Annotated in this window: 47 protein-coding genes and 3 pseudogenes (1 of these 50 running past the window's edge); 27 read left to right on the forward strand and 23 right to left on the reverse strand. The window is 64.9% G+C overall.

The window, feature by feature from the left end:
- Both A5707_RS22565 and A5707_RS22570 read right to left on the reverse strand, forming a co-directional pair.
- On the reverse strand, nt 1–1,356 hold a 1,356-nt coding region (locus tag A5707_RS22565), incomplete at its 3' end, for an Hsp70 family protein (protein WP_419866464.1).
- A gap of 124 nt (nt 1,357–1,480) precedes the next feature.
- Nucleotides 1,481–2,566, reverse strand: a complete 1,086-nt coding sequence (locus A5707_RS22570) for a dihydrodipicolinate reductase (protein WP_065016666.1) — start codon at nt 2,564–2,566, stop codon at nt 1,481–1,483.
- A gap of 163 nt (nt 2,567–2,729) precedes the next feature.
- On the opposite strand from A5707_RS22570, the gene A5707_RS22575 reads away from it, so the two are divergent.
- The 4 genes from A5707_RS22575 (at nt 2,730) to A5707_RS22590 (ending at nt 7,264) form a co-directional block, all read left to right on the forward strand.
- Nucleotides 2,730–3,086 (forward strand): MmpS family transport accessory protein, encoded by a 357-nt coding sequence (locus A5707_RS22575; RefSeq protein ID WP_082969635.1) that lies wholly within the window; start codon nt 2,730–2,732, stop codon nt 3,084–3,086.
- A 118-nt stretch (nt 3,087–3,204) separates the two neighbouring features.
- Nucleotides 3,205–3,627, forward strand: coding sequence for a hypothetical protein (locus A5707_RS22580; RefSeq protein WP_197495409.1), 423 nt, complete (start codon nt 3,205–3,207; stop codon nt 3,625–3,627).
- A 94-nt stretch (nt 3,628–3,721) separates the two neighbouring features.
- Complete coding sequence (locus A5707_RS22585) at nt 3,722–5,620, forward strand: serine/threonine-protein kinase PknD (protein ID WP_065016708.1); 1,899 nt, start codon at nt 3,722–3,724, stop codon at nt 5,618–5,620.
- A 51-nt stretch (nt 5,621–5,671) separates the two neighbouring features.
- A complete protein-coding gene (locus tag A5707_RS22590) occupies nt 5,672–7,264 on the forward strand; it encodes a Na+/H+ antiporter (protein WP_065016707.1) in 1,593 nt (530 codons plus the stop codon).
- Between the two features lie 8 nt (nt 7,265–7,272).
- On the opposite strand, the gene A5707_RS22595 is transcribed toward A5707_RS22590, so the two are convergent.
- The 5 genes from A5707_RS22595 to A5707_RS22615 all read right to left on the reverse strand — a co-directional run bounded on the left by A5707_RS22595 (nt 7,273) and on the right by A5707_RS22615 (nt 12,359).
- The gene (locus tag A5707_RS22595; protein ID WP_065016667.1) at nt 7,273–7,959 is read right to left on the reverse strand and encodes a sensor domain-containing protein; all 687 of its coding nucleotides are present in this window, start codon (nt 7,957–7,959) and stop codon (nt 7,273–7,275) included.
- 120 nt (nt 7,960–8,079) lie between these two features.
- Nucleotides 8,080–9,864, reverse strand: a complete 1,785-nt coding sequence (ngg, locus tag A5707_RS22600; RefSeq protein ID WP_065016668.1) for an N-acetylglutaminylglutamine synthetase — start codon at nt 9,862–9,864, stop codon at nt 8,080–8,082.
- 44 nt (nt 9,865–9,908) lie between these two features.
- Nucleotides 9,909–11,087: an acyl-CoA dehydrogenase family protein gene (locus A5707_RS22605; RefSeq protein ID WP_065016669.1), complete on the reverse strand. Its 1,179-nt coding sequence runs from the start codon at nt 11,085–11,087 to the stop codon at nt 9,909–9,911.
- A 21-nt stretch (nt 11,088–11,108) separates the two neighbouring features.
- Complete coding sequence (locus A5707_RS22610) at nt 11,109–11,543, reverse strand: SRPBCC family protein (RefSeq protein ID WP_065016670.1); 435 nt, start codon at nt 11,541–11,543, stop codon at nt 11,109–11,111.
- 54 nt (nt 11,544–11,597) lie between these two features.
- Complete coding sequence (locus A5707_RS22615; protein ID WP_082969636.1) at nt 11,598–12,359, reverse strand: SDR family oxidoreductase; 762 nt, start codon at nt 12,357–12,359, stop codon at nt 11,598–11,600.
- 216 nt (nt 12,360–12,575) lie between these two features.
- Here A5707_RS22615 and A5707_RS22620 point away from each other — a divergent pair, with 216 nt between their 5' ends.
- Nucleotides 12,576–12,962, forward strand: a complete 387-nt coding sequence (locus tag A5707_RS22620; protein WP_065016672.1) for a DUF2237 family protein — start codon at nt 12,576–12,578, stop codon at nt 12,960–12,962.
- Nucleotides 12,963–12,983: 21 nt separating this feature from the next.
- Here the strand turns inward: A5707_RS22620 and A5707_RS22625 are convergent, their stop codons facing one another.
- Nucleotides 12,984–13,187 (reverse strand): excalibur calcium-binding domain-containing protein, encoded by a 204-nt coding sequence (locus A5707_RS22625; RefSeq protein ID WP_065016673.1) that lies wholly within the window; start codon nt 13,185–13,187, stop codon nt 12,984–12,986.
- Between the two features lie 165 nt (nt 13,188–13,352).
- Between A5707_RS22625 and A5707_RS22630 the strand changes: the two genes are divergently transcribed.
- Nucleotides 13,353–14,477 carry a 1,4-beta-xylanase gene (locus tag A5707_RS22630; protein ID WP_065016674.1) on the forward strand — a complete coding sequence of 375 codons (1,125 nt, stop codon included), beginning with the start codon at nt 13,353–13,355 and terminating at the stop codon, nt 14,475–14,477.
- A 537-nt stretch (nt 14,478–15,014) separates the two neighbouring features.
- Here the strand turns inward: A5707_RS22630 and A5707_RS22635 are convergent.
- Together A5707_RS22635 and A5707_RS22640 are read right to left on the reverse strand one after the other, a co-directional pair.
- On the reverse strand, nt 15,015–15,425 hold the full coding sequence (locus A5707_RS22635) for a type II toxin-antitoxin system VapC family toxin (protein WP_065016675.1): 411 nt from the start codon (nt 15,423–15,425) through the stop codon (nt 15,015–15,017).
- Nucleotides 15,422–15,700 (reverse strand): type II toxin-antitoxin system Phd/YefM family antitoxin, encoded by a 279-nt coding sequence (locus A5707_RS22640; RefSeq protein WP_065016676.1) that lies wholly within the window; start codon nt 15,698–15,700, stop codon nt 15,422–15,424. Before A5707_RS22640 ends, A5707_RS22635 begins: the two co-directional genes overlap by 4 nt.
- A gap of 96 nt (nt 15,701–15,796) precedes the next feature.
- Here A5707_RS22640 and A5707_RS22645 point away from each other — a divergent pair.
- The 5 genes and pseudogenes from A5707_RS22645 to A5707_RS22660 all read left to right on the forward strand — a co-directional run.
- Nucleotides 15,797–15,901 (forward strand): annotated as a pseudogene (locus tag A5707_RS22645) (antitoxin MazE-like protein); the annotation flags it as partial.
- 2 nt (nt 15,902–15,903) lie between these two features.
- Nucleotides 15,904–16,107: pseudogene (locus A5707_RS24240) on the forward strand (hypothetical protein).
- Nucleotides 16,108–16,119: 12 nt separating this feature from the next.
- Nucleotides 16,120–16,815: a Type 1 glutamine amidotransferase-like domain-containing protein gene (locus tag A5707_RS22650; RefSeq protein WP_065016678.1), complete on the forward strand. Its 696-nt coding sequence runs from the start codon at nt 16,120–16,122 to the stop codon at nt 16,813–16,815.
- Between the two features lie 120 nt (nt 16,816–16,935).
- Entirely contained in the window at nt 16,936–25,233 is an 8,298-nt protein-coding gene (locus A5707_RS22655; RefSeq protein ID WP_065016679.1) for a BTAD domain-containing putative transcriptional regulator, read from the forward strand.
- An 87-nt stretch (nt 25,234–25,320) separates the two neighbouring features.
- The gene (locus A5707_RS22660; RefSeq protein ID WP_065016680.1) at nt 25,321–26,520 is read left to right on the forward strand and encodes an ATP-grasp domain-containing protein; all 1,200 of its coding nucleotides are present in this window, start codon (nt 25,321–25,323) and stop codon (nt 26,518–26,520) included.
- Here the strand turns inward: A5707_RS22660 and A5707_RS22665 are convergent, their stop codons facing one another.
- Nucleotides 26,521–27,399, reverse strand: a complete 879-nt coding sequence (locus A5707_RS22665) for an alpha/beta fold hydrolase (protein WP_065016681.1) — start codon at nt 27,397–27,399, stop codon at nt 26,521–26,523.
- A gap of 132 nt (nt 27,400–27,531) precedes the next feature.
- Between A5707_RS22665 and A5707_RS22670 the strand changes: the two genes are divergently transcribed.
- On the forward strand, nt 27,532–29,013 hold the full coding sequence (locus A5707_RS22670; RefSeq protein ID WP_419866465.1) for a biotin carboxylase: 1,482 nt from the start codon (nt 27,532–27,534) through the stop codon (nt 29,011–29,013).
- 163 nt (nt 29,014–29,176) lie between these two features.
- The gene (locus A5707_RS22675; RefSeq protein WP_156658283.1) at nt 29,177–30,259 is read left to right on the forward strand and encodes a hypothetical protein; all 1,083 of its coding nucleotides are present in this window, start codon (nt 29,177–29,179) and stop codon (nt 30,257–30,259) included.
- On the opposite strand, the gene A5707_RS22680 is transcribed toward A5707_RS22675, so the two are convergent.
- The 4 genes from A5707_RS22680 to A5707_RS22695 form a co-directional block, all read right to left on the reverse strand.
- On the reverse strand, nt 30,256–32,805 hold the full coding sequence (locus A5707_RS22680) for an excinuclease ABC subunit UvrA (RefSeq protein WP_065016683.1): 2,550 nt from the start codon (nt 32,803–32,805) through the stop codon (nt 30,256–30,258). The two genes, A5707_RS22675 and A5707_RS22680, sit on opposite strands and share 4 nt — an antisense overlap.
- A gap of 73 nt (nt 32,806–32,878) precedes the next feature.
- Complete coding sequence (locus A5707_RS22685) at nt 32,879–33,658, reverse strand: RsiV family protein (RefSeq protein ID WP_156658285.1); 780 nt, start codon at nt 33,656–33,658, stop codon at nt 32,879–32,881.
- 171 nt (nt 33,659–33,829) lie between these two features.
- Complete coding sequence (locus A5707_RS22690) at nt 33,830–34,441, reverse strand: nitroreductase family protein (RefSeq protein ID WP_065016684.1); 612 nt, start codon at nt 34,439–34,441, stop codon at nt 33,830–33,832.
- Between the two features lie 44 nt (nt 34,442–34,485).
- Nucleotides 34,486–35,571 carry a dihydrodipicolinate reductase gene (locus A5707_RS22695; protein WP_065016711.1) on the reverse strand — a complete coding sequence of 362 codons (1,086 nt, stop codon included), beginning with the start codon at nt 35,569–35,571 and terminating at the stop codon, nt 34,486–34,488.
- Nucleotides 35,572–35,696: 125 nt separating this feature from the next.
- On the opposite strand from A5707_RS22695, the gene A5707_RS22700 reads away from it, so the two are divergent.
- Entirely contained in the window at nt 35,697–36,605 is a 909-nt protein-coding gene (locus A5707_RS22700; RefSeq protein ID WP_065016685.1) for an enoyl-CoA hydratase, read from the forward strand.
- 7 nt (nt 36,606–36,612) lie between these two features.
- Here the strand turns inward: A5707_RS22700 and A5707_RS22705 are convergent, their stop codons facing one another.
- The gene (locus tag A5707_RS22705; RefSeq protein ID WP_065016686.1) at nt 36,613–37,632 is read right to left on the reverse strand and encodes an acyl-CoA dehydrogenase family protein; all 1,020 of its coding nucleotides are present in this window, start codon (nt 37,630–37,632) and stop codon (nt 36,613–36,615) included.
- A gap of 103 nt (nt 37,633–37,735) precedes the next feature.
- On the opposite strand from A5707_RS22705, the gene A5707_RS22710 reads away from it, so the two are divergent.
- The gene (locus A5707_RS22710; protein WP_065016687.1) at nt 37,736–38,896 is read left to right on the forward strand and encodes an acyl-CoA dehydrogenase family protein; all 1,161 of its coding nucleotides are present in this window, start codon (nt 37,736–37,738) and stop codon (nt 38,894–38,896) included.
- On the opposite strand, the gene A5707_RS22715 is transcribed toward A5707_RS22710, so the two are convergent.
- Nucleotides 38,885–39,679, reverse strand: coding sequence for a TetR/AcrR family transcriptional regulator (locus A5707_RS22715; protein ID WP_065016688.1), 795 nt, complete (start codon nt 39,677–39,679; stop codon nt 38,885–38,887). The two genes, A5707_RS22710 and A5707_RS22715, sit on opposite strands and share 12 nt — an antisense overlap.
- A 190-nt stretch (nt 39,680–39,869) precedes the next feature.
- Here A5707_RS22715 and A5707_RS22720 point away from each other — a divergent pair, with 190 nt between their 5' ends.
- Nucleotides 39,870–41,057 carry an amidohydrolase family protein gene (locus tag A5707_RS22720; protein WP_065016689.1) on the forward strand — a complete coding sequence of 396 codons (1,188 nt, stop codon included), beginning with the start codon at nt 39,870–39,872 and terminating at the stop codon, nt 41,055–41,057.
- Nucleotides 41,058–41,075: 18 nt separating this feature from the next.
- Here A5707_RS22720 and A5707_RS22725 read toward each other — a convergent pair whose 3' ends face one another.
- The 4 genes from A5707_RS22725 to A5707_RS22740 are packed head-to-tail and all read right to left on the reverse strand — an operon-like array spanning nt 41,076 to nt 44,882.
- Nucleotides 41,076–41,900, reverse strand: coding sequence for an enoyl-CoA hydratase/isomerase family protein (locus A5707_RS22725; protein WP_065016690.1), 825 nt, complete (start codon nt 41,898–41,900; stop codon nt 41,076–41,078).
- Entirely contained in the window at nt 41,897–42,988 is a 1,092-nt protein-coding gene (locus tag A5707_RS22730) for a hydroxyacid dehydrogenase (RefSeq protein WP_065016691.1), read from the reverse strand. Before A5707_RS22730 ends, A5707_RS22725 begins: the two co-directional genes overlap by 4 nt.
- Nucleotides 42,985–44,100 (reverse strand): TauD/TfdA family dioxygenase, encoded by a 1,116-nt coding sequence (locus A5707_RS22735; protein ID WP_065016692.1) that lies wholly within the window; start codon nt 44,098–44,100, stop codon nt 42,985–42,987. The genes A5707_RS22730 and A5707_RS22735 overlap by 4 nt, the downstream gene beginning before the upstream one ends.
- A gap of 41 nt (nt 44,101–44,141) precedes the next feature.
- Nucleotides 44,142–44,882 (reverse strand): aldolase/citrate lyase family protein, encoded by a 741-nt coding sequence (locus tag A5707_RS22740; protein ID WP_232000832.1) that lies wholly within the window; start codon nt 44,880–44,882, stop codon nt 44,142–44,144.
- Nucleotides 44,883–45,018: 136 nt separating this feature from the next.
- Here A5707_RS22740 and A5707_RS22745 point away from each other — a divergent pair, with 136 nt between their 5' ends.
- From A5707_RS22745 to A5707_RS23595, 3 genes and pseudogenes are all read left to right on the forward strand, one after another.
- A complete protein-coding gene (locus A5707_RS22745; protein ID WP_065016693.1) occupies nt 45,019–46,164 on the forward strand; it encodes an acetyl-CoA acetyltransferase in 1,146 nt (381 codons plus the stop codon).
- Complete coding sequence (locus A5707_RS22750; protein WP_065016694.1) at nt 46,164–46,592, forward strand: Zn-ribbon domain-containing OB-fold protein; 429 nt, start codon at nt 46,164–46,166, stop codon at nt 46,590–46,592. Before A5707_RS22745 ends, A5707_RS22750 begins: the two co-directional genes overlap by 1 nt.
- Before the next feature lie 2 nt (nt 46,593–46,594).
- A pseudogene (locus tag A5707_RS23595) lies at nt 46,595–46,792 on the forward strand (amidohydrolase); the annotation flags it as partial.
- A gap of 185 nt (nt 46,793–46,977) precedes the next feature.
- On the opposite strand, the gene A5707_RS22760 reads toward A5707_RS23595, so the two are convergent.
- Nucleotides 46,978–48,495 carry an AMP-binding protein gene (locus A5707_RS22760; protein WP_197495410.1) on the reverse strand — a complete coding sequence of 506 codons (1,518 nt, stop codon included), beginning with the start codon at nt 48,493–48,495 and terminating at the stop codon, nt 46,978–46,980.
- Between the two features lie 107 nt (nt 48,496–48,602).
- On the opposite strand from A5707_RS22760, the gene A5707_RS22765 reads away from it, so the two are divergent.
- Nucleotides 48,603–49,469, forward strand: coding sequence for an SDR family NAD(P)-dependent oxidoreductase (locus A5707_RS22765; protein WP_065016697.1), 867 nt, complete (start codon nt 48,603–48,605; stop codon nt 49,467–49,469).
- Between the two features lie 3 nt (nt 49,470–49,472).
- On the opposite strand, the gene A5707_RS22770 is transcribed toward A5707_RS22765, so the two are convergent.
- A complete protein-coding gene (locus A5707_RS22770) occupies nt 49,473–50,297 on the reverse strand; it encodes an enoyl-CoA hydratase/isomerase family protein (protein ID WP_065016698.1) in 825 nt (274 codons plus the stop codon).
- A gap of 91 nt (nt 50,298–50,388) precedes the next feature.
- Between A5707_RS22770 and A5707_RS22775 the strand changes: the two genes are divergently transcribed.
- The 7 genes in view from A5707_RS22775 to A5707_RS22805 are tightly spaced (at most 52 nt apart) and all read left to right on the forward strand, a layout consistent with a single transcriptional unit that may run on beyond the window.
- Nucleotides 50,389–51,648, forward strand: coding sequence for a hypothetical protein (locus tag A5707_RS22775; RefSeq protein WP_065016699.1), 1,260 nt, complete (start codon nt 50,389–50,391; stop codon nt 51,646–51,648).
- A gap of 8 nt (nt 51,649–51,656) precedes the next feature.
- The gene (locus tag A5707_RS22780; protein WP_065016700.1) at nt 51,657–52,463 is read left to right on the forward strand and encodes an enoyl-CoA hydratase/isomerase family protein; all 807 of its coding nucleotides are present in this window, start codon (nt 51,657–51,659) and stop codon (nt 52,461–52,463) included.
- 7 nt (nt 52,464–52,470) lie between these two features.
- A complete protein-coding gene (locus A5707_RS22785; RefSeq protein ID WP_065016701.1) occupies nt 52,471–53,718 on the forward strand; it encodes an acyl-CoA dehydrogenase family protein in 1,248 nt (415 codons plus the stop codon).
- Complete coding sequence (locus A5707_RS22790) at nt 53,715–54,518, forward strand: enoyl-CoA hydratase/isomerase family protein (protein ID WP_065016702.1); 804 nt, start codon at nt 53,715–53,717, stop codon at nt 54,516–54,518. The genes A5707_RS22785 and A5707_RS22790 overlap by 4 nt, the downstream gene beginning before the upstream one ends.
- Nucleotides 54,515–55,315 carry an enoyl-CoA hydratase/isomerase family protein gene (locus A5707_RS22795; protein ID WP_065016703.1) on the forward strand — a complete coding sequence of 267 codons (801 nt, stop codon included), beginning with the start codon at nt 54,515–54,517 and terminating at the stop codon, nt 55,313–55,315. The genes A5707_RS22790 and A5707_RS22795 overlap by 4 nt, the downstream gene beginning before the upstream one ends.
- Entirely contained in the window at nt 55,312–56,760 is a 1,449-nt protein-coding gene (locus A5707_RS22800) for a class I adenylate-forming enzyme family protein (RefSeq protein ID WP_065016704.1), read from the forward strand. Before A5707_RS22795 ends, A5707_RS22800 begins: the two co-directional genes overlap by 4 nt.
- Before the next feature lie 52 nt (nt 56,761–56,812).
- A protein-coding gene (locus A5707_RS22805; protein WP_082969637.1) for an amidohydrolase family protein crosses the window boundary here: on the forward strand, nt 56,813–57,671 show its 5' portion. The gene runs 335 nt beyond the window's last position; only the first 859 of its 1,194 coding nucleotides appear in the window; its start codon is at nt 56,813–56,815; its stop codon lies off the right edge, out of view.

Below are 57,671 nucleotides of genomic sequence, written 5' to 3' on the forward strand. Positions count from 1 at the left end.
CATCCGAGGCACTGGCGACACCGGCGCGACGGCGTTGGCGCCGGCTGTCACCGAGGCCGGACCGATCGCCAATACCACCAACGCGGTGCCGATGATCACCACCGCCGGCCGCCGATACCAGGGCACCGTGGCGGCGCCGCTGGGCCGGACCCCATGGTCGACGGCCGGCTGCGGCCGGGCAGAAGTCGCGGGGGCGCTGCTGCCCGCTACGGGGTACTCGCCGGTGAGAAGCGGCATGATCGCGGAGGCGTCGTCGGCCTCAGACCAGGCCAGCGCCGGCTCGGGGTCTGGGCCCGGCGCGGCTTCGGCCATCGTGGTGGCGTCGGCGATCGGTCCGGCCTCGGTGACAGCCGGCGCCAACGCCGTCGCGCCGGTGTCGCCAGTGCCTCGGATGGCCTGAAGCGCGGCCCCGACGGCAGCGGCCAACTGTGGCCGCGCCGCCGTGATGACCCGGGCCCGCAAGTGTTCGGACAGCGCCGTCGTGATGGCTGGAATGCTCGCACCACCACCTACGGTGGCGATCGCCGCCACATCACGAATTCCGTTGCGGTGTAAGGCTTGCTGGGCCGCAGCGACGAACATGTCCAACGGCCGGCGGATCGCGTCGTCGAGTTCGGTTCGGGTGACCTGGATATCGCCGCGATATCCGGGCAGATCCGCGGTCAGCGTGGTGGCCGTGGCCGACGACAGGTCTTCTTTGGCGAGTCGACACGCAACTCGCAGCCGGGTCATCGACCCGATCTCGGAGGTTTCCGAGGTGTCGAGCGGGCCTGCTGCCGACAGCTCGGCCAACACGTGGCTGAGCAGCGCCTCGTCGATCACATCGCCGGAAAACTCGGTGTGCCGCATCGTGGGCGCGACCGGCTGGTAGCCGTTTGCGGCATCGACCAACGTGAGACTGGTGCCGCTGCCACCGAAATCGCACACCGCGATGATTCCGCGGCCGGGCAAGCCCGGGTCCGACTGCAGGGCAGTCAGCGCGGCCAGGTAATCCGGAAGCAGCGTCAGTCCGCCCGCCCACTCTGGCACCCGGCTCAGCGCGGCCCGCAACGCGTCCACGGCCATCGGCGGCCAATGCGCCGGATGGGTGACGGCAATCGCTTCGGGCAAGGCGCGACCCTCGGTCGCGGTGTACCCCAGTGCCCGCAGACTGTCGGCGAGTACGGTCTCGCTGCGATGTGTGGAGCCGTCAGCTGCCACGATCGCTGCCGAATCGCCCACCCGGTCGACGAAGTCGGTGATGACCAGGCCGCGCTCGGTCAGGTTCGGGTTCTCCGATGGCACACCCACTTCGGGCGGGCGCTGCCGATACCGAGTCAGCACCGGCTTACGGGTCACCGCGCGGTTGGCGGTCACGGCCGCAAGGTTGGTGGCGCCCACTGACAGACCTACCGCCGGTCGTTGTCCGTTTGCCATGCCCACCCTCAATACCCGCTGGCGTGCCTGCGCACACCGCCCCCCAATCTATCGACAGCCCGGATCAGCGAATCGTGCCGGCTCCGGCGATCAGCGGAAGGTCGAGCGCGGTGACCCAGCCCGGGGAGAGTTCGTTGACGGCCGGCACCGCGTTTAGCGCCCGCATCCCCGTCGCCAGACACCCTGCCGTTGCCGCGTCACGTCCGGAACCGTCGGTGAATCGGAACGCGGTCTCCTGGAAGACACTCGGTGTTCCTTCGATGTCGACCCGGTAGACGTCGTCCTTGGTGCCCGACGGCCAGTCCGGGGCGGCGTCGTGCCCGATGCGGTTGACGTGTTCGAGTTGAATCCGCGTCCTGCCCTGGTAGATGCCGTTGATCGTGAACCGGACCGCCGCGACGTGGCCCGGCGCGATGATGCCTTTGGCGGTCTTGCGCTCCGTGGGAGTCACCCACTTGTCCCAGGTGGTGGTGATCTCGTCGAGCATGATGCCCGCAGCGTGCGCGATCATCGGGACGGTGGCACCCCAGGCGAAGATCAGCACATCGCGGTTCTCCAGCACCGGGCGAAACTCAGGCCCACGGCCGATGCCCATCTCGTTTTCGTAGTCGCCGGTGTAGTTGGTGTAGTCGAGCAACTCCGAGGCCCGCACGGTGTGCACCTCCGAGCACAGACCCATCAGCGTCATCGGGAACAGATCGTTGGCGAAGCCCGGGTCGATGCCCGTGGTGAAACACGACGACTCCCCCAACTCGCAGGCTTCGGTGATGGGCTGAATCCACGTCGGCGGATTGAGGTGCATGGTCGGCCAGACCCACGGCGTCATCGCAGTGGAGCAGACGTCGATGCCGGCGCGCAGAAACCGAGTCATCAAGGCGATGTTGGCCTCGGCGTGCGCGGCGGTCGGCCCGTAGTGCACCAGCGCGTCCGGCTGCAGCGCAATCAGCGCGTCGACGTCGTCGGTGGCGGTGATGCCGATGGGCTCGGCCAACCCGCAGATGTCGCCGACGTCGCGGCCCACCTTGTCGGAACTGCTGACACCCACGCCCACCAGTTCGAACTGTGGATGTTTGACGATCTCGGCGATCACCATCTTGCCGATGAATCCGGTACCCCACACCACAACCCTTTTCGGACTGCGTTCTGGCATCTGTCACCTCTTCGCTCGTGTCCGGCTCACCCTAAGCGGCGGCCACGCGAAATCCCTTGCTGGGCCGCTGCACCGCGACGGCAAAAGATGCGAAAACGCTGGATAACCGGCGCCCGAGTGCCACCATAAGGCCGGTAACCGTCCCTGAACCGGAGGCATCCAGATGACGCGTTTCACGGGCCGCAACGTGTTCGCTGCCTTTGCCGCGTTCACCGTAGCCACGGCCACGTGTGCTGTCGGCGTGGCTAACGCAACACCGCAGCCGCAGAAAATCCGCTACGTCGTAAGTGGCAGTTCTCCTGTGGCCGAATACATCTCGTATCAAACGGACACAGGGCAGCAGCAGCAGGCAAATGTGACATTGCCGTGGACGACGCAGTTCACCGCGTTCAGTACCCAGGTGTTCGTGCTCAGCGCCGAAGGGCCCGGCTCGATCACCTGCGCGATCCTGGTGGATGGCGACGTGGTGACCAACATGACCGCCACCGGCCAGCCCGCCCGCACCGCCTGCTCGCACTGATCGCGCGCATCTCGCCCCGCACTCGCGGACATGGACTTTTCGCTGGTTCCGCACAGTCCGCTGCCGACAACGCCTAATATTCAGGCGACCTGCGTGCGAGACGAACGGAGTGTGGTCCGTGAAGACGTTGGCGCTCAGCGCGGTGCTCACCGCAATCGCGGTGACACTCGCGCCGGTTTCTCGAGCCGAGATGCACATCGGCAACTATGCACTCGAGACGGCGCGAGATCCGGGCCATGCCTGGATTTGGGCCGTCCGGCCATGCCCTACCGCCGACTGCGTACATGTGCAGGCGATCCCACAGCCCAACGGTCAGGCCGCGCCCTACGACGGGGACGCCCAACTCGTCGACGGCCGCTACACAATGAGCGTCGACGTGCCCGACGGTGTGCGCTGTGTGGTCGCCTTCTATCCGTCGCATGACACCTACTCCTGGGACGCGGTAACGCTCAGCGGTTCGGTGCAGTCGAGCTACGAAACGGGCTGCGGCGGCGGGCCGGGCGGAACCGACAGCTATCCCTTCACGCTGACCCGGTGGTAGCGGCTGGGGCTTAGCTACCAAAAAACCTGCGCCTGTTCTTGCTGGCACGTTATGGTGCTGCCAAGTTGCTGACAAGTTGCTGTGGGAGGGCCCGTTGCAGGGGACTTCGTTCGGGAAGTACCGGCTGATCGAGTTGCTGGGCCGAGGCGGCCAGGGCGAGGTTTGGCGGGCCCACGACACGGTGATCGACCGGGTCGTCGCGATCAAGATTCTGCCTCCCGAATTTTCCCGGGACGAGGTGTTCCAACAGCGGTTCCGTCGGGAAGCCCATGCGGCCGCACGACTGAGCAGCCCGCACGTCATACCGATCCACACCCATGGGGAAATCGACGGGCGGCTGTTCGTGGACATGCGGCTGATCGAGGGTCGCGATCTGCAGTCGATTTTGGGCCGGGGTCCGATGGCACCGGAGCGAGCGGTGTACATCGTCGACCAGATCGCCAAGGCACTGCATGCCGCGCACAAGGTCGGGCTACTGCATCGAGATGTCAAGCCGTCCAACATATTGCTCGACGACGATGATTTTGCCTATCTGATCGATTTCGGAATTGCCCGCGCGGCAGGCGAACTGGGCTTGACAACCGCCGGCGACGTGATCGGGACATTCCACTACATGGCCCCGGAGCGGTTCAGCGCCGGGCAACTCGACGCCCGCCCCGTCGACGCGCGCTCGGACATCTACGCGTTGACCTGTGTGCTGTACGAGTGCTTGACCGCAGCACATCCGTTCCCCGGTGACAGCCTGGAGCAACAACTCACCAACCACCTGACAGCGCCGCCGCCACGGCCTTCGATCACCGACCCCGGGCTGCCGGGCGGATTCGATGCGGTCATCGCGACGGGCATGGCCAAAAATCCCGACGACCGATACGGCACCGCGGTGCAGTTGGCGCGGGCCGCCTACGACGCCGTCACCACGCCGCCGGCGCCTGCCCGCGCCCGGTCGGCGACTCCCCCTCGGGGGAACCGGCAGCCCCGCCCGAACGGCCGCGGCCGCCCGCCCGCCCCGCAACCGCAGCAAGCTCCCAGCCCGGCGACGATCCAGCACCGGTTGCCGAACGCCGTCGCGACGCCGCGGCCGCAACCCGTCCCGGCGCAATTGCCCGAAACCACACCATCACCGTCGCAGCCGTGGTGGCGCCGAAAATCCGTGCTCATCTCGACCGCCGCGGTACTTGGCGTCATCGTGGTTATCGCGGGCATGGTCGTGCTGGGCGGTGGCGGCTCCAACGCCGGCGACACACAGCAGGTAGCACTGCCCTTCACCGGTCTGCGGGAGCCGCAAGGGGTGTCGGTCGACAGCGGCGGGACGGTGTACGTCGCCGATACTCTGCACAACCGGGTGCTGGCGTTGGCGGCGGGCTCCACCAGCCCGGCCGTACTGCCGTTCGACGGACTCAACTACCCAACCGGTGTCACGGCAGACAACAGCGGAACGGTCTATGTCACGGACGCCGGCAACAAGCGCGTGGTGGTACTACCGGCGGGCTCGACAACCCAAACCCAGCTTCCGTTCAACGATCTCGGCAATCCCACCGGTGTGACCGTGGACAACAGCCGAACCGTCTATGTCACCGACACCGCGAAAAACCGGGTGGTGGCGCTACCCGCCGGGTCGAACAGGCAAACCGAGCTTCCGTTCACCGGTCTCAACGCTCCGACTGGCGTGGTGGTGAACAGCAACGGAACGATCTACGTCGCCGACGGCGGCAATGACCAAATCCTGGCGCTGGCCGCCGGTTCCAGCAGTCAATCCACGCTGCCCTTCCGGGGCCTCAACGAACCCGGCGGCGTGACGGTGGACAACCAGGGCGCCGTGTATGTCACCGACAGCCAAAACAACCGCACCCTCAAACTTCCCGTCGGCTCGACGGCGCAAGTCGAACTGCCGTTCACCGGCCTCGATTTTCCGTGGGGTTTGGCCGTCGACAGCAACGGCACCGTCTACGTTGCCGGCCACAGCAACAAAGTGATGTCGCTGCAGCAGAAGTAAGTACGCCGGGGTGCTCGGCTCGGTGGCGGCCGCGTGCCGGAAGATGTCCTCGTGTTCGGACTTGTCGTCGTCGTCGCGCTGGTCGCCACCGTGGTGGCGGGAACGGTTTTGGGCAAGCGTTATCGCGTTGGACCGCCAGTTCTGCTCATCCTGCTCGGCGCTTCGCTGGGCCTGATCCCGCGGTTCGGCGAGACCCGGCTCGACGGGGAGATCGTGCTGCTGTTGTTCCTGCCCGCGATCCTCTACTGGGAGAGCATGAACACCAGCTTCCGCGAGATCCGGGCGAATCTGCGCGTCATCGTCTTGTTCAGCGTCGGCCTGGTGATTGCCACCGCGGTCGCAGTGTCGTGGACGGCGCGAGCATTGGGGATGGAGTCGCACGCGGCGGCGGTTCTGGGTGCGGTGCTCTCGCCAACGGATGCCGCGGCCGTGGCCGGGCTGGCGAAGCATTTGCCCCGGCGGCCTCTGACCGTGCTGCGCGCCGAGAGCATCATCAACGACGGCACCGCGCTGGTGCTGTTCGCCGTGACCGTGGCCGTCGCGACCGGCAGCCCCGCGATCGGCCCGGCCGCGCTGGTCGGCCGTTTTGCCGGCTCCTATCTCGGCGGCATCGCCGCCGGACTGGCGGTCGGCGCAGCGGTGACCTTGCTGCGCCGCAGAATCGACGCTCCGCTCGAGGAGGGCGCGTTGAGTGTGCTGACGCCGTTCGCGGCGTTCCTGCTCGCCGAAACGATGCACTGCAGCGGTGTGGTCGCCGTGCTGGTGGCCGCGCTGGTGCTCACTTATGTTGGGCCGCGGGTGATCCGGGCCCGATCACGCCTGCAGTCGTTCGCGTTCTGGGATATTGCGACGTTTCTGATCAACGGCTCGCTGTGGGTGTTCGTCGGCGTTCAGATTCCGGGCGCGGTCCACGGCATCGTCAATGTCGGTGCGGGACTGGGCCACGCGGCGTTACTGGCCCTCGCCGTGACCGGCGTCGTGATCGCCACCCGAATTGTGTGGGTCGAAGCCACTACGGCGTTGATACGCACCGTCGACCGGCGTGCGGTGCAGCGCGCCCGACGGACCGGCTGGCGTCAGCGCGTGGTGTCCAGCTGGGCGGGATTCCGTGGCGCCGTGTCGCTTGCCGCGGCGCTGGCCGTCCCGCTGACTACGCACAGCGGCGCCGCATTCCCGGACCGCAACCTGATCATCTTCGTGGTGACCGTCGTGATTCTGGTGACCGTTCTGGTTCAGGGCAGCACGCTGCCACTCGTGGTCCGGTGGGCGCGAATGCCCGAAGACGCTACGCACGCTGAGGAATTGCAACTGGCCCGCTCTCGCAGCGCCGAGGCGGCGATCGAGGCTTTGCCGGTGGTCGCCGATGAGGTCGGCATCGGCAGCGAACTACTGGACCGCCTGCAAACGGAATACGAAGAAAGCGCCGCGCTCGTCGCGGCCAGCGCCGACGACCCGGCCATCAGCGGCGCGGCCGAGCAGAACGACCTGATACGACGCGTGCGGCTTGGCGTGCTCGAGCACAAACGCCGAGCCGTCACCGAGCTTCGGGATCAAAACCGGATCGACGACATCGTCTTGCGCGAGTTGCAGTCGGCGATGGACCTCGAGGAAGTCCGACTGCTCGACCCCGCCGACACCGACTGATCAGCGGCCTACTGGTTCGGAACTCTGGCGGCGATCTGGTTGGCGATATCGACGGCGGTGTTCTTCGGGTCGGGGCTGCAGGTGTTGACGTCGACGATGACGTTGTTGCGCACCGCCAGCGCCCGCCCGCAGGCCCAGCCGCCGGCCCTGGGGTCCTGCTGACTGGCGACCAGGCTCAGGACCCCGTTGGCGTTGGATATCGGCCCGGCAGTCCATTTCGTCCCGGACTGAATGTGGCGGTATTGGTGGCATTCCGGCCACTGCTTGGCGGACGCGGCGAAGAAGGCGTTGGCTTGTTTGGCGATCGGGAACAACACCACCGCCTGCTCGGCGTAGTGAGTGAAGTTGTCGCCGTCGTTGAAGGCCTGGTCGAGCATCGCCGTGAAGCCGCTGTCGGCGTAGACCTGGGCCTGCGCCGCGCTGTCGACGGCCAGGCACTCCCGGGGCTCCATGATCGCGCTGTCGTCGGACATCGTGTCGTGCTTCCGGGTGATCTTCATTTCGGTCGCCCCCATCACGGGGTTGATTTGCTCGGGGGTGAGCAGCAACGGGGCCAGTTCACGCTCGACGACGGGACGAGGAATGCGCGATGTGGTGGTGGTTGTCGTCGCTTTGGCGTCGCCGTGGTCGTTGCCGCCGCACCCGGCGGTCAGAAGGCCAAGGCCCACTACAAATGCGGCCGTCAGATGACGCATCTGCTCTTCCCCATTCCCGGTCACCGCGTCGCGGTCGCTCTCCTGCGTTGCCGGTCAGAACCCGCGTCTCGCCAGCCTAACGCCATTTGTGGGGAGCAGGGCGTAGGCCGAACCGCGGTGTCAGTCACGGTCAGGTTGCGACTCTTCCGGCGTCCAGGCCTGCGGCGGGGCCGGCTGACCGGGAAACAGAAAGTCGACGAACGTCGCGGCGGTCGGCTGTGGCTCGTGGTTGGCCAACCCTGGCCGCTCGTTGGCTTCGATGAAGACGTAGTCATCGCCGGTGACGTCGGGAACGACGAGGTCGATGCCCGTCACCGGAATGCCGATCGCCTCGGCCGCGGCGACGGCCACCCGACAAAGTTCCGGATGCACCTTTGCGGTGACGTCGTGGATGGTGCCGCCCTGATGCACGTTGGCGGTGCGGCGAACCCGGAGCCGAGTTCCTTCGGGCAGCACATCATCCAGCGTCCAGCCGGCATCGACGACCGTCGCCTCGGTGACCTCGTCGAGCGGGATGCTGGCCTCGCCGTCGCTGGCCTGAGAGCGTCGCCGGCTCTCGGCCTGGATCAAGTCCCGCACGTTGTGGTTGCCCGTGCCGATCACCTCTGCGGGCAGCCGCAGCGCGGCGGCCACCACTTTGCCGTCGATGACCACCAAGCGCAGGTCGTCGCCGGGCACTCGCTCCTCGATCAGCACTTCGGGATATTGTTCCCGCGCCCGGGTCAAGGCAGCGGCAAGCTCGTCGGGGCCGTCGTCGACGGTGATGCCGACCGTGATGCCTTTGCCCTGCTCTCCTCGGGTGGGTTTGACGACGACCTCGTTGACTTCGGTCAGGAAGGCGTAGTCGGCGTCGTCGAAGGTGGCCAAGCGGCCGCGCGGCACCGTGATGCCCGCCTGCGAGACGAGGCGACGGGTCAGCCGCTTGTCGTCGCAGCGGCACATGGCCACCGCCGAGGTGAATTCGGACAAGGACTCGCGGGTGATCACGGTGCGGCCGCCGTGGGTAAGCCGCATCTCGCCGACCTCCGCGTCCAGGATCTCCACCCGGATGCCGCGGCGCAGCGCCTCGTCGGCGATGATCCGGGCATACGGGTTGAGGTCGTCGAGCGTCTCTGGCGACGGAGTGAACAGCGGCTCGTTGATCGCGTTCTTGCGCTTGATCGCCATCACGGGGATGCGGCGAAAACCCAGTTTCTCGTAAAGGGCGATGGCCGCGGCGTTGTCGTGCGCGACGGACAGGTCCAGGTAGGCGCGGCCCTCGCTGCGGAAGCGCTCGGCCATCGCCTGAGTCAGCGCTGCGCCGACGCCGGGCAGCGCGGCAGCTGGATCCACCGCCAGGGCCCAGATACTGGATCCCCGCTCCGGATCAGAGAACAGCAGCTCGTGGTCGACTCCGGTTACGGTGCCCACCACCGCGCCGTCGTCGTCACGCACCGCAATCAAGTAAGTGACTGCGGGAGCGTGACGATGGTTGTTCCAGATCGCGTCGACCGGGGCGGGGACCATTCCGCAGCGCACATAAACCCGGTTCATCGCATCGGCGTCGGCGGATTTCTTCAGGGTGCGCACCGTCAGTCCGGTTGGCGGCGCAGGCATGTCGTCGGGATCAAAATCGTTGAAGCGCAGCCGATATGTGTGGCTGGGATCGATGAAGAACTCGCTCGGCGACGCGGCGACCACCACATGCGGCTCGCGCGGGTAGATGCAAATGTCGCGCCGGCCGGGCCCTTCCCATCGCAGCGCCTCGGTCAGCTTGTCCAAGTCAGCAAAGGTCTGACCGAATATGAGTCGGCCCCAACCCAATTCGAGCTCGACATTCTCGGCCATCTTGTCCATCAGGTGCGACGGCGCAGTGTCGTGCAAGCCGAGCGTGATCGCCTCGGGATGGTCGTCGGAGGCTCGCATGGTCGTACTGTTTACCCACTTCCCGGGTCGTCTACCACGGCTGCTCAGAGCCCGAACTGGTCCTCGATGATGCCGAGCCAGATCTGCGCGGCATCGATGGCCACCTTTTCGCTGATGAAGGCGTGCTGAGTGCCCGTGTACATGTCGCGAAAGGCCCGTTCGAGGCGACTGCCCTCACGGATCGCAGTGGTGCCGGCGACCAAATGGGCCCACTCCGCACAGCTTCGGGCCGTATCGGTGGCGTAAACGGCGGCTACCCGCATGTCGGCTCGCAGGGCCGGCGACAGGTCTTGGCCGGAGGCAACCGAAGCCTCGGCGGTGGTGAACGCGTCGAGTACCAACAGACGCGCGGCGCGCCACGCCGCGACGTGGTGGGCGAGGCCCTTCTGGAAGGTGGGGCGACTAGCCAACGACTGGCCCATGTCGCTCATCCGGTATTTCGTCGCCGCCAATTCGGCGACATCGTCGAGCATGCTTTTGGCCACCCCGAGCGCCCACGACGCGTGACCGGCAGCCGTCACCGACATCAACCCCATTCGCGTGGCCGGCGAGGAACCGCGGTACGGCTCGCGGCGAAACAGCGGAAAGGTCCGCCTGTGCGGCACGAACACGTCCTGCGTGCTGTAGTCATAGGATCCAGTTCCCTTGAGCCCCTGCACATGCCAGCCATCGTTGAACGTGATGTCTTCGCGCGGAATGACAGCCACCTGCATGTCGGGTACGCCGTCGCTGACCCAGCGCATCTCACCGTTGTCCATCGGGAGAAAGCCCGCGGCAACATACTGCGAATGCCCAATGCCGGAGCCGAAATTCCACGATCCGGTTACCCGGTACCCGCCGTCGACGGCGACGCCCTGCCCGTTGGGAAAGAACTGACCGCCCATCGTGACCCGGTTGTCGTGAGCGGTGAAAACCTCGGCGAACCCGTCGTCGGGGAGATAGGCGGCGGCCGCGAACGTGGACGGCAGGTTGGCGATGCCTACCCAGCCGAACGAGCCGTCCTGCCAAGCCATTTCGATCCACGTCTCGATCATGTCGGCAAACGACGGTTCGACACCGCCGGCCGCGACAGGACCGAACGCCGACATCAGGCCGCTGGCCCACATCTCGTCGACGATCGGCGCGGTCAGGGTGCGGTTTCGCTCGGATTCGGCCGCCTCGGCACGAACGAGTTCGCACATCCCTTTGGCCAACGCCACGACCTGGCTTGCTGTCGTCGTCATGACTGTTCTACCGATAACCGGTTACGTTTCCAGCGCTTTGGCGCAGCCCGCGAGAATTGCCGAGAAGCTTGAGTGCAGCAGCCGACGGCTGACCGGCTCCAGCAACTTGCCGCCCACGTAAGCCGGATGGCTGTAGCGGGTCAGCCAGACGACCTTGGTGCCGCCGCCCTCCGGAGTGAACGTCAGTGTGCCGCCCTCGTGATCGAACGGCGGGACGGAGCGGAGGATGAGATATGAGTAGGTGCGCGGCCGGTCATAAGCGGTGATCTCTTCGCGAAACCAGGTGCCCACCCCGATCACCCGTCGTACCGCGCCCTCGGCCGGTCCCGACAGGCCTTTCTCCCACCGCGCCTTAAGGACTGGCGGGGCGGCGGTCAAGCTGGCCGGGTCGGCCAGCCAGTCGAAGACCCGTTCCGGAGGCGCCGCGATCGTGCGCTCGATTCGTAGTTCGACCATGAGTACTCCTGCCTGACGGCGTTGCCCACGTCATGGTAGACGCCCGCTTTGCGGCTAACCGGCGTCGGGAAACGCTGCGGCTCCGGCGGGCGCACCCCTGGCCACCACAACCGGCATCGATGTCGACGCGTCGGCGCACAGGATCGTGTGCACGACGTTGATGAGGTCTTCGACGGGCATCAACTTGCCGGGCATGCAACCGCGCGACAACCAAAGCGGGACGGCCTGCGTCGCGAGCTCAGCGTCCCAGCCGATGTTCATTCCCGTTTGCGCGTCGCCCTCGCCGCCCGCGCACTCGCCGACGATCAACGTGGTGAAGCCGATGTCGGGGTGTTCGGCGCGCCAGGCGTCGACGAGTCGTTCGAGCGCCGCCTTGCTGACGCCATACGCGCCAAGGCCCGGCCAAGGCGGGCCGAAAGTGCCTGCGTCGGAGGACAGATAGACCGCTTTGCCTGCGGAGGCCGTCAAGTGTGGCACCGCAGCCGCGGTCGCCAGCGCGGCGCCGATGACATTGGTGTCGAAGACTCGCCGCCAGGTTTCGGCATCGGTGTCGACCATGCGCACGAGCGGCCCCACCGCCGGGGTATAGACAAGGCTGTCGATGCCGCCCAATGCGTCGGCGGCACCATTGATGGCCGAACGGCAGGACGCCTCGTCGGCGACATCGCATTCAATGGCGATCGCGTCCGACCCGGCGTCCTTCGCAGCAGCCTCCAGACGCTCACGACGCCGGGCGAGCAACGCGACATGGTTGCCGCGTTGCGCCAGGCCGACACCAATGCAGCGCCCGAGCCCGCTCGATGCGCCGATCACCACTGTCCTTGACATATTCGCCCTTTCTTGTAACGACCCTGATGCAGGCACAGCGTATCTGCCACCGGTCGTGAAGAACCCGGTATTGCGTTGGGCGGAATAGGGCAGCCCAGTACCGTGGGGCGCATGAAATATCTGGACGTCGACGGAATCGGCCGGGTCAGTCGGATCGGGTTTCTCACGGGCACAGTCTGCGAAAAACTCGGGCGCTGAGAATCAATGCCCGATCGCAACGTGCTGGGCGGCCCGTTGGAACAGTGCGGCACCGATCCTGTGACCGGCTTCTACCGTGACGGCTGTTGTTCGACTGGCGCCGAGGACATCGGCATCCACACCATCTGCGCGGTCGTGACCGCCGAGTTCCTCAAGCATCAGCGCTCCATCGGCAATGACCTGCTGACGCCACGACCTGAGTACCGCTTCCCCGGGCTCCTCGCCGGCGACCGCTGGTGCGTCACCGCGCTGAACTGGCTTCGGGCTCACCAGGACGGCTACGCGGCCCCGGTGGTGCTCGCCGCTACCCATGAACGCACCCTGGACGTGGTCCCGTTAGAGGTGCTCCGCGAGTATGCCGTGGATGTGCCCGACGACCTGGGTGACTTGTAAGGCTCTACAGATGCTCAGCGGTTAGCGTTTCGGCTCGCAGGCGAGGCCGTCGCCATCACGATCAAGCTTCGACGAATAGGCCTCGTCGCCCTCCGGGATGTTGTATCGGCCATCGTTATGCGCTTCGGTGCAGTTCTTGTACGGCGGACCTGCGTTGGCTGCTGGTGCGATACCAATGGCAGCGGCCGCGACAACGCCTGCGGCGGCTAACAATGCGCGAATCATGCTGACTTCCGTTTCATTCCCGGTGGTGACGCGCGCAAGATTAGCTGACCCAAGTCTGTCGGCCAAAAGACGGTGTGACGATGCGCTTTGCCGTTGGAGGTCAGCCCACGGCCCAGATCGAGCAACACGGCCGGCCCACCTCACCCGGGCAACTATGGTCATTTTGTGAGGCGTCGAACGGTGTTGAAGCTGCCGCTGCTGATGGCAGCAGGCCCGACGCTGACCCAGATGCCGCGCGCCGTCGCAGAGGCAACTCCGTGGTCACCGGACCGAGCCAACCGCTGGTATCAGGCACAGGGCTGGCGCGTCGGCGTCAACTACATCACCTCCAACGCGATCAACCAACTCGAGATGTTTCAGGCCGACACTTTCGACCCGCGGCGCATCGAAGCCGAGCTGGGTTGGGCTCAGGCGCACGGGCTCAACACGGTCCGGGTCTTTTTGCATGATCAGCTCTGGGCCCAGGACGCCCGAGGCTTCCAACGACGTCTGGCGCAGTTTGTAGGCATCGCGGCGCGTCGACGCATCAAGCCTCTCTTTGTCTTCTTCGACTCCTGTTGGGATCCGTTCCCCAAACCGGGTCGCCAGCGCGCGCCACGTCCGGGCGTGCACAACTCCGGTTGGGTGCAAAGCCCGGGCGCTGAGCACCTCGATGACCTCGACTATCGCCGGACGCTGCGCGACTACGTCACCGGAGTGCTGACCCAGTTCCGAACCGACGATCGTGTTCTGGGTTGGGACCTGTGGAATGAGCCCGACAATCCCGCGCGGGTGTATCGCAAGGTCGAACGGAAAGACAAGCAGGAGCGAGTCGCCGATCTGCTTTCCCTGGCGTTCGGATGGGCACGATCGGTTGATCCAAGCCAGCCGCTAACCAGCGGCGTGTGGGACGGTGAGTGGGGAGATCCGCAGCGCCGCAGCGAAATCGTCAACATCCAACTGGACAACTCCGACGTGGTCACCTTCCACTGCTACGACAAGCCGGCGGGCTTTGAGGCCCGGATCGCCGAACTGTCGCCGCTGGGCCGGCCGATCCTTTGCACCGAGTACCTGGCTCGGTCACTTGGCAGCACCGTCGAGGGCGTCTTGCCAATTGCGAAGCGCTACAACGTCGGTGCACTCAATTGGGGTTTGTTCGCCGGCAAGACCCAGACGTACTACCCATGGGACTCCTGGGACCACCCATACAAGACAGTTCCGAAGGTCTGGTTTCACGACCTGGTCCAACCTGATGCACGGCCCTTCCGGGACAGCGAAATCCAAACCATCAACAAACTGAGCAACCTGTAACGCGGCGAACTCCACGGTTCGCAGCTTGGGTCGAGCGCAGAACCGCTAAACTGGCGGCGTCAATACCGCACGGCTGACGGCTTGAGCGAATGACCTCGCTAACTAGGCGAAGCTATGGAGAGAACATGAAACGTCGCGTATTCAGCGCCATGCCCGTGGCCACTTTTGCCATCGCGGGCGCGGTGATGCTCACGGCACCGCTTGCCCATGCGCAAACGGATATCGAAAGTAACTGCCGGGGTTCCGGCGGCGACTATACGTCGCAGGAGGTACAACCCCATTGGGGCGCCGCCCCCACTCTCATCGAGACGTGTTGCACCGGGAAGCAATGCACCACATACCGCGACGGCGTGCAAGGTCCCACGTACGGGGGTTAGACGGCAAGGCGGAAACGCCGACGTCCCATCGATCGCATCAGGTACGCACTTAAGTGATGCTATCGGCGGCTTGATGGCCTCAGTTAGCGCTGGCACAGCTCACGACAGAACTTCGCGTTTGTCGCCGCGCGCCAGCCCGCCGCAGCTTCCATCGGGCTACTCAGTGGGGTGCGCCGGGTGACACCGTCGCGAGCCCAACGTCGCGGCATCCGTTCAACAAACGGTGGTCATATGTGACGAAAGCGGTTAGTTCCCGCTTGATCTGAGCGGCAGCCGCGAGATGAATTGCGTCGAGCGAACGCAAGGTGGCCGGGCCGATAGTTTCTGCCAGAGCGATCACGGGTTCGGTGAGCGGGAGAATATCGAGGCCATCGAGTAGGTAACGTGCACGCTCGGCTTGGCCCGGTTCCCCATATCGGGCAACGACTCTCATCAACTCGACCCGGCCGATCGAACTCGTCGCCGCATACTCCCCCTGGCCGCTTTGCGCGGATAGCCATATCTGCAATTCGGACGTCTCAGGCTCTGCGACAAGCAGCTTGGTCAGCGCCGAGGTGTCCAGATAGATCACTGCTCCTCGCGCATCTCGTGGAGGACATCGGACAGATTGTGCTTGGGGTCTCGCCCCGGTGCGGCGGCGACATCGAGAAGGTTCTGTGGACGACGGGCCGGAATCAGAGCGCCTGACTCAATCAGAGCCGCACGAGACCGTTCGGCGGCCCGCACGGGGACAAGCCGCGCCACCAACCGGCCGTTATTGGTGACGCCGAGTTCCTCGCCGGCCTCAACCCGGGCGAGGTATCGCGACGCGTGCTGTCGCAGTTCTCGGACCCCGATCGCATCCATGACCTTACGGTAGCACATATTGTGCTACCTGCTCCGGACATCGGGTTTTCGCGCCAGGACGCTGTTACACGTAACAATTGCCATATGGCACCTGCCCGCGAAGCGCACCGCCAATCGACTCTTGTCGCCGCCAGCGAACAGGACCTCGATGATCAAGCCTTCATCGACGCGGTCTCGGCCGACTGGGACGACGCCACCTAACCATGCGGCGAGGCGACATCTAACCGGCCGCAGCACGCGGCGCCTATCGCGGAAAGCCACGTCCCGTAGTGGTCATAGGCGACGACCGGTTCGACGCAACGGTCCCGATCACCACCGGGCTGACCCGCCAGGTCGGTCGCCTCTCGGATGGAGATCTCGTTCGGCTCAACCGTGCGCTACTGGTATTTCTCGGACTCGCGGTTTGAGAAGCTGAACCTGTGCCGCAACTCCAACCGCTCTACCTGCTCGCGGACAGTCAACTGCTGTTCTGGGAGTCGCAGGACCGTCTGCTCCTCGAAGCCGCCGTCGATGGACTGGCTCGGGATACGCCGCTCAGCGCCGCGTACATCGGCGCCTCCAATGGGGACAATCCCGACTTCTACGGCATCTTCGAGGAGGCGGTGGATGCGGTCGGAATCACCGACCGTCGGATGATCATGTCGTCGTTCGGCCCAGAGGACCACGCCTTCCTGCAGCGTGCCCAGTTGATCGTCCTCGCGGGCGGCGACGTGCGTCTCGGCTGGGACACGTTCGAGAGAACCGGAATGAAGGACGCGGTCCTGGACCGCTACGCCAAAGGCGCAGTCCTAGTTGGTGTTTCAGCGGGCGCCGTCCAGCTCGGTCGCTATGGAGTCGTCGAGACTCCAGAATCCCCCACCATCGAGCTGCGTGAGTTCTTCAAGCTCGTCCCCCTGATCATTGACACACACGACGAGCGAGCCGAATGGGCGCGTCTGTCGCGGACAGTTCATCTGCTGGGGGGAGCCGCCGCTGGACTCGGAATCCCCTCCGGCGGCGGAGTCATTGTGCATCCGGATGCCACTATCGAGCCGCTGCGACGTCCGGCGCACGAATTCCGTTTCGAGGACAGTCAGGTCACCCAAGCACTGTTGTACGCCGACGAGGACAGCTGATCGACCGCTGAAGCCGCGGCTCAAGGTGCGACTGCTTTGAAGACGCGACGGCTTTACTCGACCTTGACCGCGTGTTGAATCGCCCCACCGACGATCACTTACGTGACTACGCTTCAAGCCGTGGAACTGGGGGTTTTGGGACCTCTTCAGGTCCGGCAGGACGGTGCGCCCGTCCCAATCCCGGGCGCGAAGCCGCGCGCCATCCTCACGATGCTCGGGCTCCACGGCGGCTCGGTAGTGCCCGCCGAAACACTGATCGAGCTTCTTTGGGGCGACGATCCCCCGCGTACCGCCGCCAAAGCCCTCCAGACCCACATCTCGTCGCTGCGTCGCACCCTGGGCGACGGCTTCGTGTTGACGGAGGGCACTGGTTGGACTCTCAGCACGACTGAAATTGATGCCTCGCGCTACAAATTGGCCACCAAAAGAGGTCGCGACGCTGCAGCCGCCGGCGACAACACACAAGCGGTGGCCCGCTTCGAGGAGGCGTTGACCCTGTGGCGCGGAATCCCCGAACTGCCCGACTCACACCGGGGCGTGTCCGAGAAGACGCGCTGGATCGAAAGCCACGCCGCACTGGTCGAGGACCGGGCCGATGCGCTGCTCGCGACGGGCCGGGCCGCCGAGATCGTCGGCGAACTCGAAGCCGCGGTGGCCGATGCGCCGCTGCGCGAAAGACGCTGGGGCCAACTGATGCTCGCCCTCTACCGCGCCGGCAGGCAGGGTGAGGCGCTGGCCGCGTACCAACGGGCACGGTCGCTGCTGGCCGACGAACTCGGCGTCGACCCCGGGCCGGAACTTCGTCGGCTCGAGGCTGCAGTTGTCGCTCAAGATACAGCTCTGGATGCTCCTGTGGCACAACAACTTCAGTCGGTGATGCGGGCAGTCACGTTTCTGCTCACCGACATCGAAGGTTCAACCGCCGCTTGGGAGGCCGACGCCGGGGCCATGGCGGCCGCGCTAGCGCGGCACGACGAGCTCGTCGAACAGGTCGTCACGTCGCGCGGCGGGCGGCTGATCAAGACACGCGGCGAGGGCGATGCGACGTTTTCGGTCTTCGAGCGGCCATCGGCGGCGGCCGCCGCGGCTATCGAACTGCAGGACGCCATCCTCCACGAGCCATGGGCACTGCGAGAGCCCATGCGGATTCGGGTGGCACTACACACCGGCGAGGTCGAACTTCGCGACGGCGACTACTTCGGTCGGGCGGTCAACCGAGCCGCCCGCCTGCGGTCGCTGGCTAATGGTGGCCAGATCCTCTGCTCCGGGGCGACCGCCGAACTCGTCATCGATTCACTGCCCGACGACGTTCTGCTCGCCGACTTGGGGATGCGTCAGCTCAAAAACCTGGCGCGTCCAGAGCATGTTTTCGAGCTTCGACTCGAAACCACCGAGCTCCCTGAGGAGCCCAGCGAAGCCCCCATTGAGCGGCCCGACCTTCCCGCGATATTGACCGGCCCCGGGCCGTTCGTCGGGCGCGGCGATGAACTCGAACGACTTCTGTCGGCATGGCAGACCGCGCTTACCGGGAGCACGCGCGCGGTGCTGATCGCCGGCGAACCCGGCGTCGGCAAGACCCGCCTTGCCGGCGAATGGTCGCGCCAGGCTTACCAGCAAGGGGCGGTCGTGCTCTATGGGCGCTGCGACGAGGATCTCGGCGCGCCCTACCAACCGTTCGCCGAAGCTCTGCGTTCGCTGATGCCCTGCCTCGGCGCCAGTCGGCTGCGGGGACTGCGCGGCGTTGAAGCGCTGCTGCCGCTGGCGCCTGGGCTGAGCGATGTCATACCCGACCTCGCAACGCCGACCCGCGCCGATCCGGACACCGAACGGTATGCGCTGTTTGACGCCGTCGTCGCACTGCTGCAACTCACTTCCACGAGCGCACCCGTCGTACTGATTCTCGACGACCTGCACTGGGCAGCCAAACCCACCCTGTTGTTATTGCGGCATCTGCTGCGCTTTGGCGATCAGGCTCGTGTCCAAATCGTTGGGACGTACCGCAGCACCGATCTCGACCGCTCCCATCCCCTGGCTGCGATGCTCGCCGACTTGCACCGCGACGGCACCGCTAATCGCCTTGCACTCAGCGGCCTCGACGAGGACGACGTGAGCGCCTATGTCGCCGAGGCCGGCTACGACGACGAAGAGCTCGCCCGAGCCTTGGCGTCCGTCACCGGCGGCAATCCGTTCTTCCTCATCGAGGCGCTGCGCCATGTGGACGAAAGCGGCGGCGTTTGGGATCCGAGCACCTTGCCCCAAGGTGTCCGTGAAGCCGTGAGCCGCAGGCTATCCCGGCTTCCGGCCGAAACGAACAAAGCTCTTGCTGCAGCCGCGGTCGTCGGCAGCCGATTCTCCTTGGACCTCGTGGAGCGGGTGGTCGACCAAGATCTCGTCGACGCCTTCGACGAGGCGTGCAAGGCCGGCATCGTCATCGAAGAGCCCGGCGGTCGATATCGGTTCAACCACGCCATCGTTCGGCAGTCGCTGCTCGCCGAGCTGGCGTCCGTGCGCCGCATGCGGCTGCACCAACGCATCGCCACGACACTGGAGAACGAGCCTGGCGCCGACGACGAGCTGCTGGCCGAACTGGCCCATCACTACTTCGAATGCGCGTGGGCGGGAAATGCGGCCAAGGCCGTCCTCTACTGTCGGCGTGCCGCCGACCAGGCGATGGCCCGGCTCGGCTACGAGGGCGCCGCGGATCTCTACGATCACGCGCTGCACGCTCTGGAAGAGATCGACGAGGAGCTGCCCGACCGCGATGAGCAGACCGCCGAGCTACTCATCGCGCGTTGCGAGGCGCTGCTGGCCGCAGGTGATGTGGCATCGGCAGCGGGTGCCGTCGCGCAATTGCAAGAAGCAACAGTCGATTCCGCCCGGCTAACAGCATGGGCCACGTGCTTCGACGGCCAGCTGTCGATGCTGATCCACCCCGAGCGACTGGACGAGGTGGCAGCCGCCGTCGGTGCGGCCGCCGAGAAACTGGCCGAATTGGACGATGCGGCCGGAGAAGCGCAGGCGCACACCGTGCGCGCCGGATGCCTCGCACGCCTGGGAAGAGTCGGCGACTGCGAAATCGCCCTGGACGAGGCCCTCACCGCGGCGCGACGCGCACGCGAACATCGCCGGGTGAACGCGGTGCTGGCCGGGGCGCCCCTCGCGGCGCTGTGGGGACCCAATCCTGTTCCGCGCGCAGGCGGGCGGTGCCTTGACGTGGTGCGGCTGCTGCGAATCACGACCGACTCGCCCGCCGTCGAGGCCACGTCGACGCGATGCCAGGCCGTGCTGGAGGCTTTCCGTGGGCGCGCCGAGGCAGCTCGACGAATGATCGACTCGGCCCGGCGCACAGTCACCGAACTCGGACTACGCCATGCGCTGCTTGAGGTTGAGCAGTTTGCCGGCATTGTCGAATTGGTCGTCGACGATCCTGCTGCCGCCGAGCCGCACCTGCGCAAGGCCTACAACGGTTTTCGACGCATGGGACTTGACGCCGATACCGCCGAGACTGCGGCCCTGCTGGGTCGCGCCTGTCTTACGCTCGGACGGGATGCCGAGCCCGACGAATTGTGTTCGGAAAGTGAACGTCTCGCCGGGCACGCGCTGAAAGCCTCGATCTCCTGGCGCACGCTTCGGGCGCAGCTGCTGTCGCGTCGTGGTGATCACAAGGAGGCCCGGCGCGTCGCCGAGGCTGCAGTCGCCCTGGCCGAGCGCACCGACGCGCTGGTCGACCACGGCGACGCATGCCTGGCGCTAGCCACGGTTTTGGGAGCCGCCGGCGACGCCGTCGGTGCGCGTGGGGCAGCCCAGCGGGCGGCTGATCTGTATGAGCGCAAGGGCGCTGCAGCACTTACTGAGAAGGCGCATCGGATGCTCGGCGAGGGCGACGTTCCGACTGCGCCGGCACCATCCGCAACGCCGATCGTCGAACTGACGAACGCATGCGTACGAGCGGGTGAACGTGTAGAGACTGCTGTCAATCGCGGAGCTTGGGACGAGTTCGAGCAGTTGTTTGCGCCCCAGACTTCGGTCGAGAGTCGGCGGAAGATCATCGGCTTCACGCCGACCGATATCCCCTTCGGCGACTGGCCGCATCAGCACCGACTCGTACTCGAGACCGGCGGAGTGCGGATCAGCCACGTCGTGGTTGCGGTGCGAGGCGAGCGCCTGGCTCTCAATCGATTGGCAGTAGGTACTGCCGACTCAAGCCCCGGGGCGCCGCACGACGAATTCCTTCAGATATACGGCATCAATGAGGAAGGGCTAATCACGCTGCAGGTGTGGTTCGACGTCGAAGACCTCGACGCCGCAATCGCCGAACTCGACGCCATGCACGCCCGATTCGAGCAAGAACGCCCATCCGCGCAGCGATTCGGAAACGCCTTAAGCAGAGCAGCAGAGCGTATTTCGTCGTGCTACGCCGCCCGCGACTGGGACGCCATGGCCTATTTGCTTGCCGAGGACCTGATTGTCGATGATCGCAGGCGGACCGTGAACGCGGGTATCCGGCACGGCCGCGACGCCGCGATCGAAGACTTGCGACGGTCCGCCGAAGTCGGATTCACAAACATGACCCCGGCCGTGGTGGCAACCCGCGGGCGGCGCCTCTCACTCAATCGCTTTTCGACTCACGATCAGCGACCGGAAGAGTTCGGAGCCGAAGCGCTTCATGTCGCCGAGTTCGATGCGGACGACAGGCTGGCGGCGCTTGTCGTCTTCGATCCCGACGAATTCGACGCCGCCATCACCGAACTCGACGCCCGCTACCTCGCCGGCGATGCGGCGGCCCACGCACACACATGGTCTGCGATCACGGCTGCGTACGCGGCAGTCAACCGACGCGAAGTTCCCGCCACGACACAAGGTTTCGCGAGCATCGACCACCGACGCGGAGCAGCCGTGCCCCCAGGTGGCATCATCGCGTACATCCAGGCCGCATGGGACGACTTGGCTGACAGCAAGATCTACATCGAGACTGTGCATCGGTTGAATAGCTTCGGTGCGGTCATCAGCCATGCGGCGCATGGGATCTCACAGGAGGGCCTTGACGCCGAGTGGCGGATGATATGCATCTTCACTGTCGAAGGCGACGCACTCAGCCGCTGCGAGCTGTTTGACGAGGCTGACCTCGACGCTGCGCTCGCGCGATTCGATGAACTCAGCCAGCCGCGACGGCAACCGGAAAACGCGGCAACCAGAGTGGATAAGCGCTTTCAGGAATGCTTCGCGGCCCGCGACTGGGACGCAATGGCCGAGATGCTGTCCGACGGCACCTCCATCGAAGATCGACGTCGAGTCGTAAACGCCGGGAACCTACATGGTCGAGATGCCGAACTCACCGTGCATGCGTACGCCGCTGTCGGATCCCAGCATGTGACAGCAACGGTCACTGCGACACGCGGACAGCGTCTCGCCCTAAGTCATTACCGGTTCACCGGAACCGACCAACGTCAAGACGCGTTCCGCATCGAGATACTGGCGGTCGTTGAGATTGACACCGACAAACGAATAGCTGCGGTCGTTGTGTTCGATTGCGATGACATTGATGCCGCCTTTGCGGAGCTTGATGCGCGCTACCTCGCGGGCGAAGCAGCACCCCACTCCCACACCTGGCAGACCGTGATGGATGCGGTCGAGGAGCTCAACCGTCAGGAGCCGGGGCCGATGATCCGGGGCCTGACATATGCCGATCATCGACAAGTCCCGTTCGCGACGTCGACAGACTACGAGCGGGGTATCGAGGAGCTGTGGTCTCTGGTGCCCGATGCTCGCTACCGAGTGACCGTGGTCCATGCACTGGACGCTCACGGCGTCGTCGCCACCCTCGTCATCGCGGGGACTGACACCCATGGCAACGAATTGCAATGGGCCCGCCTGATTTCCTTGGTTCCGAGTGAGGCGCGGGTCGAGGTATACGACGAAGCTGACCTCGAGGCCGCGCTCGCGACATTCGACGAACTGTGCCGGCCGGCGCCACGATTGGAAAACGCGGCAAGCCAAGTGAGCGAGCGCTTTCTGGCGCACTTCGCGGCACGTGAGTGGGAAGTCATGCCCCAGTTGCTGGCCGAGGACAGCTTCAGCGACGACCGTCGTTCGGTCGTGGGCGTCGGAATACGACGCGGCCCAGAGGTCATCATCGCGGACTGGCGGGCTGTTGCTGAGACCGGAACGAAGAACGTGGCGTTTACGGTGATTGCGACACGTGGAGACCGCCTGGTACTCGCAAGTCTTCGCTTCGCCGGCCACGACCAGCGGCCTGAGGCGTTCCGTACCGATGTGCTGGGCATCATCGAGGTCAATAGTGAAAACCGGATCGCCGCGTGCATGATGTTCGATCTTGATGACGCCGACGCCGCATTCGAGGAACTCGATGCTCGATACCTCACCGGCGAGGCGGCACCGCACGCGCGCGGGTGGTCGGTGATCTCGATGGCTTATGCCGGGATGACCCGGCACGAGCTTCCCCCGACGACACCCGATTACGCGAACATCGACCACCGGCGATTTCCGATGGAGGCAGGCGCCTTTAACGCGTCTCTCAGTGCTCAGTGGAAACTCCTGCCGAACTTCAGGTTGCGCATCGAGGCCGTACATCGGTTGAGCAATCTCGGAATCGTCTTCACTCAAGCGGCGAAAGGTACATCGCACGAGGGTTTCGACGCCGAATGGCGATGCGCTGAAATCATGACCGTCGACGGTGATCTCATCAACCGCTGCGAGCTATTCGACGAAGCCGACTTGGACACCGCGATCGCGAGGTTCGAGGAGTTGCTACCGCGGCCTCGGCGGTTAGAAAACGCGGTGAGCCGAACGCATGATCGCTTCCTGGCCTACTTTACGTCTCGCGACTGGGCGGCGATAGCGGAGATCCTGGCTGACGATGCTTGCACCGACGATCGGCGTCGGGTAGTCAACACTGGCGTCCGACATGGTCGCGATGCCGTACTTGCCGAACTTTCGGCACTCGCCGACGTCGGTGGTATCAGCCTTACGTCGGAAGTAATTGCGATCCGGGGTGAGCACCTGGCGCTCCGTCGCGGCCGTTACATGGTCAGCGGCCAGGAAGAGGAGTACCACCTCGATGCCCTAGAAATCATCGAGACAGACGCCGACGGGCGATTGGTCGGAAGAGTCGCCTTCGACCTTACCGAGATCGACGCTGCCTTCGAAGAACTCGACGCCCGGTACCTCGCCGGCGAGGCTGCCGCCCACGCGCAGACATGGTCGGTCGTCGCGCGGAGCTATTACGAAACCAATCGGCGCGAACTTCCCAGCATGACACCGGATTCGGCTTTCATCGACCACCGAGCGGTCTTAACGACCGAGCAAGAACATCTGGCCGCGTATCTTTCTAGCCTGTGGGATCTCTTGCCGGACATCAGCGTCTACATCGAGGCGGTGCATCGGCTCAGCGATCTGGGAGGGGTCGTCACCCAAGCCGCGCGTGGGACGTCGCGGGAGGGATTCGGCGCCGAGTGGCGGGCAATCGCCGTGAGCGTACTCGAAGGCGACCTCTACAGCCGCGTGGAAGCCTTCGATGAGGCCGATCTCGACACCGCCCTCGCCCGCTTCGACGAACTGCAAACACAGACATGCCATTTGGAGAATGCGGCAAGCCGGGCAAATCGCCGCTTGTTTGCCGATTCCGCGGTCCACAATTGGGCGGCGATAGCCAAGATCTTGGCCGACGACAGTTTCGTCGACGATCGTCGACGCGTGGTGAGTGTCGGGTTCTGGGATGGCCGCGATACCGTGATGGCAAACATGCGAGCCCTCGTCGAGGGACTGGCGAACGTGACCTTGACGGTCCTCGCGACCCGTGGGGAGCGCCTCGCCCTGACTCGCACCTGTTCCTGGAACGGCGACCCGCGCGATGGGGAGTTCGGCGTCGAGTTGCTAGGCATCGTCGAGATCGACGCCGACGAGCGGATCGCGGGCTACGTCTTCTTCGACCCCGACGACATCGACGCCGCCTTCGAAGAGCTCGATGCTCGCTACCTCGCCGGCGAAGCGGCGCCTCACTCGCGCACCTGGTCGGTCGTGACGAGGGACTACGCGACGATCAACCGGCATGAGGTACCCACGACAACGTCGGATTGGGTGAACATCGACCACCGCCGCGGGATAGCTTTTGCGCCTGGTGAATTCGCCCAGTACCTGCAAGCCACTTTTGACGTCGCGTCGGACATCAAGATTCACATCGAGGCGATACACCGATTGAGCGATCTTGGAATCGTGTTCACGCACGCGGCGTATGGGTCCTCCCAAGAGGGTTTCGACGCCGAGTGGCGAGAGACCGCAATTCTGACCGTCGACGGTGACCTGGTCAACCGTTGCGAGATGTTCGACGAGTCAGACGTCGAGGCCGCGCTCGCTCGGTTCGCGGAACTCAGCCCGTCTGACGGATTGTTGTCACTCTGAGCAACTCCAACCCACCACAAGGCCGCCTCCCCCACCGTAGGTTTGATGGAGCTACCCGTGCACGGGTGTTCCAAAAAGGGAGGTTCGATGTCCACATCGGGTGGAAAGACGGTGCTGATCACGTTCGGTCGGTCGTTTCTGGCACTCCACCTTGCCCGCTTGATGGGCGCCGCCGGACACAATGTGCTGATTTCGGATTCGGTGCCCTTCCCGATCACCAGGTTCTCCTCGTCGGTCAAGAAGACGTTCCGCACGCCGCGGCCGACATTTGAACCGGTCGAGTGGACGCGGGCCATCGCCCAAATCGTCCACGAACAGAGCGTGGACTTAGTGGTTCCGATCCACGAAGGAACCGAAATCCTGGCACACACCATCAAGCGCTACCCCGACCTGTTCCCGGACCGCTGCACGCTGTTCTTTTCCGAATTCGAACTCGAGGCTCAGCTGGAAAACAAGTACGAATTCCAAGCCGCACTGAAAACACTGGGCATACCAACCCTCGACTTTGCGCAAGTCCGCAGCCGAGAAGAGCTAGAGGCGCTGGACTTCGACCAGCCCTTCGCGCTCAAGCCCGTCTACTCACGTGGCTCGCAGGAGATCCACAAGGTGCGTCCCGGGGAGCTGCCGCGCGGCCTGAGTTTCGAAGCGGGAAATACATGGATCGCGCAGGAGTGGGCCGACGGCACGAACTATTGCTCGTATTCGGTCTGCCACCACGGTCAGATCAAAGCGCACGCTGCATATCCGGTGCGCTACGCGATCGACGGGACGTCGTGCCTGACGTTTGAGTCTATCCAGCACGAGGGCATCGCTGCGTGGGTGCGCGAATGCGTCAAGGCATTCAATTTCACCGGACAGATGGGTTTGGACTTCATCGAGACGCCAGGCGGAGAGCTTTTCGCGATCGAATGTAATCCACGGGCCACCAGCGGGATTCTGTTGTTCGATCCCGAAACTCGGGTCGACAGAGCATTTTTCGGTACCAATGAGAAGCTTATCGTGCCCGCACCCGGTGCGAGCAAGATGCTGGGTCCGGGAATGCTGATGTATGGGTGGCGCAAATCAGCGCTGAAGGACAACACGTTCCGCGGATTCCTGCGTGACTACCGACGTACTGACGGGGTCATCTTCGCGCGCCGAGATCCCGCGCCGAGCCTGGCGCTGCCGCTCGCGATGGGAAATATTCTCGCCGAGGCCGCCCGGTATCGAGTGAACATCCCGGAGGCGTTCATGCACGACCACGAGTGGGACGGCGGCCGCGCTGACGGGAATGGCGGGCCGGGTTGATCAGTTACCGCGGTGCGCGCAGCAAAACTTGGTGATTCGGTCGACGCTGTCGCCGGGTCCGGTGAAGATGCCGCCGTGGCCGGCGCCGTCGATTTGTGCGAATTCGGCGGCGGGGATCAGCCGAGCCGTCGCCTCGCACAGGGCCGGCGGAAAGAACAGGTCGTGTTCGAACGCCAAGACAAGGGTCGGCACGTCGATCGCGCGGAGATGTTCCGGGGCCGGTTCCCCGGCGGTGATCCACTGCTGCGACGCGGTCAGCTGTCCCTTGAACCCTTCAGGTCCGGCCCACCCGCTGTCGTAGCCGGCCGACAACACCTGCTGCCAGCCCTGCACCGTCGCCGGATCTTGCAGCATCGGCGAGTGCAGCGTAGTCAACAACTGCTCGAAGACCAGTACCTCACGCGGCACCTCGCCGTAGCGCTCGATCAAGCCGAGTTCCATCTCCCCCACCATCGCGCCGACCGGCGACGGTTGGAGTCCGGCGAACAAGACGAGCGCACTCACCAGCTCCGGCCGGCCGCGCAGCAGCATCTGCGCGGTGTAACAACCCATCGAATAGCCGACGACCACCGCCTGCCGGACCTGGAAATGGTCGAGTATGGCGGCGGCGTCGTCGGCCAGGTCGGCCACCGAGTACGGCGCAGCCGGTGCTGAGGACGGTGACATTCCGCGTGCGTTGTAGACGATGACCTGGAATCCCGCGTCGACCAGCGAGCGAGGAAGCCCGCAAATTTCCCAGGTGATAGCCGGCATACCGAGGCCGCCGACCAGGAGAACCGCCGGGCCTTCCCCGGACCGCTGCACTGCGAGTTCGACGCCCCGTTCCGCGACGATGAACTCGAACCCGTCGTTCGGCGTTGTGCCCGCGACATCGCTCATTAATGCCACTGTAATAACGCGTTCGCCCTCCGCACTTCCACACGGCCGTGGGCAGGCGCACACTTGCCGAATGCAGGTATGTGAACTGACGGCAGCGCCCAGGTCCCAGGCATCGACGTCGACGCGGCTGCCGTGAGCGTGCATTCCGGCGGCCCTGAGCCCGAGCCGCGACGCCAGTTGCACGGCATCTCCGACGTCCGTGCGTTCTTCCACACCAACACCACCCCGCTGTATTTCATCTCGCCAACCCCGTTCAACCTCCTCGGCATCGACCGCTGGATACGAAACTTCTTCTACCTCACGTACTTTGACTCGTTCGAGGGCGAGCACCCCCGCGTGTTCGTGCCTCGGCGGCGTAACCGCATGGATTTCGACTCCATGGAAGACGTGTGCAACTACCTGCTGCGCGATCCCGAGACGCTCGACTTCATCGCCCACCGAGGGCTAGGCGGCAAGGCCTGCTTTGTGATGCTCGACGAGGGAACCCACGTCCTTGCACACGAGGTGGGACTCGAGGTCATGCAGCCGTCGGCGGAGTTGCGCCATCGCCTGGGCTCCAAGATCGTCATGACGCGGCTCGCCCAGAAGGCAGGTGTGGCGAGCGTGCCCAACATCATCGGGCGGGCCGGCTCCTACGACGAGTTGCTGACGCTCGCGCAGGGTGCGGGATTGGGCGACAACCTCGTCGTCCAAGCCGCGTACGGCGACGCCGGCACCACCACGTTCTTTCTGCGCGGTCAGCGCGACTGGGACCGTCACGCCGCCGTCCTGGTCGGTCAGGAACTCAAAGTGATGAAGCGCATCCGCAATGTCGAGGTGTGCCTCGAGGGCGCGGTCACACGTCACGGCACTGTGGTCGGTCCCGCGATGACGAGCCTCGTCGGCTACCCGGAGCTGACCCCGTACAAAGGCGGCTGGTGCGGCAACGACGTCTGGCGCGGGGCACTGACACCGGAACAGACACACACGGCGCGAGACATGGTGCGAAAGCTTGGCAACCGGCTCCGCCGCGAGGGGTATCGCGGCTACTTCGAGGTGGACCTGTTGCGCGACCTCGACTCGAACGAGCTGTACCTCGGCGAGGTGAACCCACGCCTGAGCGGGGTAAGCCCGATGACGAACCTGACCACCGAGGCCTACGCCGACATGCCGCTGTTCCTCTTCCACCTGCTCGAGTACATGGACGTCGACTACGACGTCGACGTCGACGAAATCAACTCGCGCTGGGAGCGGGGCTATGGCGAGGACGACGTCTGGGGCCAGCTGATGATTTGGGAGACCTCGCCGCATGTCGAGCTGTTGACCGCGACCCCACGCACCGGTGTATACCGCCTCCACGACGACGGGCGTGTCTCGTTTGCACGCAGCGCCAACGACTGGGCTTCGCTGACTGATGAATCCGAGGCCTTCTACATGCGGATCGCGGCGCCGGGCGACGTGCGCTGCAAGGGCGCCGAACTTGGCGTGCTTGTCACCCGCGGACACCTGCAGACCAAGGACTACCGGCTCACCGAGCGCTGCCGACGCTGGGTCGAGGGCATCAAAGCGCAGTTCCAGTCGACCCGCCTGACGCCGGGTGAGCCCTTCGTTTCGCGGCTCGTCGCACGCGCGTGAGCAGCCGCTGATCGAGGGCCAACGGGTACCTGTCGGGCCGGAGCCATACCGCTGCTCGCCTTGGCCCCCGACTTTGTGCTGAAAAACACACCTTTTGGTTCACCGTCGTGACGTTCGTCACAGTACGCTTTGTATGCCAACGTCTCCGCGAAGGAAGGCGATCGTGCGGTCTTCGAGAATGGTCATTGGCCAGGCTGATCGGTATCAGTGGGCCGGGGTGGTGTTCGGGGTACCGCTGACGATGGTCGGCCTCGGCGGGGTGGCCATGCACCCGTCGTTGTTCGTGCCGCTGGTGTTGCTGGCCGGCGTGGCTTTGGTCGTGGTCTATTACTTCGTCGACCAGCAGCGAGTGGCTGCGCAAACGGCGTCCCTCGCGACCGGTACCCAAAAGCGGAACCGCCAATGGAGTCCTGACCGACCGAAAGTGCAGGTCCAACCGATGCCACCACGGCCGAAGTTGGAGCCGCCGCGCCCGGATTTGGACGCCGAAACCCGGGCGCTGGCAGAAGCCGCCACGGCCCAAGCGCAAGCCGCCCAAGCCGAGGCGCTGGCCGCCGAGGCACAAGCGCGGGCAGAAACCGCCAAAGCCCAGGCCTTGGCCGCTGCGGCCGAAGCGCTGGCGGCCGAAGCCGAGGCCCTGGCCGCCCAGGCGCGGGCACAGGCGCAAGCCGCCGAGGCCCAAGCCCTGGCGGCCGAACCCGAGGCGCTGGCCGCCGAAGCGCGGGCACAAGCAGAAGCCGCGGAGGCCCAAGCTCTGGCCGACGAGGCGCGGGCGCGAGCGAAGGCACGAGCCGAAGCCGCCGAAGCCGAAGCCCTCGCCGCGCAGGCGCGAGCGCAGGCCGAAACCGCCGAAGCCGAGGCCCTCGCCGCCCAGGCACGGGCACAGGCCGAAGCCGCCGAAGCCCAATCTGTGGCCGCCCATGCGCGAAAGCAGGCAGAAGCTGCCGAAGCCCAGGCCCTGGCCGCCGAGGCGCGGGCGCGAGCAGAAGCTGCGGAAGCCCAAGCCCTTGTCGCGGAGGCCCGGGCGCGGGCGCAGGCGCGAGCAGAAGCTGCTGAAGCCGAAGCCCTGGCCGCTCAGGCGCGAGCGCAAGCCGAAGCAGCCGAAGCCGAAGCGCGGGCTGCCGAGGTGTGGGCGGAGGCAGAAGCCGCCGAAGCACAAGCTCTGGCGGACGAGGCGAGGGTGCGGGCGATCCAGCTACGGCTTGAGGCGGAAGCCAAGGCCGAGCGGCGCCCGCAGGTGGACTAACCGCGGCCGAGAGACGGCGCCAACCGCTTTGCCAGGTACGGCGCCGTGCGACTGTGTTTCGCGCGTGCCACCTTCTTCGGCGGGCCCGCCGCAACGACCCGACCGCCATCGCTGCCGGCTCCCGGTCCCAGGTCGATCACCCAGTCCGCACCCGCGACCATCCGCATGTCGTGTTCGGCGACCACCACGGTATTGCCCGCGTCGACCAAACGGTGCAATTGATGATCGAGCAGATCCACATCGGCGGGATGAAGCCCGGTGGTCGGCTCGTCGAGGATGTAGAGGGTATGTCCTCGCCGGGGTCTCTGCAGTTCGGTGGCGAGCTTGATCCGCTGCGCCTCACCACCGGACAGCTCGGTCGCGGGCTGCCCAAGACGGAGATAGCCGCATCCGACCTCTTGCAGCGTGGTCAGGCTCCGCGTTGCGCTGGCGACGTCGGCAAGAAACTCCGCGGCTTCATCGACGGTCATCGCGAGCACGTCGGCGATCGTACGGTCGCGGTAGCGCACCTCGAGTGTCTCGTCGGAGTACCGCGCGCCGTGACATTCCGGGCATGTGGCGTATGTGCCTGGCAGGAACAACAATTCGACCGACACGAACCCCTCCCCCTGACAGGTGGGGCAGCGGCCTTCGGCCACGTTGAACGAAAACCTGCCCGCTGTCCAACCGCGGCGACGCGCCTTAGGTGTCGCGGCGAATTCGCGCCGGACGGCGTCGAACAAGCCGGTGTAGGTGGCCAGCGTCGAGCGCGGTGTGCGTCCGATCGGGCGCTGGTCGACCGATACCAGCCGGTTGATCTGCTCGGCCCCCTCTGCCGTCACACCGACACTGGCGTCGTGATCGAGATCGACGATCCCGCTGTCGGTTTCGTCGTCATCAGATTCGGCCGGCCCGGCCGCCCGTCCGGTGCCGAGATGGCTGTGCACGACATCGCCGAGGACTTTGACGACGAGCGTCGACTTGCCCGAGCCGGACACCCCGGTGACCGCCGTGTACACACTAAGTGGCAGGTCCACGTCGAGGTCTCTCAAATTGTGGAAGCAGATACCGCGCAGCCGCAGCCGCCCGGACGGCGTGCGGGGTTGACGCGACGGCGACTCGGCCCCGTCGAAAAGGTACTTGCGAGTGACCGACCCCTCGATGTCGGCGAGACCCGACACCGGCCCGCTGTAGAGCACGTCCCCGCCGAGCTCCCCCGCCCCGGGTCCAACATCGACGATCCAGTCGGCACGGCGGACCACGTCCATGTCGTGTTCGACTACGAATAGCGAATTGCCTGCGCGCCGTAGGCGTTCGAGCACCTCGAGTAGCGGTTCGGCATCGGCGGGATGCAGTCCAGCCGACGGCTCGTCGAGCACATAGAGCACGCCGAACAAGCCGGCGCGTAGTTGAGTGGCCAGCCGCAACCGCTGCAATTCGCCGGGTGACACCGTCGGAGTGCGACGGCTTAGCGTGAGATAGCCGAGACCGAGATCGATGAGTACCTGCAGGCGTGCGACGAGGTCTGCCGCGATCATGGTCGCCACTTCCGTCAGCTCACCGGATTTCGTTGACTCGTAAGCGGCGGCGGCATCGGTCCGAGAAGCTGTGGGGCGCAAGGTGTCAGCGAGCTCGGCCAGCGGCATCGCTGTGTAGTCGGCGATGGTGCGTCCGGCGAATGTCACCTTCAACGCCTCCGGGCGCAACCCGGAACCGTCGCATACTGGGCACTCGACGCTGTCGACGAATTGCAGTACGCGGCGACGCATCATCGCACTATGGGAGTTGGCCAACGTGTGGCGGACGTGGCGTTCGGCGCTGGAGAACGTGCCGTTGTAGTAATAGTCGGCCTGCACGGGGTGCTGGCCCGGATCGATTTCAACTGTCGGCTGGTCGTCGGTGAACAAAATCCAATCGCGTTGGCGCTTAGGAAGTTTCCGCCACGGCTTGTCGATGTCGTACCCCAGCGTGACGAGAATATCGCGGAGGTTTTGACCCTGCCACGCGCCCGGCCATGCGGCCACCGCGCCTTCGCGGATGGTCAGCGACGGGTCTGGTACCAGTGTCTCTTCGGTCACCCGATGGATTCGTCCCAACCCGTGGCATTCCGGGCATGCCCCAACCGCGGTGTTCGGGGAAAACGCATCGGAGTCCAGTCGTTCCGTGGCCCCCCGCGGGTAGGTCCCGGCGCGGGAGAACAGCATCCTCAGCAAGTTCGACAGGGTGGTGACGGTGCCGACCGTCGACCGCGACGTCGCCGAACCCCGGCGCTGCTGCAATGCGACGGCAGGCGGCAGCCCGGTGATGTCGTCGACCTTTGGCGCGCCGGTTGGCAGTAGCAGGCGACGGGCGTACGGAGCGACGGATTCGAAATAGCGGCGCTGGGCCTCGGCGTAGATGGTCCCGAAAGCCAACGACGATTTGCCGGACCCGGAGATCCCGGTGAATGCGACCAGCGCGTCACGTGGCGCCGCGACGTCGACACCCCGCAAATTGTGGACCTGGGTCCCGTAAACGCGCACACAAGGGTCGATGTCGTCGGTGCTTGAGTAGGACATTTCTGTCATGGTGCTCAGACGAGTACCCGTGCTGCAGCCGCCCTCACTCCTCGGATTACTTCGGAGACGCGCCAGGTGCGCTTTATGCGATCATCGGGTCGATCGCCGATCGGGGCACAAGCACCTGCAACGCCCCGGCTGAGTCGGGCAGCAGCGCGCCCTGGTCGAAGAAGAAGTACACCCCGTCGTTGACTACCGCGAAATTCTGGTAGTTGGCAGGGTCGTACAGCGCGCCCGGTGCGATCGGCAACGGCGGCGCTGGCGGCGGCTCGACCGGCGCCGGCTGTCCCGGTTGCGCCGGCGGCGCGGCAGGCGGTGGTGGTGCCAGCTGCTTCTGCAGTTCAGTCTGGACGATCGGCGCGACAGTCTTCAGCGGATCGTCCACCCGCCACAACGGCGTATTTTGTTTGTCGTCCGGCGCGGCCGTCCAGGTGATCTCTTTGCGATAGCCCCGATCCCAGTTGAACACCTTGTACTTGGTCTGCGGATGCGCGCCGCCGACGTTTTGGAAGACCTTGAACACGACGGTCTGCGTGCCGCGCGGCGGGAGTGCCGAGCTGTATTCCGTCGGCTTGATGGTCAGCTCATACGGTGTATCGCGGGGCGCGCTCGACTTCGCCGCATTGAGGAATTCGTCGCGCGTCTTCGAGATGTAGTCGGCGATCGGCTGCTGGTTGGGGTAGTCCAGCGGGATGCTGATGTTGACGCTGTAGCCGGGGTCGGAGAGCTGGATCTCACACGTGCTGCCGGTATTGCCGCCCTTGAGGTCCGCGCAGTAGTCCTTCGGGGCAGCCGCAGCAATGCCGTAAGAGCCGAAGATGGTGATTGCCGTGACGAGCATCGGCACGCTGAAGAAGCGCATGCGTTGAATCCCTCCAAGCAAATGCGGCACTACGCCGCGGACGTGAGATTAGCGTCCATTGTTCCAGTGACTGGGGGCGGACGGAGGTGACCCGCTCGCGCGCGAGCTTGACGCGAAGATCACGGCGTCTGACCAGGCGGTTTACGGTGGGGAATCCGCCGCGAAACACCGTCACGCCGTTGTAGTCTTCCAGGCCCGATCCCAACGATCGGTCGCCGCCACCTCGTTGAGCGGCTTGCGCCGCACCGGATGGTGCCCGCCGCTGGGCCAGCCCAGCGTCAGCAGAGTCGCGATCTTCCAGTCGTCAGGGATTCCGACCATGGATCGCAGTTGGTCCTCGCAGGACCCGTGCCACAGGGTGATCGCCGCGCCGAGGCCCTGTGCCCGCGCGGCGAGCAGAAAGTTCTGCACCGCGGGAAAAATCGAACCCCCCTGCTGTAGTTCGGTGGTTCCTCGCTGCGGCTGGACACAGAACAGCACCAGGACAGGCGCCTCACCGCCGACGCTCATGTGCTCCGCCATCGCCCGGAGCACGCGTGATTTGGGGTCGTCAGCTTCGCTGTCGGGCATCGAAATCGAATAAAACTCCGTCATCACGTCCCACGTCTTATGGGCCGCAGCTGTGATCACGTCGCGCAAGCTCTGCGATCTGAGGACGAGGAACTTCCATGGCTGCTGATTGCCTCCGGACGGAGCCCAGCTGGCCGCACGCAAACAGGTATCGATGGCCTCGTCGGAGACGGGTTCGTCGCGATAGCGGCGCACGGCCGACGCAGTCCGCATGACCTCCCACAAATCTGACGAGGTCGACAGCGGGGCTCGGCTGCTCATACCGGCATCGTGCGCGCGAGCACGCCTTGCCACGTACCGCCGCGGACGGGGCCGGTGACAAGCGGTAGATCCAAAGTCGACAACAGGCCCGGCGGTGCTGCGATGACCGCCGGAATGGCATTGAGTTCCCGCATCACCGTCGCATACGTCAAACCCCGCATATTGCTTCCCCGCCCGTGCATTTCGACGTCGACTGTGTACGTGGGCAGACCGTCGACAATGACGCGGTAGCCCCCGTGCCGTGACGGATGTCGCGGCCAATCCGGCGCTGACCCTTCGCCCATCCGGGTGATGTGCTCCAGCACCACCCGCTCCTCACCGTCGACGATTCCTGCCAGCTTGAACCGCATCCCGCCCATCGTTCCTGGTTCGACCCACCCCGAGGCCACCTCGTAACGCTCTGTCGCCAACCACTTTTCGATACTTGTATCGACGCGGTCGAGGGGCAGACCAAGGCCGTCGGCCACCAAATGCACCGTCGGCGCCCACAACGCGGCCAGGCGCGCAGTGTCGAACAACGGCGCGGGATGGTCTGGCGGGTGGCCGAATCCCATGAAGTCGAACATGATGTCGGGTTGGTTGATCGGGCCGTAATCGAGTATCTCGAGCATCGTGATGGTGTCGACACGGCTGCTGAATCCCGTCATGGTCAACGCGATGACATCGTTGGCCCATCCGGGATCCACGCCACTGTTGAAGAAGCTCGTGCCGCCCTCCTGGCATGCCGCGGAAATGAGATCGACGGTCTGCTTGTCCGCGGCGGGCGGATAGCACATCGGGACCAGCGAGGTGCATACGACGTTCTTTCCTGCGCGAAGACAGCGGGCGATGTCCTGGGCCGCCTCGTGATACCGGTAGTCGCCCGATGCGAAGTAGGCGACCACGTCGGCGTCGAGAGACAGTGCGGCATCAACGTGGCGGGTCGCGACGACGCCCGTCGCGGGCATCCCGCACAGCTCGCCCGCGTCCTTGCCGTCCTTGGCCTCGGCATGCACGACGACGCCCACGAGGTCCAACCCGGGATGCGCGATCAGCGCGCGTAATGCGCCTACCCCGACTTGCCCGGGACCCCAGAGAATCACCCGCGGCTTACGCTGACAGTCCGTCATGTGTGCCCTTCCCGGTCGACCCCGTCCGACCTGTGAGAACATACCTTCTCGGTTATCGATAACACCATTGCCGCATCGGAAGAACCTTGGAGGAGACGATGAGCGATTACGAGTTCTTGAAGTGGGAGACGTTCGACGACGGCCAGATCGTCCGAATCTCATTGAACCGTCCGGAGCAACGCAACGCGCAAAACCGCGGCATGTTGGTCGAACTCGACGATGCCTTCGCCCGCGCCGAGGCCGACGACAACGTCCGCGTCGTCATCCTCGCCGGCGAGGGGCCGATGTTCTCTTCCGGCCATGACATCGGCTCCAAGCAGGCCCGCGCTGAGTTCACCCCTGGACCGGGTCAACACCCGACAGCTGCCATCAACGGAGGGACCCGGCAGGGCGCGGAGAAGATCATGCTTCAAGAGTGGCACTACTTCTTCCAGAACAACCTGCGCTGGCGAAACCTGCGCAAGATCACGATCGCGCAGGTCCATGGAGACGTGTTCTCCGCGGGCCTCATGCTGATCTGGGCATGCGACTTGATCGTGGGAAGTGAAGAGGTGCGCTTCGCCGACGTCGTCGGTACCCGGCTCGGTATGTGCGGCATGGAGTACTTCGGCCACCCATGGGAGTTCGGCCCCCGTCGCACCAAGGAACTGATGCTGACCGGCGACGCGATCGGCATCGAGGAGGCATACCGACTCGGCATGGTCAGCAAGATCTTCAAAAGAGAGGAGCTATCCGATCGCACACTCGAGATGGCCCGGCGCATCGCCACGGTGCCGACGATGGCGGCGCTACTCATCAAGGAGTCGGTCAACCAATCCGTGGACAACATGGGCTTCTATAACGCCCTGCAGTCTTGCTTCACCCTGCACCAACTGAACCACTCACACTGGGTCGGCGTACGCGACGACAAGCGTGCCACTGCCGGCGAGGAACAAGGAGTTCCGGATTGGCGAACCGCCCCCCCGATAGCGCTGTCGGTCAAAGACCAAGTGCGAGCCGACGCGTGACAGCCGTTCAGTTGGCCACGACGCCGTAACGGGCATCCGCGACCCGGTCGAGGGCCACAGCCGACTCCCCGTACACCAGGGCCCAGCCGCGGACCCGGCGATAGTACAGCTGGATGTCACCTTCCATGCCGAACCCGTAGCCGCCATGGATATGCAGACTGCGCTGTGTCGCATCGCGCGCGGTCTCGTATGCGAACGCAAATGCCATAGCCGCCAATTCGGTGACGCGCTCCGGCTCGTCGGCGAACGCGCACGCCGCCTCGAACGCCAGCAACAGCGAGCCGTCGGCCGCAGTGGCACTGTCCGCCAAGGGATGTGACACCGCCTGAAAAGATCCGATCGGGGCCCCAAAGGCTTGCCGCTGCTTGGCGTACGCGACACCCAACTCGACGGCTCTCTTCGCCGCGCCCGAGAGCGCCGAAGAGGTCAGGGCGAGCCACAAATCCAATGCATCGGAGAACATCCGCCGTGCGTCGTCCCCCTGAGCAAGAACCACCGCGTCGTCCTCGACAGCGATATCGGCCAGCGGAAGTGATCCGTGATTCCGCACGAGTCGACGGTTGCCGCCGAGCGGCACCGCGATGAGGCGCTCGTCGACAAGAGCCACCACCGCGTCCGCCACGGCCCCGCCGGGTACGAGCCCGAGCACGCGTCCGCATGCGACGCGCGGCGCGAAGCTGACGAGCTTGTCACCCGACATGGCCTCGGCCAGCAGTCCCGCCCCGCTATCACCAGATTGCGCGAGCAGCCTGGCTGCAACTTGGGCTTCGATCACGGGGGCCGATGCGACCGCACGGCCGTACTGTTCGGCGATCAAGGCCAGTTCGAGCTCAGAGGCACCCCAGCCGCCCGCGGCCTCGCCGACGGCCATCTCCACCGCACCCGTCTCCAGCAGTGCCTTCCACAGCCTGGGGTCGAAACCCAGTGGTTCCGCTGCCCGGACACGCTGCGACGTCGACTCGCGCGCATACATCGCGGCGAACGAGTCGACGAGCTGGCGCTGTTCGGCGGTAAGACTCAAGTCCACACTCGCGTCCCATCACATGCGGATATGGTTACTCTCACAAATGAGAGTAACATTATCGCGCGTACCGCCCCGGCCCGGCTGTGAGACAGATTGGTTCTGATCCATGCACTTTCAGCTCGACGCCAACACCGAGGCATACCGCGACGGAGTGCGCAGCTACCTCGGAAAAGTGATGACGCCCGAGTCCGAGGAACGGATCTACCGCAGCGGCGTTTCCCATGACGACGATTTCGCCAAGGGGCTGGTCGACGAAGGTTATTTCGCCCCAAGCTGGCCGACCGAATTCGGCGGCCAGAACCGCGATGCATGGGATGAGCAGGTCCTCCGAGAGGAACTCATGCGGGCGGAAGCACCCATGTACCTGTCGGAGACCACTCGAATGGTGGCGTCGATCATCCGCGCGGTTGGCGCGCCGAAGATGAAGGACCGCATTCTCGGGGGCGCGATGAAGGGCGATATCACGATTGCACTCGGGTTCACCGAACCCGAATGCGGCTCGGACGTCGCCGCGGCGACCACGAAGGCCGTGCGCGAGGGCGACGAATGGGTCATCAACGGCTCCAAGATGTTTACCACAAATGGCCACATCGCCGACTACGTATTCCTGCTGGCACGCACGAGTCCTGACAAGCCCAAGCACAAGGGACTCACGATGTTCCTCGTCCCGCTCGACTCTGAGGGCTTCGAAGCCCAGGCGGTATGGACGCTCTCGGGCGAACGCACGAACATCACGTTCTATAGCGACGTCCGCGTTTCAGACGAGTGGCGCCTCGGCGATGTCGACGCCGGCTGGCAGGTGATGGGGCTGTCGCTGCAGGACGAGCACGCATCCGGGTGGGGGCCGCATATTTCTCGGCTGCTGCAGCACGTCGAGCAGTGGGCGGAGAGCACTCAAGCCGACGACGGGTCGCCACAGCTTGCGAAGACAGACGTGCGGCGGCGAATCGCGAGGGTGGCAATGGAAGACGAGGTTTCGAGGCTTCTCCTTCGTCGCTGCGTCTGGATGACCGAGACCGGCCAGAACCCGGTAGCGGAGGGACCGATGTCCAAAGTGTTCAGCACCGAAGCGCTCGTGCGCGCCAGTCAGGACGTCATGGAACTAGTAGGGCCAGACGCGGCGCGGAGCTACTTCGAGCCGACGGCCCCAGAGCAAGGCCGCTTCGAATACCTCGTGCGGTTCGCGTTGGGCACCACAATCTACGCGGGCACAAGCGAAGTTCAGCGCTCCATCATCGCGCAGCGCGGGTTGGGGCTACCCCGTTAGCTTTCGAGGCTTGCGAGCCGTTGTTCGCTTCGCCACAGACTTGGCAGTCATGGCCTTCGGCTTGGCCGAACCTGCCGGGGGCGTCAGGGCTTGTTTGCACCAGGCCCATAACTGATCCTCAGCAAGTTCTGCACCCTTGACCCCCAAGTGGAACACTCCGATTTGGGCAAGTGCGATGAGCGTCGAGTTCAGCAGCGTGGTCAACTGCGCTGGCGTCAAGTCTTTTCGGATCAACCCGGCACGCGAGCACGCGGTGAGGATCTTCGTCAGCAGCTTCTGGTGCGGCTCCCAGATCTTCGCGAAGTCGGCTGGCCGCTCAATCTCCAAGCTCAAGTTGTAGATCGTCATCACTCGGCCGCCAATCGCCTCGGATGACTCGGCTCGCGACAGAAACCCGCGACAGAACGCCTCGAGTTGTTCCATTGGGCCATCCGCCATTGCCACCTCATGGCGGATCGCTTCGATGAACTGACTCGTCGCGTTCTCGTAAAGCGCAAGCAGGAGCTCTTCCTTGCCCGCGAAGTGCTGATAGAACGCGCGCAGGCTCAGGTTCGACCGATCGATCAGAGTCTGGATGGTGAAGTCGGCGCGACCCGACTCTTCCACCAACTCCAGGGCGGTGGCAAGGAATCTCGAGCTGCGTGCCAGCGCACGGGCTCGGGCGGCGGAAAGGCGCCGCTCGATCGTTCGCTCCTGCCAGCTCGTCGGCACCTCGTCGAGGTCGGTGTCGACGACCTCCAGGCTGGCTTCGGTGTCCTGCGCGGGGCGCTTCTTAGCAGTCATGATTGCTTGAGAATACGCGTTGCCAGGCGAATCCGCTCAGCTCCCTACACAGGTATGTTGATCCACTTGGCTGACGCCGCCCGACGCAAAGCGGCGGTGCGCCCATGCGGTACCCTGGAAACGGATATTCTCGTCTAGGGGAAATTCGCGTTTCGTAGGTGAAGCGAGAAGCCCTCGAAGGAGTGCAGCGTTGAGCACAGACATCCGAATTGTCTCGCCGGACGACCATTTGGTAGAGCCTGCCGATCTGTGGACCAGCCGACTGCCTGAGCGCTATCGCGACATCGGCCCACGGATCGTTCGTACCCGCGGGCGGATGGATCCGTCTGTGACTTCTGATGTCGCGTTCGTCGAAGACGACGAGGGTCGCGACGCCGACATCTGGCACTACGAAGATGCAGTCATCCCGATCCCGCTCATCAGTGCGGCCGCCGGCTATGAACTCGACGAGCTCACCACCGACCCGATCACCTACGACGAGATGCGTCCGGGTTGCTTTCGCCCGGCAGACCGGCTCGCCGATATGGACATCGCCGGCATCGAGGCTTCGGCATGTTTCCCCAACACACTCGTCCGCTTCTGCGGCCAACGCTTCCTGTACGGCAAGGACAAGGAGCTTGCCAAGCTTTGCGTTGAGGCCTACAACGACTTCCAAATCGATGAGTGGGGCGGCAGCTCGAACGGCCGGCTGATCCCGCTTGGCATCATCCCGCTCTGGGACGTCGAGCTCGCCGCAAAGGAGGTCGACAGGGTGGCCGCGCGTGGCATGCACGCGGTGTGCTTCTCCGAACTACCCGCACGTCTCGATCTGCCGTCCATTCACACCGACTACTGGGATCCGTTCTTCGCCGCGTGCGAGCGAAACCAGGTCGGCATCATGCTGCACATCGGGTCGAGCTCGTCGCTCACCAAATCCTCTCCCGACTCTCCGCATGTCGTCACCAGTGCGCTGATGGCGGTCAACTGCACCATCGCAATGGTGGACTGGCTGTTCTCCGGCAAGCTCAAGCAATTCCCGAACCTCAAGCTCGCGTTCGCCGAGGCGCAAGCGGGCTGGATCCCCTACTACCTGCAACGCGTCGACGAGGTTTGGGAAGACCGGCGGGCATGGGGCGGGATCCACCCGCTGCTGACAGAGCCACCGAGTACTCAAGTGCCTGGCCGCGTGTGGTTCTCCACGTTCGGCGATCCTGTCGCTTTCCGCATCCTCGACCTAGTCGGTGAGGACCAGCTCATGTTCGAGACCGACTACCCGCACAACGACACCAACTGGCCGCACAGCATCGAGGTCGCCAACAAGGCGACGGAGGGCCTGGACGAGGAAACTAAGCGCAAAGTTCTGTCCACCAACGCCAAGACATTCTTTGGCATGGCCTAGCACTCCGGAGGTGCTGCGCTACAGTGCCTTCCAGTTCGGCTGACGCTTCTCAAGGAAAGCACGTGGTCCCTCGATAGCATCCTTCGTCAGGGCCACCTTCATGCGGTAGTTCTCGGCGAGCAGTTCAGCTTCGTAGATGGGCAGGGTCAGCCCTTTGCGCACCGCCATGCGCGAACCCCTTACCGCCAGCGGCGCATTCGAGTTCACGATCTCAGCGATCTCCCACGCCCGATCCATGAGCGCGTCATGGGCTACCACTTCGGTGAAGACTCCCAAGTCGTATGCACGCTGCGCGTCGAGTTGCTCGTGCTTGCCCATCAAGATCAGCCGCATCGCCACGGGTAGCGGCAGGATCCGTGCGAGCCTGACCCCTTCGCGCCCGGAACTTACGCCGATGCTGACATGTGGATCCATCAGCGTCGCGCGCTCGGACGCGATGGTGATGTCGGCGGTGGTAACCAAGTCCATCCCGGCACCGCAGGCGATGCCGTTCACCGCACAGATGATCGGCTTGGTCATCTGAAGCCAGGGCGGTGTCGCCTCCTGCGGCGCGTCCCACTGCCGCATCGAGCTGAGGATGGGCTCCCCCTGGTTGTCGATCCCCGCCGCGTTCTCCATGTCGTGGTCCGCAGCCTTGTTGACGTCGGCGCCGACGCAGAGCGCGCGGCCAGCGCCGGTGATGATGACCGTCCAGATATCTTGGAAACGCTCGATTTCGGCATACACCCCGGCGAGCTCTGCGATCATCTCGTCGTTAATGGCGTTGAGGACCTCAGGTCGGTTCAGCGTCACGCACGCGGTGTGACCCCGCACCTCGAATTCGATGGTGTCGTAATCCGTCACCTGCTGGGGCTCTCTTTCTCCAAAGCCGTTGCAGTGCTGGGTCGAAACCCGAAGATCTCATTGAATTTCTCACAGTAGCGCGGCCAGGCATCGGGATTCAGCAGCCTGGGCGGCAAGCGGCCCTCGAAGATCGCCTGCCATTGGGTCGCGGTGGCGATGGCAATGTCGCGGGCGGCTTCGGTGGTGATGCCTGCGACGTGGGGAGTGGCGACGACGTTGTCGAGGTGTAGCAACGGATTGTCGGGCCGCGGCGGCTCTTCGTGGAAGACATCGAGGCCCGCCCCTGCAATGCCCCCGGTGACCAAGGCGTCGTACAGCGCGGCTTCATCGTGAACGGCACCGCGGGCGGTGGTGATGAAGAACGCCGACGGCTTCATTGCGGCGAACTGCGCGGAACCGAACAAGCCATGTGTCTCGGCCGTGAGTGGGCACGTAACCTGAACGAAATCGGAACGCTCGACCAGCTCGTCGAGCTGGACCAAGCTCACCCCGCGCTGGGCAGCGCTCGCTTCGTCGACATACGGATCGTAAGCCAAGATCTCCATCCCGAACGGCGCGCACAACTCCACCAGGCGCCTGCCGATGGCGCCGAGACCGACCACGCCGAGCGTCTTTCCGAGCAGCTGACTTCCCCGCAAGCCCTGGCGGTCGCGGAGCGGCCCGCGGCGTAGCGCACGGTCGGCGCCGGTGATCCTTTTGGCAAGATCGAGCATGAAGCCGAGCGCGTGTTCGGCGACGGCCTCTGCGCCCGGACCGGAGTTGTTGCACACCGCGATCCCGGCCCGTGTACACGCCTCGACGTCGATCACGTCATAACCGGCGCCGGCCGAACAGACAGCCAGCAGCTGCTCGCAGCGTTGGACCAGGGCAGGCCCCACCAACCACTGTTCGCCGTCGGGCAAGGATGCCACATCGGTGCGCGTGGCGACTTGGTATCCATGGGCGGATTCCATCAGCGCCCAACCATCTTCAGCCGGAGCCGTCAGGTCGAGTTTGATGACGTCGATATCGGCCGCCTCAAGAATGTGCCCGGCGACGGGGTCGGTCCATCGCTCGTAGACGAGCTTGGGAGTGCAGCCCTCGCTCATTGCTTGAGTTTGGGCTTCGCCTGTGCCGCCTTGAACATGTCGGCGAGTTCGGCATTGACATTCTTGTAGTCGTTGCGCGCAATTGAGCCGTCCCGGCCCGGGACTACGTCATAGCCCAGGCGCAGGTCCTTGTTCTCCATGTGGAAGTACTCGCGGCCGATCGGCAGTCGTCGGTCTTCACGCGGCACCTCCATCCATGCGCGCAAGAAGCATCGGGCCCTCTTCGGATCGTTGCTGCTGACGAAATCGGAACGCGAATGACACATGGCGAAGTTGTTCGCGACCGCCGCCTCCCCCGACTCGAGCCGGAATTCAACTTGCTGCTCGACCAGAATGTTGCGCAGCAATTCGATCGCCTCGGTTTGTTCGGGGGTGAACTCCCGGCCGACTGCGTGCATCGCCGGCAGGATGCTGCTGTAGGTGAAGTTGATGCAGATCTTGCCGTCGATCTGGGAGAACACCGGGACGTCGTACGGTGTCACGTCCGGCTGGTCGTCGGGCTGCTCGCTGCGCCGGTGATGCGGAAACCCTTGATACAGCACTGGTAGCAGATCGGGCCGCTCGTTGAGAATCCGGTTGTGCGCCGCCGGTCCGCTCGCGAACTGGCTTTCGCCGCCGGTGGCCGCCGGGTAGACGCAGAGCAGCGACAGGATGTCAGCGGCGTCGTTGTGCATGGCCAGCTCCGCACGCGACTTGGTGCCACGTGCGGGCTGCACGCCGTTCGGCAGCACCTCCTCCTGAACGCGCACCATTCGGTGTCCGAACGAGTTGTTCGATACGAGGTAACCGAGGTGCGTGCAGAACGCCCAGTAGATGCGCTCCAGGTCATCGATCGAGTGCTGTTCGACCGGAAAACCACGCACGCACGCCAGGCCCTTCCCGAACATCAGGTCGCGATACAGCCGCGCCAGGTCATCATCGAGATCGGGGTGGCGGGCATCGCCGGGGGTGATCTCGTCGCGATCCTTTTCTGACGTCTTGGCCAAGATGGATTCCAAGGCGGCCACGTTGCGCGCCGATAGGTCGAATGCGAAATCGTCCTTGCTTGAGAAGTCCTTGCCGGTCCAGCACATCGAGTTGGTGACTTGTTCGTTATAGATCGCGGTGGGCATCCGTCCTCCTGTTGGGCCGGCGAGACTTTCGGCTATCGGCGTTATCCATCGGTGCTACCTGCGGGGCGGCTGTCGAGCTCGCGCAAAGCGCGCGCGCGGGCGGTCGCCGCGTCGGTCATCATCCCGACGTCCGTACCGGCCGAAATGAAACGCAGACCCAGAACTGCGAAGCGTTTCAGCAGGTCAACGGACTTGATCCCGGCTATTCCCAGCGCCACGCCGTGTGCACGACAAGCCGCCGCGACCGATTCTACGGCATGGTGGAAATGATCATTCTCATAGTCGCCGTGGATGCCCATTTCGGCCGTCAGATCGCTCGGGCCAAGAAGTAGCATGTCGATGCCTTCGACAGCCGCTATCGCGTCTATGTCATCGACCGCTTGCGGGGTTTCGATCATCACCGCGACCACCGTGCGGCGCTCGAGGACGTCGGTGAGTTCGGTCGCCGATCTGGGGTCGTACCCGCTCACCGCATTGGGTCCGGAAATCGAGCGATGTCCGACCGGAGGAAACCGTGCGGCGTCGACGACAGCTGCTGCCTCATCGCTCGAATTCACATGCGGCACAATGATTCCAATTGCGCCATTGTCAATCACACGAGCAATGACGCTCGGATCGTGGGACGGCACGCGGACCAACGCCGAGATGCCTGCTCCCAAAGCGCTTGCGCAGAGCATCGCGGCCGTCTCCAGCGACGTGGCGGTGTGCTCGAGGTCGACGTAGACCGCATCGTATCCGCATGCTGCCGCGATCGCGGGGATATCGGGAGTGCGCGCGCTCATCAGGGCGAGGCACAGGACCAATCCGTCGCCCCGTAGTGCCTCCCGTAGTGGTTTCCGCACACGCTCACGGTAGACCACTGAGAACGTTCATTCCATCAAGTCGTGAACGCCATTATCAATGTGGTAACCATGACGTATGCCATCGAACCGGGTCGCCATCGTGGGCGCCGGCCTGTCGGATTGTGGACGGGTGCCCGACAAGACCGCGATGGCGTTGATGGCTCAATCCTCCCGCCGCGCCATCGCCGACGCCGGTCTGACGAAAGACGACATTGACGGTTTCGGCGGCCACGGAACCCTGTTGCCGCCCGTCGAGGTGAGCGAGTACCTCGGCCTGCGACCGTCCTGGGTCGACGCGACAAACGTCGGCGGATCCTCCTGGGAGGTGATGGCGGGGCACGCCGCCGACGCTATCGCCGCCGGCGTGATCGACGTAGCACTGCTGACGTACGGATCGACGGCGCGCTCCGACGTCAAGCGTCGGGTACGTGCATCAGCTGCAGCGATGAGCACCGGAGGTGCCATGCAGTACGAGGCGCCATACGGCGCCACCCTGATTGCTAAGTATGCGATGGCCGCCAGGCGCCATATGATTGAATACGGCACCACCGCAGAGCAATTGGCTGAAGTCGCGGTCGCGGCCCACGAGTGGGCGACGATGAACGAGAACGCATTCGAGCGCGACCGGATAACGGCCGCCGACGTCGCCGCGGCGCCGATGCTCGCCGATCCCTTCACCGCCAAGCATGTGTGCCTGCGCACCGACGGTGGCGGGGCGGTCGTTTTGGCAAGCGAGCGAGTGGCGAAGAATTGCGCCAAGGAGCCCATCTGGATTCTCGGCGCGGCCGACTCGACATCGCATGTCAGCATGAGCGAGTGGGCTGACTTCACCACGTCGGCCGCCGCACTGTCCGGCCCACGCGCATTCGCGCAAGCCGGCGTCGGGCCCGCCGACATCGATGTGTGTCAGCTCTATGACTCATTCACCTCCACCGTGCTGCTCACGGTGGAGGATCTGGGTTTCTGCGCCAAGGGCGAGGGCGGGCCGTTCATTGCATCGGGTGCGCTGCGTCCGGGTGGCGCGTTACCGACCAACACCGACGGCGGCGGACTCGCCTCTTGCCATCCGGGCATGCGGGGAATGTTCCTGATGGTCGAAGCGACCAGGCAGCTGCGCGGCGATTGCGGGCCCAGACAGGTTGACGACGCGCGTCTGGCGTGCGTCCATGCGATGGGGGGCTTTTTCACCCACAGCGCCACGATGATCCTCGGGAGGCAGTGATGGACGTGCCGGTGGCCGCAAACCGGCCAACGATCGACTCCGACAGCGAATCGTGGTGGCAGGCTATCCAGGACCGCCGACTGATGATCAACACGTGCGCCGGGTGCGGCCAGAACTCGCTCTACGTGCGTCCGTTCTGCCCGCACTGCTGGAGCGAGGACGTCGCGCAGGCACCGGCGTCCGGGCGGGCGCGGCTCTATACGTGGACCGTGGTGCACCGGAATGCGGCGCCCTTCGATACGCGCACACCATATGTGGTCGCCATGGTGGATCTCGCCGAGGGCCCCCGGCTGATGACGGTTCTGGAAGGCTGCTTGGCGAAAACCCTCTGTGCAGACATGGAACTCACCGTCGCATTTCGCGATGACGATGACGGCTTTATTGTCCCGGTATTCCGGCCGGTGGCAGCAGGTGCGGGAAAGGAATAGGGATGAACAAAGACGACATGATCCTGATCAGCGTCGACGACCACATCGTAGAGCCGCCCGGCATGTTCAAAAATCATCTGCCCCAAAAGTATCTGGACGAGGCGCCGCGGTTGGTGCACAACCCCGATGGCTCAGACACCTGGCAATTCCGCGACGTGGTGATCCCCAACGTGGCGCTCAATGCTGTGGCTGGCAGGCCGATCCGTTCAGCTCTCACATCGCGAAGGAGCAGGCAACCGTCGGCGCCCTGCGTAAGGCCGCCGAAGGGCACGACGTCTCTATCCGCGCGCTGTCCAAGCACGACCACGGCGGCGAGGTTTCTGGCTGGCAAGATCAGTTGAGCAAGCTGACTATGAACACGTCTGGTAACTCCAAAGACTGACGCTCAGCCCGTTGCGGCGAGGCGGTCGGCAAGCACCCGGGGCCGCCCGGCTGAGCGCGCCGCGAGTTTGTTGCGCTCGACCTTGCCGTTAGCATTGACGGGCAGCGGCTCGTTCCAGAACACCAGTTCCTCGGGCAGCTTGTACTTGGGCATTCCCGCCGAGATGAGCGCGTCGGCGATCTTCGCGAGGGACATGTCGACGTCGGCGTCGAGAACCATTGCCACGGCGAGTCGTTCGCCGGTCGTGACGTCGGCCACCGAGTATGCCGCGCACTCGCGGACCCCAGCGATCTTGCCGACGGCCTCCTCCACCTCGACAGCCGCGATCTTCAGACCGTTGCGGATGATGATGTCCTTCAAACGCCCGACGATGCGCACCCGGCAATCGGAGATTTCGGCCACGTCGCCGGTGCGGAACCAGTCGCCGTCGAACGCCCGCGCGTCGTCATAGGCGTCGGTGTACCCGAGGAACGTGTGCGGCCCCCGAATGCAGCACTCGGCGGGATCCGTCGCGGACCCCATCCTTACCTCGACGTCGTCCAGCGCGACACCGTCGTCGGCGTGACGCACGTCCGCCGACTCCGACCGCAGGCCCGATGTGCTCACCGGAACTTCTGAGGAACCGTAGGCGCGCATCACGACGATCCCGAAATCGTCTTCGATGCGCGTGGCGATGCGTCGATCCAGCATGGTCCCGCCCAAATAGACCGCCTGCAGGGGCACATCGAGGCCGCGAACCACCGCCTCGTCGAGCAGCCTGTCCAGCAAGCGATCGGGTCCGCCGTACCAGGTCGCGCCCGACGAGACCAGCAGCTTGCAGGTTTCGGCAGCATCCCAGTGGTCCTCCAGGATGACGGGCGCGCCGAGCATCGGCCCGATGAACAGGGCCTGCAGCACTCCGGTCACCGACGCCAGCGGGCTGATGAGAAAAATCCGGTCCGCCGGACCCAGGCCGGCCGCCGCGACGTAGTTTGACGACGCCTTCATCAGCGTGCTCTGCGAGTGGATGACGCCCTTGGGTGCCGAGGTGGTGCCCGACGTGTAGAGCACGAGGCATGGCTCGTCGGCCGCACGCTCGGGTCGGTACGCCGTCTGAGGTGTACCGCCGGTGTCCAAGGCGACCCATGTCACTTGCGCAGAGTGCCGTCTCCGCAGTGCCGCAGGCCAACACGGCGCGACACCGAACTCGGCCCCCGTGCGCGCAATGATGTCGGCCACCTGTGCGACGCCGGCGCTGCGGGGCACCAGCAGGACCACGGCATCGAGGCGCAGCGCCGCATAGACGGCAACCACGGAATCCACGTCGTTGCCCACGACGGCAACGATCGGTGTCGACGGCCCAACCCCCGAAACCGCCAACGCGCCACAGGCCGCGTCGATGTGCGCGTCGAGTTCGGCATAGCTGAGCTCGGCCCCCCGGGTGCACAGAGCCACCTTCTCCGGATGTCGTGCCGCGGCGGCCCGAACGACGTCGACGGGCTCACCCGACCAGGACCCCGCCTCGCGGTATCGGTCCCACAATGCCGCGGCGCGCCGCTGCGCACACTGCAACAGCACCGGCGCTTCGCTCATAGCTGTCCTCCGATGCAAATGATGGTTCTCATTGAGAGTAAATGTAACCTCTCAGCATGCCGTCAATGAACTTCGACAATCAGGTAGCCATCATCACCGGCGCAGGTGGTGGCCTCGGCCGCTGCCACGCCCTCGAACTCGCCCGTCGGGGCGCGCGCGTCGTGGTCAACGACCTGGGCAGCGCGGTGGACGGCACCGGTGCGTCGATATCGGCCGCGCAGACCGTCGTTGACGAGATCACCTCGTCCGGCGGTACGGCGATCGCCAACGGCGACTCGGTCGCTAGCGAGGAGGGCAGCGCAGCCATCGTGGCAGCGGCCATGGACACATTCGGACAGGTCGACATTCTCATCAACAACGCGGGAATCCTGCGTGACGCGGCATTCAAGAACATGACCGCCGAACAAGTGGACGCGGTCATTTCCGTCCACCTGTCCGGTGCCTTTAACGTCACCCGCGCGGTATGGCCGGTCATGCGCGAACGCAACTATGGACGAATCGTCCAAACAACCTCGGGTACCGGTTTGTTCGGTAACTTCGGGCAGGCCAATTACGGCGCGGCCAAGATGGGGCTCGTCGGCATGATGCACGTGCTGGCCATCGAGGGAGCACGAAACGGCATCGCGATCAACGCGGTCGCCCCCATCGCACGGACGCGCATGACGGAAACCATCATGGGCGAAGCCGGTAAGGCGATGGATCCCGAATTCGTGACTCCGGTCGTGGTTTACCTGTCGCATCGCGACTGCAACCGCACCGCCCACATTTATTCGGTGGGAGCAGGCAAGGTGTCACGAGTATTCATCGGCGTGACCAAAGGAATCGAAAACACTTCGCTCACTGCGGAATCCGTCGCGGAGGCGATAGACGAGATCGATGATGCCGCGACGTTTACGATCCGCGGTGGGCCTGCCAAAGAGTGAGGGTCAGCGGCCCAAGAATCGCGGTTCGCGGCGCTCGGCGAACGATTGCAGGCCCTCCTGAAGATCGGTGGTCCGCGACACCGCCTCTTGAGCCCACGCTTCCTGCTCGAAGGCTCGATCACGGCCCGACTCCGAGGACACCAAAAGCAGTCGTTTGGTGTGCGCGAGCATGACCGTCGGGCCAGCCGCAAGCCGGCCGACCAGCTCGTCGGCAACTGCGTCGATAACATTCGGGGCAACCACGCGGTTGACCAGCCCCAGCCGCTCACAGGTGGCGGCGTCGACGGGTTCGCCGAGCATCAACAGTTCGGTGGCCTTGCGCAACCCCACGATCCTCGTCAGCAAATGAATGGCACCGGAATCGGGAAGCACACCACGGCGCACGAACGCTGCGACAAGCTTTGCCTCAGTGGACATGACGACAAGATCGCAGGCCAGAACCAGGCTGATTCCTGCCCCAGCCGCGGTGCCGTTCACCGCAGCGACTACGGGCTTATCGCAGTCGAGGATCGACGAGACCAACCGCTGCCAGCCGTTCTGCAGCATCCGAGCGACGTCCCCTGACCGCTTGTCGGCCACCGGCGGTTGGGGGGCTGATCCAGCGGGCAAGCCGGCCCCTGCGCAGAAGTGCCGTTGCCCGGTGGCACCCAGTAACACCGCGCGCACCGCTGGGTCGTCGCCGGCGCGTTGGAAAGCCTCGGTCAGCGCGTCACGAGCCAACGGCGACAACGAATTCCCCACATTCGCGCGGTCTATGGTGATGCGGTAAACACCGTCGGCACCGACATCCGCCAGGATTCCTGGCCGCTCCTCGCTCAACTCACTCACCCCTGCCGTTAACGGCGTTTCCGCTTTTCGGGTATCTTAATTTCCACACTTGCCGGGGCCACGATATTCGCCAAAACTGAGGAGGCGCGATATGACCCGCTCCTCTCAATCGGGCGAAATCACCGAGGAGGGGCTGGCCAGGTTGCGTGGCACCATCGGCATCGCCGTTCCGCATACCCAGCCACCGCATTACGTCCGCCCTAACGAGGACACTTTCCGCCACGTCGCCGAAGCCTACGGGGACGCCAATCCCATGTGGGCCGATCCGGACTACGCGGCAAAGACGGTGTGGGGTGAGTCGATCGCGCCGCCCGCACTGGTCGGAGGTGACACGTTGATCGGCGAAGACGAAGTCACCGAACTCTCCGCGGAGGATCGCGCCCTCACGAAGGGCGACCCGCTGCGCGGGGTGCACGCGTTCTACGCGTCCTCCGCGCGAGAGTGGTGGGCTCCACTGCGGGCCAATCACCGAGTCTTCAGGCGCAACGCGCTGGTCGCGGCCCTCGACAAAAGCAGTGAGTTCGCCGGTCGGGCGATTCACGAGTGGTCGGCGCAAGTCTTCCGGGACGACGAGGGCACCATTCTCGGCGGCCAGTACCGCAACATGATCCGCACCGAGCGCAGCAAGGCCCGCGGCCGCAAGAAATATGAGTCGATCGAACTCAAGATCTGGACCCCCGAGGAGATCGCCGAGATCGACGAACGCTACGCGCGGGAATCCCCTCGTGGTGCCGAACCGCGGTGGTGGGAAGACGTCAACGAGGGCGACACAATCGGCTCACTGACCAAGGGACCACTCACCGTCACCGACATGGTCTGCTGGCATGTCGGCATGGGCACCGGTATGTACGGGGTGCGTCCCCTGCGGTTGGCGTGGCGCAACCGGCAACGCATTCCCCGCTTCTACACCCCGAACGACCACGGCGTGCCCGATGTGCAGCAGCGCGTGCACTGGGAGCCGGACGCGGCCCGAAATGCCGGCAACCCCACCACTTTCGATTACGGCCGGATGCGCGAGACATGGTTGATCCATCTGTGTACGGACTGGATGGGCGACGACGCCTGGCTGTGGAAGCTGGACTGTGAGTTCCGGCTGTTCAACTACGTAGGCGATCTGCACACGATCGCCGGCACTGTGACTCGAAAGTACCTCGCAGAAGGCGAGCGCCCCGCGGTCGATGTCGAACTCGCGGCGACCAACCACCGCAACGAGATCACCGCGCCGGGACACGCGACGATCCTGTTACCCAGCCGGAGGCACGGCCCAGTCCGATTGCCCGATCCGCCCGGCCGGGCGACGAACCTGACCGATTTGCTCACCGCCGTATCGGCTGAATTCGCAGAACGCTGACCGCAGCCATGACCTATGCGAGCGTCCCCGGACTTAGGGCCGAGCAGCAAGGCCCAACTCTGTGCCTGACCTTGGACCGCGCTGAACGGCGCAACGCCGTCAATGACACGATGCTCGACGCATTGATTGAACACCTCGCCGCCGCCGGCATCGATGAGGCGGTCCGTGTCATCCGCATCGACGCCGATGGCCCGGACTTCTGCGCAGGTTCCGATCTCATCGCGAACAACGCGAAGTCGGAGCGAAAGCCGCGAGTGGGCAGTACTCAGCGCCGGCTGCCGAACAAAGCCAACCGGCTGATCCCGTTGATGCTGGAGACTCAGCTACCTATCGTCGCAGTAGTCCGCGGCTGGGCGGCCGGCCTGGGGTTCCACATCGCGTTGGCGTCCGACTTCTGCGTGGCCGCCGACGACGCTCGGTTCTGGGAACCGTTCATGGCCCGCGGCTTCACACCGGACAGCGGCGCCGCCTGGTTGCTGCCCCGCTTAATCGGGATGGTGCGCACCCGGCAGCTGCTGATGCTCGGCGAGGAGATCTCCGGGGCGACAGCTGCCGACTGGGGCATCATCCACCGCGCCTACGCAACCGAGCAATTGGCCTCTGCCGCAGCGGCACTTGTCACCAGACTCGGTGAGGCGCCCACAGTTGCCCTCGGCCTCACCAAGTGGCTGCTGCACAGCGGCAACGGACTCGACCTCGACCGCCATCTCCAGAACGAGGCGTTGGCGCTGGAATTATCGAGCCGCAGCGACGATTTCAAGGAGGGCCTGACGGCATTTCGTGACAAACGCGACGCGAAGTTCCAGGGCCGCTGACCAGATCATGGCTCTCTTGCCGATCGCCCCCGAAACCTCCGTAGCTGACGCCCTCGACACGGTGCGGCAGTGGATCGCCACCGAGGTGCCCGCGGCGTGGCGTTCCGCGGCCGCCGACGGGCCCGCGGCCCTGCGGGCTGTCCGCACCGCGGCCGCCTACCGGGATTGGTATCCGACATTCGCGGAATCGGGACTGGTCGCACCGACCTGGCTTCCCGAGCACGGTGGTCTCGGCGTCGGCGACGACACTGCACACGCGATTGAGGCAATTCTCGCCCCGCTCCGGCTCACGCGGCTGAATCCCTTGGGACTCAACAACACTGCAGCGGCATTGTTCGGTCATGGCACCGAGGAACAGCGGTTACGCTTTCTGCCGCCCATCGTCCGCAACGAAGAGAAATGGTGTCAGCTTTTCAGCGAACCCGGCGCGGGCTCCGATCTCGCGTCGTTGGCGACCCGCGCCGTACGCGACGGTGATCACTGGCTGATCTCCGGACAGAAGGTGTGGACCACGTGGGCCGACGAGGCGGACTTCGCAATCCTGCTGGCGCGCACCGATCCGGGCCAGCCCAAACACAAGGGCATCACGTACTTCCTGCTCGACATGCACCAACCGGGCGTCGACGTCCGACCGCTGCGCCAGATCACCGGGGAATCGGAGTTCAACGAGGTCTTCCTCGATGGCGCGCGGGTGCCCGACGAGCATCGGGTCGGGGAAATCAACGACGGTTGGCGGATCAGCGCGTCAACCCTGTCCAGTGAGCGGCAGATGGTTTCCGGATCGGGATCCGGTGGTATGGGCCGCCTCGGTGGTTCCGGCACCCAGCGCTTGATCTCCCTGGCTCGACAGACCGGGCGTTGGAACGACCCAGTGGTCCGAGGCAAGATCATGCGACTGTGGGCTCAGGAGCAGATTCGCGGCTGGACCAATGCGCGTGTGCGCGCCGCGCTTTCGGCCGGCCAGTCGCCCGGTGCGGCGTCCTCGATTGGCAAGGTTCATCAAGCCACGCTCAATCAGCAGATCCAAGATCTGATGGTCGACCTGCTGGGCACGGCCGCGGTGGCCTGGCCGGCGACCAGCGATCCTGACACGTTGCCCCGCGAGGTACAGGGCATGCTGCGCAGCCTGGCCAACGCCACCGAGGGCGGCACGACCGACATCAACAAAAATATTCTCGGCGAGCGCGTACTCGGCCTGCCCAAGGAGCCGGATCCGTGGAAGGGTAAGCCCTGGAAGGACATTCCGCGCTCGTGAGCGGCTACGAACGGTTGATCGTCGACAAATCCGACAGCGTCGGCTGGCTGATCCTGAACCGGCCGGATGCCGGCAATGCGTTCGATGCGCTAATGCTTGACGAACTCGAGGCCGCGTGGGCCGAATTGGATGCCGACCCCGAGGTGAAGGCGATCGTGAACACCGCCAACGGCAAGGCGTTCTGCACCGGAATGGACGTGGTGCAGGTGGCTCGCGACAAAGCGGCCATGCGACGGCACTCACGCCGAACGAGGGACGCCGAGTTGAAGATTTCGTCGTGGCACTGCGAAGTCTGGAAGCCGGTGATCGCGGCGGTCAATGGGGTGTGCGCGGGCGGGGGTCTGCATTTGGTCGCCGACGCCGACATCGTTATCGCCGCCGAACAGGCTTCGTTTGTCGACCCACATGTCTCGGTGGGGCAGGCCGTCGCGTACGAGGCGATCACGCTGCTGCGTAAGTCTCCGATGGAGGCGATCACCCGAATGACGTTGAGCGGTAGGGGCGAGCGTATCTCGGCACAGCGGGCATACGAATTGGGCATCGTCTCGGATGTCGTGCCTGTCGATCAGCTTCGGGCGACCGCCGGCGGACTGGCCGCCGCTGTCGCAACCAACTCGCCTACCGCGATGCGCGCCACCAAGAAGGCGTTGTGGTATTCCCTCGAAGTCGGCCTGTCGGTAGCTAAAAGCGCTGCTAGCGAGGAGATCTTGCGCTTGCGCAATCACCCCGATCATGCCGAGGGCGTACGCGCCTGGCGCGACAAGCGGCCGGCGAAATGGCAGCCGCTGGAGGCTACATGACCTACCAGAGGTTGATCGTCGAGCGGCGCGGTCCAGTCGGCTGGATCATCAACAATCGGCCCGAACGGCTGAACGCGTACGACGCGACGATGCGCGCGGAGTTTCCGAGGGCATGGGCGGAATTGGATGCTGACCCCGGCGTGCGGGTCATCGTGCACACCGGCAATGGCAGGGCGTTTCAGGTGGGTGCCGACGTTGAGGACCTAGATGGCGAGGCGGTGCAGCAGTTCCAGGAGTCGATGCGAACACTGGATTTGAAGTTGACGGCCTGGCATTGCAATGTGGGGAAGCCCGTCATCACGGCCGTCAACGGGGTGTGCGCGGGCGGCGGGCTGCATTGGGTCGCCGACGCCGACGTCGTCATCGCGTCGTCCGACGCGACCTTCGTCGACCCGCACGTCTCCATTGGCCAGGTCAGTGCTTTGGAGACAATCGCGCTGATGCGGAAGATGCCCGCCGAGGCGGTGTTGAGGATGGCGCTCGTCGGCAGCCACGAACGTCTGACTGCCCAACGCGCGTACGAGCTCGGCATGATCAGCCAGATCGTCGACCCACCCGACACGCTGCGCGAGGTCGCGCAGAAACTCGCCGAGAGGATCGCATTGAACTCGCCCGCGGCGATGCGGGCGACCAAGCGCGCGTTGTGGGGCGCACTCGAATACGGCTTGACAGACGCGTGCCGGGCGGGCGCCAAGCACTTGACGTCGATGTGGGGCCATCCCGACCAGAACGAAGGACCACAGGCATTCGCCGACAAACGCACGCCCAATTGGCAACCGCTGGAGCCTGACTCGTGAATCTCGCCGCGCTGCTGGCCGACCTGCCCGATACGGCGGTGCACACATTGACCGTCGATGTCTCACGCGACGATCTCCTCGCGAGCGCGGACCGCCTGGCCGCGTTACTCGACGAAGCCGGCTTGGTGACCGGACAAGTCGTCGCGGCGATGCTGCCCAATGACGCCGGCACGGTCGCCGCCCTGTTCGGGGCATGGCGCGCCGGTGGGGTTTACACGCCGCTCAACCCGAGGGCCGCCGATGCGGAGTTGGCGTCACAGCTCGCGACATTGCGGCCGGTCGCAGTGATAACGACACCCGAACTGGCCCATCGGTTCTCCGAAGCCACGTTGCCCGTCGTTGCAGGAACGAATTTGAAGTGGTCGCTCTCGCCATCGTCTGTGCCGCCACACGATCCACTGCAGTACGACTCCGACGTGGCCCTGTTGCAGTTCACTTCCGGTACCACCGGGCCGCCGAAACCGGTGCCGCTTCGGCATGCCACCGTGCTCGACCTGATCGACCGGCTGCTGGCGAAACTCCGCGGTGCGAAATCCGCAGCGCCCACCCAGCGCGCACCCATGCCCAATTTGGTGCCACTGTCACTGTCGTTGTGGGCCGGTATCTACCAGGTGCTGTTCGCCTTCCGTGCGGGCTCGGGTGTCGTGCTGATGGACAGGTTTTCGGCTTCCGACTTCGCCGCGCTCGTCAAGCGGCATCAGTTGCGCTCCACGGTTCTACCTCCCGCGGCGTTGACGCTGGTGCTGCACGACGAATCGGTCACGAACCTCTCGCCGCTGAAGATCGTTCGTTCGATCACCGCTCCCCTGTCCCCCGTGCAAGCCGGTCGGTTCCGGGACAAGTTCGGCGTCATCGTGCTGAACTCCTACGGCCAAACCGAACTCGGTGGCGAGGTCGTCGGATGGTCGGCCGCCGACGCGCGGGAATGGGGGGAGACCAAGCTGGGCTCCGTCGGGCGTCCGCTGCCAGGCATCGACGTGACGATCGCCGACGACGAGGTGTTGGTCCGCACTCCGACGACGGCGGCTCGCAAGATCGACCCCGCATTTCTCGACAGGCTCACCGATGACGGCTGGTTTCACACCGGCGATCTCGGGTGGTTCGACGACGACGGCTTTCTGTGGCTGGACGGCCGGGTGTCGGACATGATCAATCGTGGTGGGCTGAAGGTCTTCCCGGGCACGGTGGAGGACGTGCTCCTGGCCGCTGAGGGGGTACGCGAAGCGGCGGTGGTGGGGATTCCCGACGAGCGCCTCGGCGAGGTGCCCTGGGCATTCGTCGCCTGTCACCCCCATGAATTGTCCGAAGACGACCTGATCGCGTGGTGCCGCGAGCGCCTCACGCCGTACCGCGTCCCGGTGCGTGTCGTGTTCGTCGAGCAGCTGCCGCGCAACGATGTCGGCAAGGTCGTCAGACGCGACCTTGCTGCGTTGGCCGACGCCTGAGGTGGCAATCGGATACCGTCGTTTGCTATCTTGAGAATCAATATTCTCACACATGTTGGAGGCGCTGGTGACCGACGGAAAAGCATTCGAGGTCTGGGATGCCGACAACCACATGTACGAGACCATCGACGCTTACACCCGGTACCTGCCCGAGAAGTACTCGGAGGCGCTGAAGTTCGTCGAAGTGAACGGACGCACGAAGCTGCAGATCCTCGGCGTGGTCACCGAGTGCATCCCGAACCCGACCTACGAGGTAATCCCGACGCCGGGCGCGTGGGCCGACTATTACCGCGGCATCAATCCCGAGGGCAAGTCCCTTCGTGAACTGGCCGAGCCCATCCGCTGCCCCGACGCCTTCCGGCGCCCTGACCTCCGACTGGAGCTGATGGACTCCCAAGGTGTCGACGGCGCGGTGATGTTCCCGACTACGGCGGGCATGCTCGAAGAACGGACCAAGTCCGACACCGAACTGACCCACGCGGTGACACACGCCTTCAACCGCTGGCTGCTCGACGACTGGACGTTCAATTATCAGAACCGCATTTTCGCCGTGCCCGCGATCTCGCTCAACGATCCTGCCGAAGGAGTCAAGGAACTCGAGTGGTGCCTGGAGAACGGCGCCAGAACGGTGCTGATCCGGCCGGCCCCAGTACCACGTGAAGACGGCACGTCCCGCTCGCCCGCTCTGCCCGAGTTCGACGACTTCTGGCGGCTTGTCGAGTCATCGGGTATCGCCCTACAGATGCACAATTCGGACTCCGGCTACGACCGCTACGTCGACGACTGGGAAGGCGGCGACGAGTTCCAGGGGTTCCATCTCACCAAGCTTCGCGGCTTCATTTACGAAGAGAGTCGCCACATCTTCGACACGCTCGCGGCGTTCATCGCCCATGGCGTGTTCGAGCGCTTCC

Origin of the sequence: Mycobacterium kyorinense (genome assembly GCF_001672775.1) — a bacterium.
In the GTDB taxonomy this organism is placed as follows: domain Bacteria; phylum Actinomycetota; class Actinomycetes; order Mycobacteriales; family Mycobacteriaceae; genus Mycobacterium; species Mycobacterium kyorinense_A.

Excerpts from the sequence above, each read along its gene's own strand:
- A5707_RS22570 (WP_065016666.1), bottom strand. The coding sequence starts at position 2,566 with ATGCCAGAACGCAGTCCGAAAAGGGTTGTGGTGTGGGGTACCGGATTC.
- A5707_RS22575 (WP_082969635.1), top strand. The coding sequence starts at position 2,730 with ATGACGCGTTTCACGGGCCGCAACGTGTTCGCTGCCTTTGCCGCGTTC.
- A5707_RS22595 (WP_065016667.1), bottom strand. The coding sequence starts at position 7,959 with ATGCGTCATCTGACGGCCGCATTTGTAGTGGGCCTTGGCCTTCTGACC.
- ngg (WP_065016668.1), bottom strand. The coding sequence starts at position 9,864 with ATGCGAGCCTCCGACGACCATCCCGAGGCGATCACGCTCGGCTTGCAC.
- A5707_RS22605 (WP_065016669.1), bottom strand. The coding sequence starts at position 11,087 with ATGACGACGACAGCAAGCCAGGTCGTGGCGTTGGCCAAAGGGATGTGC.
- A5707_RS22610 (WP_065016670.1), bottom strand. The coding sequence starts at position 11,543 with ATGGTCGAACTACGAATCGAGCGCACGATCGCGGCGCCTCCGGAACGG.
- A5707_RS22620 (WP_065016672.1), top strand. The coding sequence starts at position 12,576 with ATGCCCGATCGCAACGTGCTGGGCGGCCCGTTGGAACAGTGCGGCACC.
- A5707_RS22625 (WP_065016673.1), bottom strand. The coding sequence starts at position 13,187 with ATGATTCGCGCATTGTTAGCCGCCGCAGGCGTTGTCGCGGCCGCTGCC.
- A5707_RS22640 (WP_065016676.1), bottom strand. The coding sequence starts at position 15,700 with ATGGATGCGATCGGGGTCCGAGAACTGCGACAGCACGCGTCGCGATAC.
- A5707_RS22660 (WP_065016680.1), top strand. The coding sequence starts at position 25,321 with ATGTCCACATCGGGTGGAAAGACGGTGCTGATCACGTTCGGTCGGTCG.
- A5707_RS22665 (WP_065016681.1), bottom strand. The coding sequence starts at position 27,399 with ATGAGCGATGTCGCGGGCACAACGCCGAACGACGGGTTCGAGTTCATC.
- A5707_RS22680 (WP_065016683.1), bottom strand. The coding sequence starts at position 32,805 with ATGACAGAAATGTCCTACTCAAGCACCGACGACATCGACCCTTGTGTG.
- A5707_RS22685 (WP_156658285.1), bottom strand. The coding sequence starts at position 33,658 with ATGCGCTTCTTCAGCGTGCCGATGCTCGTCACGGCAATCACCATCTTC.
- A5707_RS22690 (WP_065016684.1), bottom strand. The coding sequence starts at position 34,441 with ATGCGGACTGCGTCGGCCGTGCGCCGCTATCGCGACGAACCCGTCTCC.
- A5707_RS22700 (WP_065016685.1), top strand. The coding sequence starts at position 35,697 with ATGAGCGATTACGAGTTCTTGAAGTGGGAGACGTTCGACGACGGCCAG.
- A5707_RS22710 (WP_065016687.1), top strand. The coding sequence starts at position 37,736 with ATGCACTTTCAGCTCGACGCCAACACCGAGGCATACCGCGACGGAGTG.
- A5707_RS22715 (WP_065016688.1), bottom strand. The coding sequence starts at position 39,679 with ATGACTGCTAAGAAGCGCCCCGCGCAGGACACCGAAGCCAGCCTGGAG.
- A5707_RS22730 (WP_065016691.1), bottom strand. The coding sequence starts at position 42,988 with ATGAGCGAGGGCTGCACTCCCAAGCTCGTCTACGAGCGATGGACCGAC.
- A5707_RS22735 (WP_065016692.1), bottom strand. The coding sequence starts at position 44,100 with ATGCCCACCGCGATCTATAACGAACAAGTCACCAACTCGATGTGCTGG.
- A5707_RS22740 (WP_232000832.1), bottom strand. The coding sequence starts at position 44,882 with ATGAGCGCGCGCACTCCCGATATCCCCGCGATCGCGGCAGCATGCGGA.
- A5707_RS22745 (WP_065016693.1), top strand. The coding sequence starts at position 45,019 with ATGCCATCGAACCGGGTCGCCATCGTGGGCGCCGGCCTGTCGGATTGT.
- A5707_RS22750 (WP_065016694.1), top strand. The coding sequence starts at position 46,164 with ATGGACGTGCCGGTGGCCGCAAACCGGCCAACGATCGACTCCGACAGC.
- A5707_RS22765 (WP_065016697.1), top strand. The coding sequence starts at position 48,603 with ATGCCGTCAATGAACTTCGACAATCAGGTAGCCATCATCACCGGCGCA.
- A5707_RS22775 (WP_065016699.1), top strand. The coding sequence starts at position 50,389 with ATGACCCGCTCCTCTCAATCGGGCGAAATCACCGAGGAGGGGCTGGCC.
- A5707_RS22780 (WP_065016700.1), top strand. The coding sequence starts at position 51,657 with ATGACCTATGCGAGCGTCCCCGGACTTAGGGCCGAGCAGCAAGGCCCA.
- A5707_RS22785 (WP_065016701.1), top strand. The coding sequence starts at position 52,471 with ATGGCTCTCTTGCCGATCGCCCCCGAAACCTCCGTAGCTGACGCCCTC.
- A5707_RS22795 (WP_065016703.1), top strand. The coding sequence starts at position 54,515 with ATGACCTACCAGAGGTTGATCGTCGAGCGGCGCGGTCCAGTCGGCTGG.